Raw genomic sequence first — 55,382 nt, forward strand, 5'->3', positions numbered from 1 at the left:
AACCTTCCTCTAATACTGTGTGAGACTTGATAACTTTCGCTAAACGTCCCAACCCCGAAAGGTCAGAACCGCTCGCGTCATCAAGTGCCCACACTTATCGGCTGTTAGTTTTTAAAGAGCACATTCGCCAAGACTGCCTGCCAAGCGCACCAAGCATTTTGCTTAGCACCGCTTCGTCTTGCGTCGCTGCATCCGCAGCAGAGAAACGAGATTATGAGGAATCTTTTTCTCGTTGTCAACAGCTTATTTCCGCTTTCGCATCAAAATCTGCCGACTTCGAGGCCGCCTGTTTCGCTGGCGGCTCCCGTCTTGCGACGAGGAGCGGAATATTAGGCGATGCGAACGCCAATGACAAGACAGCGAGCCAACTTTTTTTGAAGCACCTCAATGCGCCGCTTTTGCCTGCCCAAACACCATGTCGAAGGGAACGGCTGCGGCCATCGCTGCGTAGCCGGCATCGCTTGGATGGATGTGGTCGCCGCTATCGAAACGCCGTTGCAGGACGTTCGGGCGCGCCGGATCGCGAAGCGCTTGATCGAAATCGATCACGCCATCGAACGCATGGCTCGAACGGATCGACGCGTTCACCGCCGTCCGGATGGCCTCGCGTTCCGGCGGCAGCGCTGCGGGCGTGAGCGTCGCGCCGTAGATCTTGATGCCGCGCTGATGCGCCTGCGCGATCAGCCGCTGGTATCCGCGCACCAGCGCGTCGGCGTTGACTTCCGTGTGCGGCGCGTCGCAGTCGAGTCCGGCGTGCGCGGGCATCGCCGCGAAGTTGATGTCGTTGATGCCGATCAACACGATGATCGCCCGCACGCCCGGCTGACGCAGTGCGTCGCGCTCGAAACGGCTGACGAGCGCCTCTCCATAGCACGGCGAATTGCTGAGGAGCCGATTGCCGCTGATGCCCGCGTTCACTATCGCCGCCTGACCGCCACTTTTCTGCGCGACCTGTCTGGCGAGCACATCCGGCCAGCTTCGGTTGGCGTTCAGCGTCGAGCGCATGCCGTCGGTGATTGAATCGCCGATTGCCACCACCGTCTGCGCGGACGGATGTTCGACCGACACATTCGTCAGCCACGCGTATTGGGTAAAGCGCGTGCGAAACGCATCGGCGGAAGCGTCGTTTGCGTGATTGCCGGGCGACGAAACGTAATTCACCTGACTCGAGACCCGATGCCACGCCACGAGTTTCTGATCCTTACCCATGAATGTGCTCACAGCGACTGGCTGGAACGCGGTGACATCGAACGCTATGGGATCGCTGGTCGCCTGGCCGCCTGGCGGAACGGTTACCGCGTTGTGTCCACCGAACGCCACTGGCTTTGCGCTACCCGCGCGGATGGCCGGACTGCTGCCGCTGACGGCACTTGAGACGCTCATCGATTCGATGACAAGCGGCTCCGTTCCATACAGATTGCTGACGCGCAGCCGGAGTCGTTTCCCGTCGAGTTGCGGATAGATCAACTGCCGAACCGTCCGCCCGCCCACTTCAGGTGCCCGGTACAGCGGCGGCAGATTGGCTAATTGGGGAATGGACTGCAAAACCGTGCCCCAGGCGCTGACCCAATGTTCGTTGGCCGCAGCGTCGGCGGATTCGGCGGCGAGCGTCTGCGGCGCGAAGGCGAATTGCGCAGCAAGCGCGGCCACGCACAGCGAGGCAATGATTCTGAATTTCATTCGGCGATGGCGTTCCGACGAGCGCTCGATTGTGACAAAACGTGGATTGTGCCTGATCGACCGCGCCCGATTCGCCTTCAAAACTCGAAAGGTGCGACCGGCGCGAGTGAAATGGCATCAAAATGCTGCCAGTTCACTTTGCGGCCGGCAGCCGCTGGCCCGCACATCAAAAGACAACAATGCAATCTAAAAGCACGCCTCACGCCGACACTCCGCCGATCCTGCACTGGGAAGAGGACGGCGAAGAACGCTCCGCCCGCTGGCGTTCGGAAAGTAGCAACCCGGCGCCAAAGCGCATTGTCATTGGCGACGACCAGATGACGGCCGACAACGCGTATCGCCTTGCTTGCGAAGGAACCGGCATTCTTTGGCGCGGAGATTATCAGAACGCGCGGCAGTTGCTTCAGGCGATGGCGCGCCGTATCGACAACAAGCCGCGCAAGCCGAAAAAGGCGGCGGCGGAAAGGGAAAAAGCGGCGGCTGCTTCGCCGGTCGATACCTTCAATCTGCATCGTCTGGCGCAGTCGCAACGTGCGCGAACGCTGGCGATGCTGCTTCTGCCGCTAGACGAGCAGTATGCGATTCCGCTGCGCCGCGCGCCGAATGTACAGGAAGCGTGCGAAGAAGCGTACGGCGCGGCTCGTGACGCGTCGGTGGTTTCGTTGCGAGAAGTGCTCGGGCTGGTCGGCGCGCACGAGTGGCGCAAGAAAGGCGTGGATGTCGCGGCGGTGGGCGGGAAAATTCATCCCTATTACGGCGTTTTCTCGCCTGTGCGCGGCGAATACATCAACCTCGTTGCCAATCAGCCGCTTCCGTCGACTTCGCTGGCCTTCGATATCGGCACCGGTACGGGCGTTTTGGCGGCGGTGCTTGCACGGCGCGGCGTCGAACGAATCGTCGCGACGGACCTCGATCCGCGTGCGTTGGCTTGTGCACGCGAAAACATCGGGCAGCTCGGGCTGAATCGCCAAGTGAATGTGGTCGAAGCGAATCTCTTTCCTGAAGGGCGCGCGCCGCTCGTCGTGTGCAATCCGCCGTGGCTGCCCGCGCGCCCGAGTTCGGCGATCGAGCACGCGATCTACGATCCCGAAAGCCGGATGCTGCGCGGTTTTCTCGATGGCCTCGCCGCGCATCTCACGCCCGGCGGCGAAGGCTGGCTGATTCTGTCCGATTTCGCCGAGCATCTCGGGCTGCGCACGCGCGCGCAGTTGCAGGAGTGGATCGACGCGGCGAAATTGAAAGTAGATGGCCGCATCGATATTCGGCCGCAGCATCCGCGTGCATTCGATAAAACCGATCCGCTGTATGCGGCGCGCTCGAAGGAAGTGACTTCGTTGTGGCGCTTGGTGGCCGCCTGAGCGCGCCTCAGCCGCGCGACGCCAGCCACGCGAGCGCGCCTTCCCCAGCCACGAGCCCGCTCGCAAAACACGCCGTCAATAAATAACCGCCTGTCGGCGCTTCCCAGTCGAGCATTTCGCCCGCGCAGAAGACGCCGGGCAGCGCGGTAAGCATCGAGCGCTCGTCGAGCGCTTCGAACGCCACGCCGCCCGCGCTGCTGATCGCCTCGGCGATCGGACGCGGGCGTAAAACGCGCAACGGCAGCGCCTGGATGCGTGCGGCGAGCGTTTCGGGATCGCCGAATTCCGCCTTTGTCAGACATTCCCGCAGCAAGCCCGCTTTCACGCCGGTCAGATGAAGGCGGCTTTGCAAATGACTCGACAGCGAGCGCGCGCCACGAGGATGCAGCACCTCCGCACGCACCCGCTCGGCGGAAAGCTGAGGAACGAGATCGAGCAGAATGGTCGATGCTCCGCCGTCGTTTTCGGCGAGCCGATCGCGGATTGGCGCCGACAGCGCGTAAATCAGACTCCCTTCGATACCGTGGTCCGTAATCAGCGCTTCGCCGGTGCGCCAGTCGAGCCGGCCGTCCGCGCGCGCCACACCGATCGCCACCGCCTTGAGCGGCTCGCCCGCGAAGCGGCTTTGGAAATGCAGCGACCAGTCGGTATCGAAGCCGCAATTGGACGGCACGAAAGGCCGCACCGGCACACCGCGCGCGGCGAGATGCGCAATTGCGCCGCCATCCGAGCCGAGTTGCGGCCAGCTCGCGCCTCCCGCTGCGAGAATCAGCGCGTCGTGACGAATGCACTTTTCCCCGTCGGGCGTCGCGAAGCGCGAGATCGAGGCGCCGTCGTCGGTGAAACCGAGCCATCGATGCCGCATGTGCAGCGTCACGCCGGACGCGCGCAGCCGATGCAGCCAGGCCCGCAGCATCGGCGCGGCCTTCATGTCGCGCGGAAAGACGCGGCCGGAACTGCCGACGAACGTTTCCACGCCAAGGCCGTGCACCCATTGGCGAAGCGCGTCGGCATCGAAGCGCGCGAGGAGCGGCGCGATTTCGGCGCTGCGCGCGCCGTAGCGGCCTAGAAACGCGTCGGCAGCTTCGGAGTGCGTCAGATTCATGCCGCCCTTGCCCGCCATCAGGAATTTGCGGCCGACCGATGGCATCGCGTCGAAGACATCCACGCGCGCGCCGCCCGCCGCAAGCGCCTCGGCGGCCATGAGCCCGGCCGGTCCGCCACCGACGACCGCGACGTTCACCGTTTCGATGTTTTCTGCTGACGCCATGCTGAATGGAAAAAGAAAAAGAGCCGCGATTGTCGCATCCGCGCCGATGAAACTTGCAGCCTGAAAAGCCCGCCGGCGCGCGTAAGTCATTAAATAACAAAAAAGAATTTGGTCGCGGCAAGCCCTGCCAGTAGCATCGCGCGATTCGCTGCATCAACACTTTTTCACTTTCCGCCCGCTTATGTCCGTCTCACTCGCGTCCGAACGCGCTTCCGCTCCGGCCGCCGCCGATGCGCGCCCCGTCATCCGCAGCGCCGCCGATGTCTCCAGCCTCGTCAATCGTGGCGCCGCCATCGGCAGCGACGCGCGCGTGGTCGTCGCCATCGCGCTCGGCGGCATTTTCCTCGATGCCTACGATCTGGGCGCGCTCGCGTTCGGCATCAAGGACATCGCCCGTGAGTTCTCGCTGAGCCCGACGGGAACCGGTTTCGTCGCATCGGCGATCACGTTCGGCGCGATCATCGGCGCATTTCTCGGCGGCTATCTCACCGACAAGATCGGCCGATACCGCGTCTTCATGGCCGATATGTTCTTCTTCGTGATCGCGGCCATTGCCTGCGCATTCGCGCCCAACGCGTGGGTGCTCGGCGGCGCGCGCTTCGTGATGGGGCTGGGCGTCGGCATCGATCTTCCGGTGGCAATGGCCTTTCTCGCCGAATTTTCGCGTCTGCAAGGCCGTGGCAACAAGGCCGCGCGCGTCGCCATGTGGTGTCCCACCTGGTACGCCGCGATCAGCGTGTCCTATCTGCTGGTGCTCGGTTTGTACGCGGTGCTGCCGGCGCATCACGCAGGCTTGCTGTGGCGGCTGATTCTTGGCTTCGGCGCTGTGCCGGCCATTCTCATCATCGCGATTCGCAGCCGTTACATGAGCGAGTCGCCCGTGTGGGCCGCGAATCAGGGCGATCTCAAGGGCGCCGCCGAGATTCTCAAACGTTCGTATGGCGTCGAGGTTCGTGTCGAAGCGGCTGCATCGACCGTTCCGAAGGCGCGCAAGGCGACGTGGAGCAACTACGGCGCGCTTCTGCGTGGCGTGTATTTACGCAGGACCGTGCTCGCGACCGTCATTGCGATTGCATCGTCCTTCGCCTACAACGCGGTCGCGTTCGGCTTGCCGGTGATCATTTCGAGTTTCCTCGCGCAGTCGATGCTCACCACGATTCTCGCCTCGCTCGCGCTCAATCTGCTGTTCGCGTTCACGGGCGGCCTGTTCTCCGTGCGCACCGTGCCGAAGTACGGCGCGTGGAATCTGACCGTGATCGGCTACGCGTTTCAGTTGGTGGCGCTCGTCGGGCTCGCTGTCGTCGGCAAACCGGCAACCGGTGCGCAGGTGGCGATCGCGATCGCGCTGCTCGCCGCGTTCCTGCTCGGCCAGGGCGTCGGACCGGGCTCGCACAGCATGACATTTGCGTCGCTGAGTTATCCGACGTCATTGCGCGGCGTGGGCGTCGGCTTCAATCAGACGTTGATGCGCGCTAGTTCCACCGTGTCCCTGTTCCTGTTTCCGGTGCTGTCGGCGGCGTTGGGCACGAAGGTGTTCTGGATCATCGCGGTAGCGCCGCTTCTCGGCTTGATTGCGCTGTTCGCGGTGCACTGGGAACCGTCCGGCTATGACGTCGACGCCGAGGATTTCGCCGCCAGCGGCACGCGATAAGGCGTCTTTCGGCTAGAACGGCGTGGCCTCGCGGTCGCGCCGTTCGCGCTTCTGAAATGGTTTGCCGAAGCGCGCCAGCCCACAGCCGGTCGCAAATCGATTCGCGTAGACTGATTGCTGCTCGTCCGAGCGGCAAAACGCGAGTCCTTCTGGCAAATCCACAACAATGACCACGATCCACGTCACCAATGGCGACAGCGCGGCCCTGTCTCTCACCGAAGCGCTTCGACTAGCCGACCGTCCAGACCGTGTCATCCCTCTGCGCGACGATCTCGCGGTCGGCCCGCTCAGAGACGCCGACGACACTTCACTCACGCGCGCAGCGTTTTGGCGTCAAGTGCTCAACAGCACGAATGAATTCGAGGACGAACTCGAAGCGCAGCAGGCGCTCTTGACACGCCTCGTGCGCGGCGACGCGCAGATTGTCGTGTGGCACGGACAGAGCGCGGCCGACCAGCTCACCTTGCGGCGCGTCGCCTACCATCTGCGCAACGTGCCGCAACGTCTTAACGAGGCGAAGCTCAATTACGACGACCTGTCGATCGAAGCATCCGACGCGCATTCAGATCCGCTCCGGCGTGCCGATCGCGCAACCGCTGTCGGCATGTTTTCACCTGGACAGTTGCTAAAGAAGTTGCCGAGCGCCGCGCCGATTTCGGTGCTGCGCATTAGCCGGCTGGCGCTCGAATGGCAGGAGGCGAAGCATGCGAGCGCGGAGACACGTCGGCTGCGCGACAACATGCTGGTTTCGGGAAGCTGGTTCGACGTCGACGAAGCCCTGCTCGACCTAGCCAGCCCCGAATGGCAGCCCGCGCGGCGGATCGCCGGTGGCGCAATGGCGCGCCGCTTCGATTTCCTTCTCAGCGATTCGATCGCTTTCTGGCGATGCCGCGAACTCGTCACGGCGGGGCGGCTTAAAATACGCGGCACGCCGTCGGATATCGTGCAGGCCGAATTGCGGCGCTAAAACCGACAAGAACGCATCTTCCGACCCAATGGCCCGAACCAAAGCGCCCGATCACGAGACGCAACGCGAACAGATTCTGGAGCTTGCCGCCGCGAAATTCGCGCAGACGAGTTACCCCAGCACGTCGATGGCCGACTTGGCCGCAGCGAGCGGCACGTCGAAAGCGCGCCTCTATCATTATTACGAGAGCAAGGAAGCGATTCTTTTCGATCTGCTCGACCGCTACACCAAGCGGCTGATGCTGATCATCGCGGAAGTGGAAGCCGCGAGCCAGCGACGCGGACTGGGCGAGCGCGAGGCTTTCGCCGAACTGGTGCGGGCGTTCCTTGCCGAATACGAGACCTCTCATAGCCGGCACGTCGCGCTATTGAACGACGTCAAATATCTGGAAGACGTGCAGCGCGAGATCGTTCTGGATCGCCAGCGGGATATCGTCGCTGCGTTCGCGCGACAACTGGCGCGCGCGTACCCGAAGCGCGTAACGAGAGAAAATCAAACCGCGCTGACCATGATGGTTTTCGGCATGATCAACTGGACTTTCACGTGGCTCAAACCGGGCGGCAGGCTCGGGTATCGTGAGTTCGGCGAGCAAGTCGTCGCGATGATTGAAAGCGGCCTGAATACTGAAGCCTGAGCGATATTGCGTCGCAGCATGAAGCTGTTGCACGCTGACACATTCTATAAATCATTGATTTCTATAGATTACAAACGTTTTCCGTAGCTATTTAGAACGTGTCCTCCAGCTTTGATTAAGGGTTTTCCCGTACCCGCTTTCCTCGATTGGGCTAAAATCGTTTTTGCTGTGCAACATGCCCGCATCACCGAGGAGAATCATCGTGGAATTGAACATCGACTGCACTGCCGCGCAGATAGTCGCTAGCGATCCGCTGCCTGCATCCGCGCGTCTGCCGGTTCTAGTCCGCGAGTTGTCGTCGGCTGATCGCGAACGGCTGCAGACACACTTCCTCGCGCTCGACGAAGACGACCGACTGCTGCGTTTCGGGCAAATCGTGCCGGATCACGTCATCGAGAATTACGTTCGCAACATCAACTTTGCTAACGATGCCGTTTTTGGCGTGTTCGACAACGCGCTGCAGTTGATCGGCGTCGGCCATCTGGCCTATCTTCCAGTCGATGGCGAAAAGCGCACCGCCGAATTCGGCGTCTCAGTTCTCGAAAGCGCGCGTGGCCGGGGCATCGGCACCAAAATGTTCGAGCGCGCCGCCATGCGCAGCCGCAATTCGAAAGTCTCGCAGCTCTACGTGCATTGTTTGTCGCGCAACAAGACCATGATGCACATCGCCCGGAAATCGGGGATGAAGATCGAATACGCATATGGCGAAGCGGACGCGTATCTCTCGCTCGCGCCCGCCGATCAAGGCAGCATCATGGCCGAGATGCTTCAGGAACAGGCCGCCGTCTTCGATTACGCGATCAAACGGCAGGCACATCGGGCGTCGAAGGTTTTTCAGGCGTTCATGCCTGCGGCAACCGTGGCCTGAATCGCAGTCCACGTATCTCACCAAAGAAAGGGCGGCTCTGACCGCCCTTTTTCATTTCAACGCAACGGCAGCGCCGTCGTGTCCTTGATTCGTTCGAGCGAGAAACTCGAACGCACGTCGATCACCGAAGGATGGTGCAGCAGCCGTTCCTGCATGAAGCGCGAAAAGTGCTCCATGTCGCGTACCTGAACGCGCAGCAGAAAGTCCATTTCGCCAGTCATCGCGTCGCACGCGACGACTTCGTCCCACGCGCGCACCGCGTCGCGAAACAGATCGGCATGCGTTGGCGGATTCTGCGACCCGGCCGCGATTGGAACGCCGCCGCGTTTTTCCAGTCGCACGTTGATGTAGGCGAGCAGCCCAAGCCCGAGCTTTTTCGCGTCGAGCAGCGCGACGTAGCCGCGAATCACGCCAAGTTCTTCCAGGCGCCGAATGCGCCGCAAGCACGGACTCGGTGACAAACTGACTCTATCCGCGATTTCCTGATTCGAAAGCCGGCCGTTTTCCTGAAGGATCGCGAGAATCTTCCTGTCGATGGTGTCGAGTTCTATTTCGGGCACGTTCTGGCTCTTTTGAGGCGTGATACGGCAGGTTGTTGCGCAATCTTAGAAACACGCGATTTGTTTCGCAAGCTTTTGCTGCTCCAGCTTGACTAGACTGTCTCGATATCGAAACGAACATCAGGAGACACGCGCATGACCGCATCGACTTGGGAAAATCCCGTGGGCACCGACGGCTTCGAATTCATCGAATACACCGCGCCCGATCCCGTCGCGCTCGGCAAACTGTTCGAGCAAATGGGTTTCACCGCCATTGCGCGGCACCGTCACAAGGACGTGACGCTTTATCGGCAAGGCGAAATCAATTTCATTGTCAACGCGGAGCCGGATTCGTTCGCGCAGCGCTTTGCGCGCCTGCACGGCCCGTCGATTTGCGCCATCGCATTCCGCGTCGCCGATGCCGCTCAAGCCTACAAACGCGCGCTGGACTTGGGCGCGTGGGGCTTCGACAACAAGAACGGCCCGATGGAATTGAACATTCCGGCGATCAAGGGAATCGGCGATTCGCTGATCTACTTCGTCGATCGCTGGCGCGGCAAAAACGGCGCGCAGCCGGGCAGCATCGGCGACATCAGCATTTACGACGTCGATTTCGAGCCGATTCCCGGCGCTTCGCCGAATCCGGTTGGCAACGGCCTCACGTATATCGATCACCTCACGCATAACGTGCATCGCGGCCGGATGGTTGAATGGGCCGAGTTTTACGAGCGGCTTTTCAATTTCCGCGAAGCGCGTTATTTCGACATCGAAGGAAAAGTGACGGCTGTCAAGTCCAAGGCGATGAGCTCGCCCTGCGGCAAGATCCGAATTCCGATCAACGAAGAAGGTTCGGAAAATGCCGGCCAGATTCAGGAATATCTGGACGCGTATCGCGGCGAAGGCATTCAGCACATCGCGCTCGGGACGGACGACATCTACAACACGGTCGACGGCCTTCGCGCGTCGAAAATCGCGCTTCTCGATACCATCGACACTTACTATGAACTCGTGGACCGGCGCGTGCCGGACCACGGCGAATCGGTCGCGGAACTAAAGAAGCGCAAGATTTTGATCGACGGTGTGCACGACGAAATCCTGCTGCAAATCTTCACCGAGAACCAGATCGGGCCGATTTTCTTCGAGATCATTCAGCGCAAGGGCAATCAGGGCTTCGGTGAAGGCAACTTCAAGGCGCTGTTCGAATCGATCGAACTGGATCAGATGCGCCGTGGCGTGCTGAAAGACACGACCGCCAACTAGAAAACGGCGCAAGCGCCAAAAGAAAAGGGACATGACCACTCAGGTTCATGTCCCTTCTTCTTTTCCGCGGTTCGTTCGACAACGCCGAGCCGCGAAGAATAGAGCGATTGGCTTTATGCGGCCGTGTCGTCGCTGCGTTCGGATTCACGGCGCATGCCGGCGCCGGTTTGTGCCGACGGCACGCGGACTTGCGAAACTCGCGAAACGGGCGATGCCGCATTTTGCGGCGCATTCGCACGCGCACCGCCAATCGGTGCGTTGATAGCGAAAAAGGCCGCCGAGACCATTAAAAAGCTCTGGATGTGACGTTGCTTCATCTTTATTGACTCCTTCTGACTGCGATTTACGGCACTTGCAACGACCGCCGCATTCCTTCCGGAATGGCGCGCATTCCCCACAAGCGCTCATTTAGACATGCGTCCGCGCATGGGTTCCGCGATTCGGTCGAACTTACACGCCGTAACAAAACTGTCCTGAATCGCCCACTTGCGGCAACGTTTTAATGCAAAGCGCGAGTAAGTGCGTATTTTTCAACGGGTTAGTACCACTGTCTGAAATCCGTGAGCATCGGCAAACTGGGAAGTCCCGGCCTGAGCGTTCACAAGACGCTGCGGCCCGGAACATGCTTTGGTGATCCCAAACTCGGGTGGAGGAGTACACAGAATGAACGCCCCGCTAGACGCAGAACAAAGAGCTTCGCTAGAAGCCGCACTCAAATCCGTCACGCTAGACGACAAATACACGCTGGAACGCGGCCGCGCCTATATGAGCGGCATCCAGGCGTTGGTGCGTCTGCCGATGCTGCAGCAAGAGCGCGACAAAGCCGCTGGCCTTAACACCGCCGGATTCATTTCCGGTTATCGCGGGTCGCCGCTCGGCGGACTCGACCAGTCGCTCTGGAAGGCGAAAAAGCATCTCGCCGGACATCAGGTCGTGTTTCAGCCCGGCGTAAACGAAGACCTCGCGGCCACCGCCGTTTGGGGCTCGCAACAGGTCAACCTGTACCCGAGCGCCAAATACGACGGCGTCTTCTCGATGTGGTACGGCAAGGGTCCGGGCGTCGACCGCACCGGCGATGTCTTCAAACACGGCAATTCGGCTGGTTCGGCGACGCACGGCGGCGTGCTCGTGCTCGCTGGTGACGACCACGCCGCGAAGTCATCGACGCTCGCGCATCAATCCGAACACATTTTCAAGGCGTGCGGCCTGCCGGTTCTGTTTCCGTCGAACGTGCAGGAATATCTCGACTTCGGCCTGCACGGCTGGGCGATGAGCCGCTACTCCGGCCTCTGGGTCGCGATGAAATGCGTGACCGATGTGGTGGAATCGTCGGCGTCGGTGGATATCGATCCGCATCGCACGAAGATCGTGATTCCGACCGATTTCGCCATGCCCGACGGCGGCCTGAACATTCGCTGGCCCGATCCGCCGCTCGTGCAGGAAGCGCGTCTGCTCGACTACAAGTGGTACGCCGCGCTCGCCTACGTGCGCGCGAACAAGCTGGACCGCGTGGAAATCGATTCGCCCAACGCACGCTTCGGCATCATGACGGCGGGCAAGGCGTATCTCGACGTGCGTCAGGCGTTGACCGATCTCGGCCTCGACGACGCCACCTGCGCGCAAATCGGCATTCGTCTCTATAAGGTCGGCTGCGTGTGGCCGCTCGAAGCGCAAGGCGCGCACGAATTCGCGCGTGGTCTCGACGAGATTCTGGTGGTCGAGGAAAAGCGCCAGATTCTCGAATACGCGATCAAGGAGGAGTTGTACAACTGGCCCGATGCGCAACGTCCGCGCGTCTTCGGCAAGTTCGACGAGAAAGACGGTGCAGGCGGCGAATGGTCCGTGCCGATGGGCAACTGGTTGCTGCCCGCGCACTACGAACTCTCGCCAGCGATCATCGCGAAGGCCATTGCGACGCGTCTCGAAAAGTTCGATCTGCCCGCCGATGTACGCGCGGGCATCGCGGCGCGCATTGCCGTGATCGAGGCGAAAGAGAAAGCGCTCGCGCGTCCGCGTGTGGAAGTGGAGCGCAAGCCGTGGTTCTGCTCGGGCTGTCCGCACAACACGTCGACGAACGTGCCTGAAGGCTCGCGCGCGATGGCGGGAATCGGCTGCCACTACATGACGGTGTGGATGGACCGCAGCACGAGCACGTTCAGTCAGATGGGCGGCGAAGGCGTCGCGTGGGTCGGCCAGGCGCCGTTCACGAACGACAAGCATGTCTTCGCCAATCTCGGCGACGGCACCTACTTCCACTCCGGCCTGCTCGCCATTCGCGCGGCGATTGCGGCGAAGGTGAACATCACCTACAAGATTCTTTATAACGACGCCGTCGCGATGACCGGCGGCCAACCCGTCGACGGCGTGCTGACCGTGCCGCAGATCACGCATCAGCTCGCGGCGGAAGGCGCGGCGCGCATCGTCATCGTCACGGATCAGCCCGAGAAGTACACGCCGAGCACGGGACTCGCGCCGGGCATCGACGTGCATCATCGCGATGAACTCGACGACATTCAGCGGCAACTACGCGAGATTCCCGGCACGTCCATCCTGATCTACGACCAAACCTGCGCGACCGAAAAGCGCCGCCGCAGAAAGCGCGGCGCGTTTCCCGATCCGGCGAAGCGCGTGGTGATCAACGAAGCGGTCTGCGAAGGTTGCGGCGACTGTTCGGTGAAGTCGAACTGCCTTTCGGTCGAACCGCTCGATACCGAGTACGGCACGAAGCGGCAGATCAATCAGTCGAGCTGCAACAAGGACTATTCGTGTCTGAACGGCTTTTGCCCGAGTTTCGTCACGGTCGAAGGCGGTCAGTTGAAGAAGCCGAAGGCGACGACTGTCGAAGCCGGCGGCATGCCGGCCCTGCCCGCGCCTGACCTGCCGGATATCGGCCGGCCATATGGCGTGCTGGTGACGGGCGTCGGCGGCACGGGCGTCGTGACCATCGGCGCGCTGCTTGGCATGGCGGCGCATCTGGAGCAGAAAGGCGTGACCGTGCTCGACGTCACCGGCCTCGCGCAGAAAGGCGGCGCGGTGATGAGCCACGTGCAGATCGCCAACCGTCCGGGCGATATTCACGCAACGCGCATTGCCATGGGCGAGGCGGATCTCGTCATCGGTTGCGATGCGATCGTCACCGCCAGCGACGAATGCGGCTCGCGCATGCAGCCGGATCACACGCGCGTGGTCGTGAACAGCGCGCAGACGCCGACCGCTGCGTTCATCAAGGACCCGAACTGGCGCTTTCCCGGCGCGAGCGCTGAAGCCGACATCCGTGCGGCGGCGGGCGAACATGTCGCGCTCGTCGATGCCAACCGCTTCGCCGTCGCGCTGATGGGCGACGCCATCTACACGAATCCGTTCGTGCTCGGCTACGCATGGCAAAAAGGCTGGGTGCCGTTGCGGCATGAATCGCTCGTGCGCGCGATCGAATTGAACGCCGTACAGGTCGAAAAGAATCTGGCCGCGTTCGAATGGGGCCGTCGCGCCGCGCACGATCTCGACTCGCTACGCAAGCTGACCGAAGCGCAACGCGGCAGCGCACCGGAAGGCGCGGGCAAGATCATCGCGCTGCACACGCCGAAGGCGCTCGACGCGCTCATCGACAAGCGCCTCGACTATCTTGCAAAGTATCAGAACACCGCGTATGCAACGCGTTATGGACGACTCGTCGCAATGGTGCGTGCCGCCGAGGCGGAACTCGGCGTCGGCGATGGCCAATATCAATTGACCGAAGCCGTCGCGAAGAATCTGCACAAGCTGATGGCGTACAAGGACGAGTACGAAGTCGCGCGTCTCTATGCGGACCCCGCTTTCCTCGACAAGGTGAAGAACAGTTTCGAAGGCGACTGGAAGATCAAGTTCCATCTCGCGCCGCCGAGCATGTCGAAGAAAGATCAGCACGGCCATCTGGTGAAAAAGCAATACGGCCCGTGGATGATGTCCGCCATGCGCGGGCTCGCGAAGCTCAAGTTTCTGCGCGGCACGGCGCTCGATCCGTTCGGCAGAACCGAGGAGCGGAAGATGGAGCGCGCGCTGATCGTGGAATACGAGGCGCTGGTGAAGGAGCTGATCGGTGGATTGACGCCGCAGAAGCTGGCGCTTGCCATCGAACTGGCGAATCTGCCGGATTCGATGCGCGGTTACGGCCACGTGAAGGACAACAACGTGAAGGCGGCGCGGATCAAGTGGAATGCGCTGCTGACGCGGTGGAGAAACAACGAGGGCGGTCAGGCGCGACAGGTAGCGTAAGGCCTGGGTTACGCGCTGTTTGAAACAAAAGGGCGATCCACGAGGACCGCCCTTTTGTCTTTCGTGCGTCCAAAGAGAAGCGGCGACCTCTTCGCGAGAAGCCGCCGTTTTGCCCTTACTTGTTATTCGCCACCTTCGCGTTCGCCGAAGCCACCGCCGTCATATTGATGATCCGTCGCACGGTCGCGGCCGGCGTCAGGATGTGCACGGGCTTTGCCGCGCCCAGCAGGAACGGTCCGACCGTCACGCCCTCGCCGCTCACCATCTTGAGCAGGTTGTACGTGATGTTCGCGGCTTCCACGTTCGGCATGATGAGCAGGTTCGCTTCGCCGGTGAGCGTCGTGCCGGGGAACGAAGCCTTGCGTACCGCTTCCGACAACGCGGCGTCGCCGTGCATTTCGCCATCGACTTCGAGGTCCGGCGCGCGTTCGGCGATCAGCTTGCGTGCTTCGGCCATCCGCTTGCTCGACGCGCTCGGCACGCTGCCGAAGTTCGAGTTCGACACCAGCGCCACCTTCGGCGAAATGCCGAAGCGCTCGATCTCGCGCGCGGCGAGAATCGTCATGTCGGCAAGCTGCTCGGGCGTCGGCGTTTCGTTGACGTAGGTATCGCTGATGAAGAGATTGCGCCCTTGCAGCATCAGCAGATTCATCGCCGCGAAGTTGTTTGCGCCTTCGGACTTGCCCAACACCTGATCGATGAACTTGAGGTGATCCTGATACGTGTCGATGAGACCGCAGATCATGCCGTCGGCGTCGCCGGTATGAACCAGGATCGCGCCGATCAGCGTGTTGAACTTGCGCAGCGCGGCCTTCGCGCTTTCGGGCGTCACGCCTTCACGCGCGGCGATTTCGTGATACGCCTGCCAGCTCTTTTGATAACGCGGATCGTCTTCCGGATTCACGATCTCGAAATCGACGCCGGGCTTGAGCTTCGAGCCCATCTTCTGCAGACGCATTTCGACGACAGCCGGCCGGCCGATGATGATCGGCTTCGCGATCTTCTCCAGCAACACGAACTGCGCGGCGCGCAGCACGCGCTCGTCTTCACCTTCTGCAAACGCGATGCGCGCGGGCGCAGCCTTCGCCGCCACGAACACCGGCCGCATCACCATGCCGGTGCGATACACCGTCGCGCCGAGCGTCTCGCGATACGCGTCCATGTCCTGAATCGGACGCGTCGCCACGCCCGAATCCATCGCGGCCTGCGCCACGGCCGGCGCAATCTTGATGATGAGTCGCGGATCGAACGGTTTCGGGATCAGATATTCCGGGCCGAATTCGAGCGAATGGCCTTCGTAGGCTTTCGCGACTTCATCGCCCTGGTCGGTTTCTTCCGCGAGTTCGGCGATCGCGCGCACGCACGCGAGCTTCATCTCTTCGGTAATGGTCGTGGCGCCCACGTCCAGCGCGCCACGGAAGATGAACGGGAAGCACAGCACGTTGTTGACCTGATTCGGATAGTCCGAACGGCCAGTCGCGATGATGCAGTCCGGCCGCACCTTCTTCGCTTCCTCCGGACGAATTTCCGGCTCGGGATTGGCAAGCGCGAGAATCAGCGGCTTGTCGGCCATCACCTTGACCATCTCGGGCTTGAGCACGCCCGCGCTCGAACAACCGAGGAAAACGTCGGCCTGATCGATGGCATCGGCGAGCGTACGCGCGTCGGTGGTCGCCTGATAGCGCTCCTTCGACACATCGAGGTTGCCGCGTCCTTCGTAGATCACGCCCTTCGAATCGACGACGAGCGTGTTCGACTTCTTCAAGCCCAGATCGACGAGCAAGTCCAGACACGCGATAGCGGCTGCGCCCGCGCCCGAACAGACGAGCTTGATTTCGTCGAGCTTCTTGCCGACCACTTTCAGGCCGTTGAGAATTGCCGCCGACGCGATGATCGCCGTGCCGTGCTGATCGTCATGGAAAACGGGGATCTTCATGCGCTCGCGCAGCTTCTTCTCGATATAGAAGCATTCCGGCGCCTTGATGTCTTCGAGGTTGATGCCACCGAGCGTCGGTTCGAGCATGGCGATTGCATCGACGAGCTTGTCGGGATCGGTCTCGTCGAGCTCGATGTCGAACACGTCGATGCCCGCGAACTTCTTGAACAGACACCCTTTTCCTTCCATCACCGGCTTGGCCGCGAGCGGACCGATGTTGCCGAGGCCGAGCACCGCCGTGCCGTTCGTCACCACGCCGACGAGATTCGCGCGCGAGGTGTATTTCTGCGCGTCGAGCGGTTCATCGAAGATCGCCATGCATGCGGCGGCTACACCCGGCGAATACGCAAGCGATAAATCCAGCTGATTGGAAAGCGGTTTGGTCGGCGTGACGGAGATCTTGCCCGGACGCGGGTATTGGTGATACGCGAGAGCGCTTTGCTTCAGTTGTTCGTCCATGATTAGCCTGAGACGTTAGAAATATTTTGAACAGGGTTCACACCGCCGACGACCGCTCAACATTGAGTGTGGAGTGTGATTCGATGGACCAATGTCTTCAGTCGCCCGGCGCATCGGATAGACGCGGCGTGCCGCCCGTAAGGATCGAACGGGACGGCCGGAGCTTTAATTTTTGGGACGACCAGTGTACACCTCGCCTTCCAGATGGCGCGCAGCAGCATTTTCCCTAGGCCGAACGGTCAATCAGTCGAGTTCGGCGCCGCGTTTTTCGGGAATGAGAAAGAGCGTGGCAAATATATCGAGTAAATAGATCGATGCCAGCAAGGCGAGCGCAGTCGCGAACGAATACTTCGCGGCAAGCGCGCCAACCACGACCGGACCCAGTCCGCCGACCGCGCGGCCGATATTGAACAGCACGTTTTGCGCGGTTGCGCGCGCCTCGGTCGGATAGATTTCGGAGATGAGCGCGCCGTAACCGCCGATCATTCCGTTGACGAACACGCCCATGACCGCGCCGCCTACCAGCAACGCGCCGGGGCTCGTCAAGTTCGAATAGACGAAGACCATTGCCACCGCGCCGATCTGATAGAAGAGAAACGCGGGCTTGCGGCCGAAGCGGTCGGCCGCGACGCCGAAGAGCCAGATGCCGAGCGCCATGCCGAGCACGGTGACGGCGGTCCAGAGACCCGACTTCGTGAGCGAATAGCCGAAGGTCTTGGATAGATAACTGGGCAGCCAGATCATCAGCCCGTAATAGCCGAAATTCTGCACCGAGCACAGCACGATCACGCCGAGGCTCGCACGCGTCGTGCGCGCGGTATCAAAGAGACGTCCGAGCGGCAGCTTGCGCGGCGCGTGCTTCGCGCGACGTTCCGTGAAGAGCGCGGGTTCGGCGACCTTGCGCCGCACGAAGAACGACGCGACCGCCGGCAACAAGCCGACGGCGAACATGCCGCGCCAGCCGATCATCGGCAGCAAAAGCGGCGTGAGAAGCGCGGCGGCGAGCACGCCGAGTTGCCAGCCAAGCCCGACATACGAGGACACGCGCGCCCGCAGCCGAGCCGGCCATGCCTCGGCGACGAGCGCCATGCCAATGCCGAACTCCCCGCCCAACCCAATGCCCGCGATGGTGCGATAGACCAGCAAGTCGCCGTATCCTCTCGCAAGCGCGCACAGGCCGGTGAAGACGGCGAACAGGAGAATGGTCCAGGTCAGCATGCGCACACGGCCGAAGTAATCGGAGAGCATGCCGAACACCACGCCGCCCGCGACCGCGCCGGCCAGCGTCCACGTGACGAGCGACCCTGCCTGCGCGGGCGTGAGGTGCAGATCCACGGCGATCGCGGGCAGCATGAAGCCGAGTATCAGGAGATCGAAGCCATCCATCGCATAGCCGAGAATGGAAGCGATGAGCGCGTGCAGCGCGTGGCGGTGATTCGGGGTATCGACGGAAGGGGAAGCGGGAGTCATGTGGGAGCACGGCGGGCGAAGTTGCGCGAGTTTAAGTGCGACGACCACGCGGCTACAAGACGCTCAAAAAATAGGCGCTGTCCCGAGCGCCGCTCGCCCGAACGTCTCACCTCGGGTAAAATTTCGGCCTACGCGCGCAGGAACCGCACGAACGCCGTCCAAAAGCGGCTCGTTCTGCCTGTTAATGCGCCAGGGCCCCACGCGGCCGCCTCCCGCTTCGACCAAGCGCCACCATCCAAGTCCAAGGATTCGCCCATGACAGGCTTCGATCGCCAGACGATCTCCGACACCACCGCCAAGATTTTGCTCGAAGTACAGGCGGTGCACTTCAACGCGGAAAAACCGTATATCTTCACGTCCGGCTGGGCGAGCCCGGTGTATATCGACTGCCGCAAGCTGATTTCCTATCCGCGCGTGCGTCGCGGTCTGATGGAAATGGCCGAGGCGACCATTCTGCGCGACGTCGGCTACGAACAGATCGACGCGGTTGCAGGCGGCGAGACGGCGGGTATTCCTTTCGCGGCGTGGCTGGCGGATCGCCTGATGGTGCCGATGCAATACGTTCGCAAGAAGCCCAAGGGTTTTGGTCGCAACGCGCAGATCGAAGGTCTTCTGACCGAAGGCCAGCGCGTGCTGCTGGTGGAAGACCTGACCACCGACAGCCGCAGCAAGATCAACTTCATCAATGCGCTGCGCACGGCCGGCGCAACGGTGAACGACTGCTTCGTGCTCTTTCACTACAACATCTTCAAAGAGAGCGTGTCGGTGCTGAAGGATATCGACGTGAATCTGCACGCGCTCGCGACGTGGTGGGACGTGCTGCGCGTCGCCAAGGAACAAGGCTACTTCGAATCGAAGACGCTGGATGAGGTCGAGAAATTCCTGCACGCGCCTGCCGAATGGTCGGCGGCACACGGCGGAGCGACGGCTGCGCCGCAATAAGTCTTTAAAGCAATCGCTGGTTGAGAATCGAAACGAAAAAGCCGCTGACATCATCAGCGGCTTTTTTCAATTCGTCCAGCGGTTAAATAGTGCGAACCTAATTCGAATCTGGAATGGGTACGTCTTCCACGGAACCGTCGCCCGAATATGCCGAGAGATTCATCAAGCCATTACTTTGTGCATACTGAAACAATTCGGAATCTCGCTCGATACCCAGTTTGCGCATAGCGGTGTTCTTTTGCGTGCTGATGGTTTTAATACTGCGCCGCAATTGCCCCGCTATTTCAGTGATCGTCATGCCCGAGACGAAGAGCCGTACCACTTCGAGTTCACGCTTGGAAAGAATCACGCTGCGTTGCTGACCGCTTCCGCTCATTCCCATGCTGTCGAGCGCCGCCTTGACCGATGGCCCGAGATACTCCTGACCGCGCATGACGTGCTGAATTGCCCAGCCGATATGGTTCATGTCGTCGGCTTTGTTGATGATCGACATGACACCGACTTCGCGCAGACGTTTGAGCAAGGCCGGGTTTTCGAGCATGGTCAGGACAACGAGTTTTACCCTGGGAAATTGCCTGCCGATATAGCCGAGCAGCGGCATGCCATCGCCATAAGAGCCGCCCGGCATTGCAAGATCGGTTACGAGAACGTCGCAATGCGATTTTTGCAGCAATTGAATAAGCTCGGTGGATTGCTTGGCCTGACCAATGACGTCGACCTCCGGAAACTTGTTGAGCGCCTGAGTGGCGCCGAACAAGATGACCGGATGATCGTCTGCAATGATGACTTTTATTCGCTGGCTCATTTACTGCCCCAGAATATTGGTTCGTCTGATGCCGCGCGAATCACTGTCGGGATATTCATTTTCTCTTTGATAGCTGCCGAAGTCGCCGCCGTCAAGGCGTCATCTCGTTTTTAATTTCAGACACATTTGAACTGCGCCATAGGTTTAGTCTCAAGGTGCAAGCTTTTAATGCTTTGTTGCAATGTTAAACTGCAACTTGGCATGAAGCGCATCACTGAGACAAAAAACATCGTTGCAGCCATCGAAACGCTGATATAAGGCGCAACGGCACTGACAGGAGTCAGCTACATGCGCCTCGCATGTCGAACCGAGAGTCCGGCCGGTCTTACGTTATTCGCACTCTCGACGTGGATATTGGCGGTTATTTTCATGCCACAAGACGCCGTGGCAGAACCGGCATTCACCGTTTCAAGCGTCGATCTAGTTACGGGAAAGCCGGTTTCGAGCGATCTTCTTTTCAATGAATCCGACTGCAAGGGCGGCAATCGCTCACCGCAGCTTTCATGGCGCGGCGCGCCCACCGATACGCGCAGTTTTGCGATCACCGTATTCGATCCCGACGCCCCCGGCCGCGGCTGGTGGCATTGGGCCGTCGCTGGCATTCCGGCGGGTGTGACGCATATACCGGCCAATGCGAGCGCCGCCGGCACGCTGCGCAAAATGAGCGCGGTGGAAGCCCGCAACGACTGGGACACCGACGGTTACGGCGGTCCGTGCCCTCCGCCTGGCAAGGCGCACCGCTATATCGTGACGGTGTATGCGCTGCGCAGCGACGACCTGCGGCTGCGGCAAGGTACGCCCGCGCTGATGTTCGAACACGAAATCCGCACGGTAAGCATCGCCTCGGCGCAGTTGACCTTCACTTACGGCCGGTAATGAACGGGCGGCGAGCGTAACGCTCGCCGCATCCATGTCCGCAGAACGAAATTTGTCTTTGCTAGACTGGTTCCGCTCGCCCGCCGCCTTCGTCGAGTGATGGCTTCCATGCCGTCGTCGCGAAGAGCAAACCCACACGCGTGCAGTCGAGACGCACCGCGAATTCATCGCGGCTAAAGGAAACCATGTCGAACATCATCATCGTTTATCACAGCGGCTACGGCCACACGAAGAAAGCCGCCGAAGCCGTGCTGGCCGGCGCCACGGACGCAGGCGCCAACGCCAAACTGATCGCAGTCGGCGATCTCGACGACGCCGCCTGGGCCGACCTGGATGCCGCCGACGCCATCGTCTTCGGCTCGCCGACTTACATGGGCGGCCCGTCCGCCGACTTCAAGAAATTCGCCGACGCCAGTTCCAAACCCTGGTTCGCGCAAAAATGGAAAGACAAGATCGCGGCTGGCTTCACCAATTCCGCGACCATGAACGGCGACAAGTTCCTGACGATTTCCTACTTCGTCACGCTCGCCATGCAACACGGCATGATCTGGGCGGGCACCGGCATGATGCCGTCGAACACGAAGGCCGCCACCCGCAACGACCTGAACTTCGTCGGCGGCTCGACCGGGTTGCTGACGCAATCGCCCGCGGATGCATCGCCGGACGAAGCACCGCCGCCCGGCGATCTCGAAAGCGCCCGCGTATTTGGCGCGCGAATCGCTGCCGTGACTGCTCGCTGGACCGGCAAGTAAGGCGCGCGCGCCGCTTGGGCGGCGCGTTTGACAGCCTGCACGCGCTCGTTGCGGACAACGGACATCAACGCGTCTCGGAAACGCCTTAAAATGTCCGTTTTTGCGGCGAGCGCGTAGGCGTTGCAACCATTTGCGTCGTCGCGCCGAACCAGTGAGATCGAGATGACCACGAAAGTATTTGTCGACGGACAGGAAGGCACCACCGGCCTTAAGATTTTCGAATATCTGTCGGGACGCCGTGACATCGAAGTGCTGCGTATCGACGACACGAAGCGCAAGGACGTCGAGGAACGCCGCCGCCTCATCAACGCATCCGACGTGACCTTTCTGTGCCTGCCGGATGTCGCCTCGCGAGAATCGGTTTCGCTCGTCGACAAGGACAACGCTCGCACCGTCATGATCGACGCCAGCACCGCGTTTCGCACGCAGGACGACTGGGCGTACGGTCTGCCCGAACTTTCGCGCGCGCAGCGGGAACGTCTGCGTACTGCGAAGCGCATCGCCGTACCGGGCTGCCATGCATCGGCGTTCGTACTGTCGGTGCAACCGCTCGTCGCGGGCGGTCTCGTATCCGCCGATTTCGACGCGCACGCCTATTCGATCACCGGCTACAGCGGTGGCGGCAAGAAGATGATCGCCGAATACGAAGCCGGCGGCGACGCGCGTCTGGCGAGTCCACGTCCGTACGCGCTCGGCCTCACGCACAAGCATCTGCCGGAAATGTCGGTGCGCACGGGTTTGAAGCGCGCGCCGATCTTTACGCCAATAGTCGGCCCGTTCCTGAAGGGTCTGGCGGTGACGACATATTTCTCGCCCGACCAGCTCGCGCGCAAGGCGAAACCGCAGGACGTGCGCGATATGCTCGCCGAGTACTACAACAACGAGCCGTTCGTGCGCGTGCTTCCGTTCGATGCCGAAAGCAATCTCGACAACGGTTTCTTCGACGTGCAAGCGTGCAACGACACGAACCGTGTCGAGATTTTCGTGTTCGGCAACGAAGAGCGTTTCGTGACCGTGACGCGGCTCGACAATCTTGGCAAGGGCGCATCCGGCGCGGCGATTCAATGCATGAATCTGGCCATCGGCGCCGACGAGGAAGCCGGGCTCACGCGCTGATCGTTATCCCTCGGAAAGCAGAAAAGCCGGTTCGCTTTGTCAGCGGATCGGCTTTTTTATTGGCTGCATCGTTTGCTGCGGACGAAAAAAAGCCCGCCTAGTTTGGCGGGCTGAATCCATATCAGTGGAGACATGGAGGAGACAAGAGTAACTATATCGTTAAATTTGATGCGATGCAACATCTCCGTTGCATGCGATCAACACGGAATATTTCACGGCTGCGTCATCGAGAGAATGAACTGCAGTTGATCCGATGAAATTGGCTTCACGAGATGTACGTCGAAGCCCGCATCCATCGTTAGTTCGCGGTGTTGCGGCTGACCCCAACCCGTGAGCGCAACGAGCATCATCGCGTGACCTGTGGGCGTGCGGCGCAAATCACGCGCGGCGACGAGCCCATCCAAAAGCGGCGCGCCGATATCCAGAATCACGACATCCGGCGAAAACTGCGCGGCCACTTGCACGGCTTGCGCGCCATTGGCGGCGAGCGCCACTTCGTGTCCCATTCCATTCAGGAGATTGGCGAGACCGCTCAGGGCGTCGTCGTCGGCGTCGGCTATGAGGATGCGCTTCGTCACGATAGCCTCACCGGTTGCCGTAGATTTCGAGCTTCAGCTTGTTCTCGCCCGCCTGCGATGCCGCGATCTCCGTGCGCGCGCCGCGTGCGCCAAGATAAAAGTGCTGGCGCGCGGGCGAATTCTGATCGTGGGTGGCGTCCGGCAGACAGGAAGCGATGTCCGCCGCGACGCTTTGCAGCGCATCGGCGCTTGCTCCGCCGTGCGGCGTCCAGGTGCATCGATAGTTGCTTTGCGACGCCGCGCAGCTCGCGCCGTCGCCGTATGCCAACGCGACGGGCCGTCCATCGATTGCGGAGAGTGACGAGAAATTCGGCGCCGCCGCCACGATGCGCTTCAGCGCATCGCACGGGCTCGGGGTGTCGTCGGCGTGAGCGGGCGCGCTCGACAAGGCGCCCCAGCAAAGCGCGGCGAAGGCGATGCGGTTCGATGGCATGACGTCTCCCAGCTATTTTTAATTACGTTCGATGCATAGCCATCCCAGCAAATCACGAACCCGTTAGAACAGACGTTTCTTTTCAACGATCATCGTCCCGCGCGGCGCGCCGCCACTTGCCCGAGCACCGCGAAGTCCTTTTCGCCATCGCCGTGGGCAAGCGCGTCGACGAGGTTGTCGCGCACCACGCTCGCGACCGGCAGCGGCACGTTGACCGCGTCGCCCGCGGCTATCGCGAGGCGCACGTCCTTCAGACCGAGCCGCGCCTTGAAGAGCGCGGGCTCGTAACGACGCTCCGCGATCATCTTGCCGTAGCCCTGATAAACCGGCCCCGGAAACAGCGAATTCGTGATGACGTCGAGCAACGTCTGCGCCTCGATACCGTGTCCGCTCACGAGCGCGGCCGCTTCGCCGAAACTTTCTATCGCCGACGCCAGCATGAAATTCGCCGCCAGCTTGAGCACGTTGGCGTGCTGCGGTTCGTGGCCCACGCGCCAGGTTTTTTGACCGAGCGCGTCGAAGACGGGTTGCACGCGCGCGATGTCGGCATCGGCGCCGGCCGCGAGAATGTTGAGCTTGCCCGCCGCCGCGACATCCGGCCGGCCAAGCACGGGCGCGGCCACGTAAGCGACGCCATGCTGCGCGTGCAATTGCGCGAGTTCGACGGCGAGCGCCGCCGAAATGGTCGCCATGTTCACGTGCACGAGGCCTTTCGGCGCGTGCTTGAGCAAGCCGCCATCGATCAGCACCGAGCGCAGCGCTTGATCGTCCGCGAGCATCGAAAAGGCGGCGTCGCCGGCAAATGCCTGCTCGGGGGTATCGACCACGGATGCGCCCTGGTCCGCGAGCGAACGCGTCTTGTCGCGCGAGCGGTTCCAGACGCGCACCGTGTGGCCCGCTTTCAGCGCGTTGACGGCCATGGCCGCGCCCATTTCACCCAGACCGATGAATCCGATATCCATGCTTACGCTCCATTCGTTGATTGCCGACCGAGCGCCAGTAGAGCACATCGACTGGCAGCACGCCGAATCCGCCGATGCGATACTGACTGCATGGTCACGGCGCGCTTTCACTTCCATCGCGAACTGAACGACTTTCTGGCGCGGCCCCAACGCGGGCAGGCATTCGCTTGCGCCTGTCCGCCGTCTTCGTCGGCCAAGCACATGATCGAAGCGCTGGGCGTGCCGCACACGGAAGTGGCGCTGATCGTGCGCAACGGGCATCCGGCCGGCTTCGACGCGCCAATCGAAGAAAACGATGTCATCGAGATCTATCCCGCGCGGCGCGTGCCGCCCGGCATGGCCGACGGCGCACGGCTTTTGCGGCCGGCGCTCGTTGCGGAAGATCTGCGCTTTATCGCCGATGCGCATCTCGGCGGCCTCGCGCAACTGTTGCGGCTCGCGGGTTTCGACACGCGTTACGACAACAACTTCGCCGACGATGAAATCGAGCGCCTTGCGCACGATGAAGCACGCATCGTCCTTACGCGCGACCGCGAATTGCTCAAGCGAAAAAATGTGCTGCACGGCTGCTACGTGCGCGCACTGCATGCCGACGAGCAATGGCGTGAAGTGGCGGAACGTCTCGATCTCGCGCCGCATGTGCGCGCGTTTCGCCTCTGCCTCATGTGCAACGCGCCGCTGCGTCGCGCGGCAGCGAGCGAGATCGACGACCGCGTGCCCGAAGGCGTGCGCGAACGGCACACGCGTTTCGTGACTTGCGATGTCTGCCGCCGCGTCTTCTGGGAAGGCTCGCACTGGAAGCGCATGCGCGAGCGCATCGACGGTCTCGCGGATGCAGGCCGCGTGTGAACCTCCACGTACAATACGGCCCCTGCCTATCAAAACGCCGCAACGGAGCATCGCGTGAACAAATTTCAACTGGAACAAACCAAGGCGTTCAAGCTCGCCAACGACCTGAAGCAAGGCGGCAAGCCGCGCGTGGGCGCAGCGGAAGCGCCGAAACTGGATCGCCGCGAGCAGCGCAAGCTGGATCAGGCCAAGGGCCTCGTGCCGTTTGCCTGCAAGCTGGACGAGAAGCTCGTGACGCAATTGAAGGAACGCGCAGCGAACCACGAAGGCGGTCTCTCCGAAGTCCTGGCGGAATTGCTCGTCGCAGCGGGTCTGGAGCGTTGAAGCGTCGCGCAGGCGCTCGACCGCCTAGCGGATGCCGTCGCGCGCCTCGTCGACATCGACGTGACGCGTCGCCGGAATGCAGGCCACGGCGATGATCGAAAGCACGAGTCCCGCCATCACGTAGAAGGTCGGCGCGAGTTGCGAGCCCGTCGTCTTGATGAGCCACGTCACGATGAACTGCCCGAAGCCGCCAAACAGCATCACCGCGATGTTGTACGCGAGCGCAAGCCCGGTCGAGCGGATATGAGCGGGAAACAGCTCCGCGATCAGCGCGCCGAACGGCCCGTAGTAACCGGACAGCGTGATCGACAAGAGCGCCTGCACGACCACGAGCCGCGCCACGCTCGGTTCGGCGGCGAGCCACGCGAAGAGCGGATAGATGATCACGAGCGTGATGAGAAGCGACCACAAGGTCAGGCCCTTGCGTCCGATTCGATCCGACCACGCGCCCGCCACCGGCGAAAGCACGGTCAAGATGAGATTGCCGACGATCAGCGCCGTGAACGACTGCCCGAGCGGCAGCTTGAGTTGCTTGACCGCGAAGGTCGGCAGATAGGCGATCAGCACATAGACCGTCACCGTCAGCGCGATCACCGAACCGAGCCCGCACAGCACTTCGCGGCTGTGATTGCGGAAGACTTCACCAAGCGTCGCGCGGCGCGCGGTCTTCTTCGCGTGCAGGAACGCTTCGGTATCGGCCATGTTGCGCCGAATGTACAGGCCGATCGGCCCGATGATCAAACCGAGAACGAACGGCACGCGCCAGCCCCATGAATCGAGCGCTTCGGGCGACAGTCCGCGCGTGATCGCCGCGCCGACGAGCGCGCCGAGCAAGAGCGCCGCCGCCTGACTCGCCATCTGGAAACTGCCGTAGAAACCGCGTCGGGAAAACGGCGCTGCTTCGATCAAGAGCGCGGTCGCCGTTCCGAACTCGCCGCCGGCGGAGAAGCCCTGCAACAGCCGCGCGAACACGATCACGAGCGGCGCGCCGATCCCGATTGCCGAGTATGGCGGCGCTATCGCGAGCAGCAGAATGCCGATGGTCATCATCGCGATGACCAACGTGAGCGCCGCCTTGCGCCCCGCGCGATCCGCATAAAGACCCAGCACGATGCCGCCGACCGGCCGCATCACGAACGCGACGCCGAAGGTCGCGGTGGTCAGCAAAATGGATGAGTAGTCGCTATAGCTCGGAAAGAACAAGCGGGCGATGACGACAGTCATGAAACCGAACACGGTGAAGTCGTACCACTCCAGCGCATTGCCGATGACCGCGGCCGCGACGGCGCGCGCATTCAATGGTCTGCCTGCCATGCGAATCCCTTTGGTTTGTCGATCATTGGGTTTCGTGCCATCGGACGGACCCCCGTTGGCCGCGTCGTGCGCGTATCGCCCGGCGCATCGAATGCATTTGCTCAGGCGAGGCGTAAGGCTGAATTTGCCTTGGCGAGTGTAAAGACCATGCGTTTGCTTATCAAGCGGCTACAACGCAAAACGCGCCGGGCAATGCCGCCAGGCGCGTTCGTCGTCCAACGAGGGAAGCTCAGGCCTTCTTTACATACGCGCCGCACCAGCCCTTCGAGGCGACCTGCTTGTTCGCGAACATCGGACACGGCGCGTAGGCATCGGCGGCCTTGCCTTGATAGAACTGGCAGTTGCCGCAGTCTTCGCCGGCGGCGTACTTGGCGAACTTGGCCTTATCGACCTTGGTCGCGTCTTCCTTGTAGCCGAGCGCCTTGGCGGTGGGATCGTTTTCGTCGACCTTCGGTGCGTCGGCGAAAGCGGCTTTCGAGCCGAGCGCGAACGTCGATGCAACGCCCACGCTGGTGATGAGAAACGTACGACGAGATGCCTTCATGGTGACTCGCTCCATGTTGTATTGGGGGAAAACGCCGTTCTGACGACGGCGATGCCCGAGCATAACAATCCGGAAGCGAATCGATGAAGCCAAATGTTATAGATAAGAACCCGGGGGAATCGCGGCTAACGCATCATGTCCGCCACGCGCTCGGCGATGGCGAGTGAAGCCGTCAGTCCGGGCGATTCGATACCGAACAGATTCACGAGCCCCGGCACGCCATGCGCGGACTTGCCTTGAATCATGAAGTCGGCGGCTGCCTGCCCCGGACCCGAGAGCTTCGGCCTGATGCCCGCGTAGGCCGGCTGCAGCGCGTCGTCAGGCAGACCCGGCCAATACGCACGAATCGCGGCGTAGAAGGAATCGGCGCGGCGCGGATCGACATCGTAATTGAGCGACTGCACCCATTCGACATCAGGACCGAACTTGGCTTGGCCGCCCATGTCGACGGTCAGATGCACGCCGAGTCCCGCTTCATTGGGCATCGGATAGATGAGCCGTTCGAACGGTGCGCGCCCGCTCACGCTGAAGTAGTTGCCCTTCGCGAAGTAGAGCGGCGGCACGTGACGATCGTCGAGACCGCGAATCTTGCTGGCGATCCTGTTCGCATGAAGCCCCGCGCTGTTGATCAGAAACGACGCCCGGAAGCGCGCCGGGGCATCGCCGCCGGTCTCTACGATAAAGCAGCCCTCGCGCGCGTCGATGGCGGCCACCGGCGTATGAAACACGATGTTCGCGCCGTGATTCTCGGCATCGCCTTGTAGCGCCAGCATGTACTGGTGACTGTCGACGATTCCCGTACTCGGCGACCACACCGCCTCGACGCACGTCAGTTGCGGCTCCATCTCCGCTGCCTGTGCGCCGCTGATCCGCACGAGACCTTCCACGCGATTTTCCAGGCCCTTCTGTTCGATGCCCGCAAGCTGCGGAATCTGATTGCGCGCCGTGGCAACGAGCAGCTTGCCGCATTGCCGATGCGGCACGCCATGCTCGCGGCAGTATTCGTACAGCATTTCGCGCCCACGCACGCACAGCTCGGCTTTCTGCGATCCGCGCGGATAGTAGATGCCCGCGTGAATCACTTCGCTGTTGCGCGAACTGGTGCCAATGCCGATCGCCTCGCCCGCTTCCAGCACGATCACTTCGCGCCCGCGCATCGCCAGTTGCCGCGCAATCGCAAGCCCAACCACGCCCGCGCCGATTACCACGCACTCGATCCGATCCATGTCCGTTCCGTTGCAAGATAGCTCGCAACCATTCTACGTTCTTGACTATTGCGAGTTGCACAACAAACGCATGGCAATTGAACCGAATTACGGAGCAATGCAGAAAAAGGCATGAAACTGGCGGTTCGATGACAAAAAAGTCATGTTTCCATGGCTTTTTTGGCAATTCCAAAAATTCGTGCGCTTTAAAAACCGATCGCTTTCTTGCGTGAATTACGGTCGAGCTGGATATCGCGCGCCTCGACGTGATGCCGTCCGTCGATACGCGCGTTGCCAAACGCGTTGAGCATCGCGCGCCGCATGCCGCGTGGCGAGGCTTGCGTGAGCGCATCGAGCGGGGCATCGCCGAGCGTTTCGGGAAAGCGCCGGCCCCACGCGTGCGTCGTGCGGATGTCGTCGTAAATCGCCTGCGCGATACGACGCGCGCCGTCGCGATCCGGCGGGGGAATCTCGTAGACGTTCATGCGGTTCATGATCGGCTCGGGAATGGCGCGCGCGTCGTTGGCCGTTGCAATCCACACGACGTTGCCCGCGTTGATCGGCACTTCCGCGAATTCGTCGATGAAAGTCTGCGCCGTGTCGTGTTCGAGCAACGCGTAAAGCGCGCCGAGCGGATCGTATTGCGCGTCGCCGGTGGCCTTGTCGATTTCATCGACGGTAATGACGGGGTTCGCGTAGCTGCCGTTCACGAGGGCGTCGAACACCTTGCCTGGCTTGGCATTGCGCCATTGCGACGACGCGCCCGAGAGAATCCATCCGGCGGTGAGCGAACTCATCGCCACGTAATGCGACGTGGTCCCGAGCATTCGCGCAAGCTGCTTCGCAAAATGCGTCTTGCCGATGCCGGGTTCGCCAAGCAACAGCATTGGCATGAGTTCGAGGCGGTCCTCGGTTTCGAGGCACAGCGCGATCTGCTTGCGAATGTCGTCGAGCGGCTCCTCGAAGTTCGGCAGGGAAGCCGCAAGGTCGTCGATGCACGGCATGCGATTCGGCTTCACGCAGAAGCGCAGATTGCCGACCTTGAGCATCTTCTCGTAAGTTGCGCGCAGGGCTTCGCTTGCGCCTTCGGACAAGTCGTTGAGCGCGGTTTCCACGTCGTCGAGACTGTAGACCTTGCTGAACGATGCCACCGCCAGTTCCTGTTTCACCACGGCTGTCGTCATGTCACACCCCGTCATTGTTTTGGTCGACAAAGCCAGTGTAGCGACGACAAAACACCACGCAAGCGAGCAGTCTCGCGGGTCTGCTGCCAATTCCGCCGCATAGCGCAGGCGCGAGTATCATCGTTCGTCCCACGTGTGAGCGTGCCGCGAGCGGGTTCGAAACGTGCTGTTTTTTTGCGGCGTTTTTCCAACCTGGCTGCGAAGTGTTTCGCGCGGCCCATATGTCGGGTTTTGGTAAGGATTCTGGCTGAACCGTAGCCGTGCAGCCCGGTCAGAATCAAGTCGCCGAGGAAACGCCGATCCAGCGGCTTTTCGCCCAAGCAGATCACGCGCAAAAGCGAAACGCCGCCATCCGAACCGCCCGTGCGCCGGAGAAGCCTTCAATGCAAAGAACAACACGAACCGTCTTGCCGTTCCCCTTTCGATTTGTGCTTGCTGCGAGCGCGTGCCTCGTGGTGGTATCGGCGGGACCTGCCTGGGCGCAGTCAAGCACGCCGCAGCCTGTCGACTGGGAGTTGCAGGTTGTGCGCGACGGTCAGCAAATCGATTCGTTTTCCGCCACGACGAATGTCGGCCAGGCGCGCACCGATACGCATCACAACATCACGCAGAATCAGGTCGGCTGTGCGAATCAGCCAGCGGGCGACATCGATCTCACGCGCACCATCACCGTTTCGCCGACGCACGCGAGCGCCGACGACATCACGCTCGCCATCGACGCTCAGGAAACGCTTCAGGATGATTCCTCGCGGACCACGGCGGCCGGCTGCAAGTTGCCGCCGGTGCCGCGTCAGGTGAGCGGATCGCATCCGGGGCTCGTGTTGAAGCCCGGCGAATGGGGCGAATGGAAGATCGTCGACAGCAATCCGACGCTGCTGTATCGAGTGCGCGCGAGCATGGCTTCGGCACCAGCAACGCAATGACGGCCTTCGTGACATAAAGTAGAGAGGCCGCACCACCACACAACGAACGCATGCGAAACCCAGAACATCTTCCGCCAGGTCCATCCACGCACAACGGCACGCCGGACTTCACCGCCGTAAGCTGGAATCTCCACAAGGGCCGCTCACCGCTCGGACTGCGCGCCTGGAACGCCATGCAGCGGTGGGTTCAGACCACCAACGCCGACGTCTATTTTCTCCAGGAAGCGATGGCGCGGCGCATGCCGCAGCCCGTGCTCGCAAGCGGCTTCGGCAACCCGCTTGCAGCGCCGCTCGACGATGTCTGGCATTGCCAGGCCACCGAAATCGCCACCGCGCTCGAATTGCAGATCGCCCTCGGGCCGAACGTGTTCAAGCCGTCGTGGCGGCACGGCAACGCCATCTTGTCGCCGCATCCGCTGGATCTGTCCGGGCGCTGGGACATCTCGGCGCATCGCTTCGAAAAGCGTGGCTTGCTGGTCGCGCGCGCCACTTTCGCCGGCAAGGCCATCACGCTCTTGTGCGCGCATCTGGCGCTCACGCGTTCCGCGCGTCTGCGTCAGATGAACTGGATCGCGCACTGGATTGCGAAGGAAGCGCCGGAAGGCCCGCTCGTGCTGGCAGGCGATTTCAACGACTGGCGCAACGATTCCGTGCCGCTATTTCGCGAACTCGGCATGAGCGAGGTCGCGACGATGCTCGGCGAATCCGGCCGCACCTTTCCGGCGTTCTCGCCCGCGCTCGCGCTCGACAAGATGTTCGTGCGCGGTCTTAAGCCTGTCGAATGGCTCGTGCCGACGCAGGACACCGCATGGCTGTCCGATCACTTGCCGTATATGGCGAGACTGCGCGTCGAGGAATGAGGCGGCGTTAGCCGAGCAGCGCTTCCAGAGCGTCGATGGAAACCGGCTTGGTGAGGTGATGATCGAAGCCGGCATCGATCGAATTCTGGCGATCCGCGTCGCTGCCGTAACCGGTCAGCGCGAGCAGCAAGGCGTCGCGCGTGACGGGGCGCTTGCGCATCTCGCGCGCCACGTCGAAGCCGTTCATGCCCGGCAGACCGATATCGAGCAGCACCACGTCGGGTTTGAAATCGTCGATGGACTGCAACGCGCGCGGACCGTCGTGCTCCGTGCGCACTTCGTGGCCCAATGCTTCGAGCAGCATCGACATGGCAAGCGCGGCGTCCTCGCTGTCGTCGACAATCAGAATGCGCCGGCTCGACGCCGCGCCGCCGGTCGCTTCGGCGGTGGTGTTCATGCGTGTCCTCGTACATTTTCAAGATGGCGAGGCGACTGTAGCACAACGCCCGAGCCTGATGAAATGAGGGCGCAAGGCAGCATGCGACAGCTCTGCTATCGTGGACTTTTTCCGCGCACGCCGGCGTTCCCATGTTCGATCTCTTCGACGACATTCCCAAACCCGATATCGTGTGGCACCCGGACTGGATCGACTCCGACGCCGGTTCCGATCTCATGGGCGAGCTGATCGCGGAAGTAAGCTGGCAGCAGGACACGATGAACACGCCCCGCGGCCGTTTGCCGCTGCCGCGCCTGACCGCGTGGCAAGGCGAGCCGGATGCCGTCTATGTCTACTCGGGCATCCGCAACGTGCCGCAGCCGTGGACGCCCGCCGTCGCCCGGTTGCGCGATGCCGCTCAGGACGTGTGCGCCGCGCGTTTCAACAGCGTGCTCCTCAACCGTTATCGCACGGGGCTCGACAGCATGGGCTGGCACGCCGACAAGGAACGCGAGCTCGGGCCCGAGCCGGTGATCGCGTCGGTGAGTCTTGGCGCCACGCGTGCATTCGAATTCCGCCACGCGCGCACGCATGCCACGCACGCGCTCGCGCTGACGCACGGCAGCCTGCTCGTGATGCGCGGACGCACGCAGCTCGAATGGGTGCATCGCGTGCCGAAGGAGCCGGGCGCGCGCGGCGAACGGATCAACCTGACCTTTCGCTGGGTCGACGCATCGAAGCGGCGTTGAACTTCAGGGCCGCCGCGCGACGAAATCGATCTCGACGAGCGCATCGCGCGCAAGGCCCGTCACGCCGATGCACGTGCGCGCCGGCAGCGGCTTCGGCAGAAAGTAGGAGCGGTACACGGCGTTCATCGCGTCGTAGTCGCGCTTGAACTCGGTGAGGAAGATGCGCGCGCTCACCACGCTGTCGAGCGTGAGGCCGAGTCCCGTCAGCACCAGGATCAGGTTATCCATCACGCGGCGCGTCTGCGCGGCGACGCCCTCGGGCAGCGGGGCGTTGTCGTCGTTGGGGTCGGTCGGCATTTGGCCGGTGAGGAAAACCCAGCCGTCGGCTTCTGCCGCGTGGGAGAACGGGCCGACAGGCGTCGGCGCGGCATCGATCATCGAGAATTTGGGACGGTGGTTCACGTTGTCTCCTTGCAAGGAACCGGCACGTTAGCCCGCCAAAATATCCCGCGCGCGTCCGGACCTTTGATGCGAAGATGCAGCGTCCCTTTCAGTCCTGTTTCTTCGCGATGCTTCCTCAACCCATTCTCATCGATGCCGTCGTCCGCATGCTCGTCGCGGTGCTGATCGGCTGCATCATCGGCGTCGATCGCGATCTGCACGGCAAACCGACCGGCATGAAGACGCTCGGGCTCGTGTCGCTCGGCGCGTGCATCGCGACCATGTGTGCGCTCGGATTTGCCACCGAGCCGCTCGCGCACAACACCGAAGTCTCGCGGGTGGTGCAAGGCATCGTGACGGGCATCGGCTTTCTGGGCGCGGGCGTGATCATTCAGAATCCGCGCGAGAACCGCATTCGCGGGCTGACCACGGCGGCTTCAATCTGGGTGACGGCGGCCGTGGGCATTCTGTGTGGGCTCGGCGTATGGAGTCTCGCGCTGATCGCCACGGTGATTCTCATCGTGCTGCTGACGGTTGGGCGGATCATCGAGAAAGGCTTGCTGAAGCGCTGGATGCGCAAGCCGCCGAGTCAACGTCCGGCGGGTATTGGCGAGGAAGAGTGACTGGCGGAGTTGCCTGTGCGCGTCGGCGCACTCTCGCATCATTCAAAAAGCAACGCGGCGCAACCTTGCGGCCCGCCGCGTTTCCAGGCGCAGAAAGTCGGTGCGCTTACCAGCCGTGATGTTCGCGCCAGCGTTCTTCGCGATGCATCTCATGCCGCCAATGACGCTCGCGCTCGTGGCGTCGCCATTCGTGTTCGCGCCAGCGTTCATCGCCGTAGCCGTATCCGTATGCGGGCTGCACGTAGACCGGCTGGGCCTGCGCATAAACCGGCACGCCGACGCCTACCGCGACATCGACATGCGCCGATGCTGCCGTCGATACCGCCAAACCCCCGAGTCCTGCCAACGCGATTGCCACAGTTGCAAGCTGCTTTTTCATGTCGCCTTCTCCTTGCCCCGATTGCGTGATGTCGAGTGCAGTCTAGAAGGCGATTCCTGACACAGGTGCAACAGACCCGCGAGAAAGGTAACGTCAGGTAACGGTCAAGTCAGAGCAAGCGTTTGCCTGCTTCGTCGATAACCACTTCGCCGTCTTCCTTTGCAAAAGGTCCTTTTTGCGGCTCCGGCAGAAGATCGATCACGAGTTCGGACGGGCGGCACAGTCGCGCGCCTTTCGGGGTATCGACGAAGGGACGATTGATGAGGATTGGATGCGCGAGCATGGCGTCGAGGAGTTGCTCGTCGGTGAGACTCGTGTCGCCCAAGCCGAGCTCGGCGTAGGGCGTGCCCTTTTCGCGTAGCGCTTCGCGCACGGAAAGCCCGGCGCGCGCGATGAGCGAAGTGAGCGTCGCGCGATCCGGCGGCGCGGTCAGATACTCGACGACTTTCGGCTCGATGCCCGCATTGCGGATCAGCGCGAGTGTGTTGCGCGAGGTGCCGCACTTCGGGTTGTGATAGATGATGACAGTCATGTCGGCGATGTCCTTGATGATCACATTCGGCATTCTAGGCCGACCTCACGATGACGCGCACGCCCGGCTTGCGTCAGGCCACCGACCGAATTGCCAGCGATGCAGCAAATACCCTGTTCAATCGCGGCTGCGCGGCCTATAACGAAGTGTGCAATGCGGCATGTCCTGGGTGGATCATCCGCCAACGGTCTTACTGGCGTTCGTCCCTGTCTGCTTCGCAGTCGCCTTCGAATTGCATATCTACAAGTCCGGCAAGTGGTCGCATGGCAGAAGCCGACCGGAACCGGCCCTGACGCCTCTTCGCGCACTGCCATCGAGTAGAACGCACCGTGGCACGTCGTGTGCGAACGACGGTTCGCTACAACGAATAGCGCGACCCGGCCATTGTCGGTTCGTGCATCTCATTCAAGGAGTCGATATGAAAACACGTCTCGTCGCGACGGCGCTTGCCGCCTCGCTACTGGTGGCTGCTGGCAGCGCCTCGGCGCAGGAAACGTATTACCGCACGGCGCAGGTGCCGGGACAAACCACGGCGGATACCTCGTCGCAACCGGCGATGCAAGGCAGCACGCAAGGCCAAACGGGCGATATGTCGTATGGCGGCGCGCCCGCCTCTCGTGGCGCCACTGGCGCAATCGGCACGACCGGAACCAACGCGGGCATCTCCAAGCCGTGCGTGCGCGGGCCGCCCTGCGACATATTCTTCGGCAACTGAAGCAGCAAGCGCGGCCTGAAAGTTGCGCTAGCATCCGGTGCATGATCCCGTGCGCTCGCATTCTCGTATGCGGGCGCGCTTTCCTTTTCACTTTGGAACGATCGCCATGCACCGAGACGAATTCCTCGCCCTTCTTCCCGAGGAGGGCTTTCAAGAAGTCGTGACCGTCACGCGCGAGCCGAACGGCGTAATGGATATTCACGCGCATCCCTTCGAAGCCAAGGCGCTAATTGTCGAAGGCGAGATCACCATCCGCGTTGGCGATGACGAGCGGCTGTATCGCGTCGGCGAGATCTTCCAGCTGTCCGCGAATCTCGAGCATGAAGAACGCTACGGACCGCAAGGCGTGACCTATCTGGTCGGGCGCAAGTAAGCCGCATCGGCGAACACACGACATCGAGGACGACATATGGCCACGCGAAAGACGGCGCGGATTCGCGTCGGTATTGGCGGATGGACGTTCGAGCCCTGGCGCGGTACGTTCTATCCGAAGGGACTCGCGCAGAAGCAGGAGCTCGAATACGCGAGCCGCGCGCTCACGACCATCGAGGTGAACGGCACGTTCTATGGCTCGCAAAAGCCCGAGACCTTCGCCAAATGGCGCGATGAAGCCCCGGACGACTTCGTGTTCTCGCTGAAGGCGCCGCGTTACGCGACCAATCGCCGGGTACTCGCCGATGCGGGCGAAACCATCGAGCGTTTCTTCAAAAGCGGCGTGTTGGAACTACAGAACAAGCTCGGCCCGATCAACTGGCAATTCGCAGCGACCAAGAAGTTCGATGCCGATGACTTCGGCGCTTTCCTCAAGCTGCTGCCCGCGAAAGTGGAAGGCCGCGCAATTCGTCATGCCGTCGAAGTGCGACACGAGAGTTTCAGCGATCCGGCATTCGTGGCGCTGGCGCGAAAGCATCGCGTGGCGATTGTCGTCGCGGGAGACTCGAAGTATCCGCAAATCGCGGATACGACCGCACCATTCGTCTATGCACGCATCATGGGAACGACAGAGAAGCAGAAGCAAGGTTACTCGAAGGCGGCGCTCGATGGCTGGGCGAGCCGCGCGAAAGAATGGGCGGCGGGTGGCGTGCCTGAGGATATGGCGAGGGCATCGACAAGCGCGGGTGCGAAGGTCGGTTCGCGGGATGTGTTTCTTTACGTCATCAGTGGATATAAGGAGCGCAATCCCGCTGCGGCAATTGCACTGACCGAACGAATCAATGGGACGACGTAATTCGACTGAGGCGAACGTTCCGCAGGTAGCGACCGGTGACGGTGTCTTTGCCGCTTCGTAGGTAAAGAGCCGTCACCGGATTTATGTCAGTTCACTTTCACAGGCGGTAGCAGGGTGTTGTAACCAAATGCCGTTCGGCCGATAAGGATCAGTGCAATTCCCAATGTCGCAGCGACGGCGAAGATTACGCCGAAGATTCCAGACGCTCCTTCCCTCGCGACAAAAATGCCCCGCCCCCAAACGAAGCATTTTCGCCGCAGTCCCTTAGATCACTGCCCGCTCATCGCACCATGCAAGGCCTCTTGTTATCGAACTTCCAGTTCGGAATCAGATACTGCATGGCGACGCCATCATCGCGCGCGCCGAGTCCGTGTTGCAGATACAGCGCGTGCGCCTTCTCCACTTCATCCATATCGAGTTCTACGCCTAAACCCGGCTGCTCCGGCACCTTCACCTTTCCGCCCACGATTTGCAGCGGATCTCGCGTCAGACGCTGGCCGTCCTGCCAGATCCAGTGCGTATCGATCGCCGTGATCTTGCCCGGCGCGGCGGCGGCCACATGCGTGAACATCGCGAGCGATACATCGAAGTGGTTGTTCGAATGCGATCCCCACGTAAGACCCCAGTCGTTGCACATCTGCGCGACGCGCACCGAGCCTTGCATGGTCCAGAAGTGCGGATCGGCAAGCGGAATATCAACGGATTGCAACTGGATTGCGTGGCCCATCTGCCGCCAGTCGGTCGCGATCATGTTGGTGGCCGTCGGCAGGCCAGTCGCGCGGCGGAATTCGGCCATCACTTCGCGGCCCGAGTAACCGTTTTCCGCGCCGCACGGATCTTCGGCGTAGGCCAGAACGTCGTGCTTGTCGCGACACAGGCGGATGGCTTCGGCAAGCGACCACGCGCCGTTCGGATCGAGCGTCACGCGCGCTTCCGGGAAGCGTTCCGCGAGCGCGGTCGTCGCCTGCATCTCTTCGTCGCCGGATAGCACGCCGCCCTTCAACTTGAAATCGTTGAAGCCGTAGCGCGCCTTCGCGGCCTCGGCCAGACGGACGACCGCTTCCGGTGTCATCGCTTCTTCGGTGCGCAGGCGTTCCCAGTCGTCGCGGCCATCCGCGCCGCTCGCGTACGGCAGGTCCGTCTTGTTGCGATCGCCGACATAGAACAGATAGCCGAGCATCTCCACTTCGTCGCGCTGCTGCCCTTCGCCGAGCAACGCCGCGACCGGCACGCCCAGATGCTGACCGAGCAAATCGAGCAGCGCCGCTTCGAGCGCGGTGACGGCGTGGATGGTCGTACGCAAGTCGAACGTCTGCAGGCCGCGGCCGCCCGCGTCGCGATCCGCGAATTGCGTGCGCACGCGGTTCAGCACCGCCTGCATGTTGCCGATAGATTGCCCGACGACGAGCGCGCGCGCATCGTCGATCGTCTTGCGGATGCTCTCGCCGCCCGGGACTTCGCCGACGCCCTGATTGCCCGCGCTATCGGTGAGGATCACGATGTTGCGCGTGAAGAACGGCCCGTGCGCGCCACTCAGGTTCATGAGCATGCTGTCACGGCCCGCGACCGGTACGACGCGCAGGTCGGTGACTTTGGGTGTGGCGTTCGCTTGAGGTGCTTGAGTGGACATGGTCGGAGCTTCGTTGGGTTGGTTTGCGCTGCGCTTGCTTTCGCGCGAGAGCACATTGAGTCGCGGCACCGATGGCACGCGGAGAACCAAGACGATGTCTCGCGCGTCGCAACGCCGGTATTCATGAAAGTGATGTAGCGCGTCTTCGTCGTCTTTCCGCGCAATATACGATCAGCGGTTCGCGCGCGTTATGTGACATGCAGAAGCACGCCGTCATCGTTATACGTTGTCAGATGACATGGTATCGCGAGTCGGCTTGAACACCAATTCGGCGTTTACCCTGTCGCGCTTGAGTCCTTTCTACAAGCCCTTTAGAGCCCCTCGATCCTTCCAGCGGTCCAAATCGGCAAAGGTTAATTAAGACGTCAGACAACTAATAGCGAGTGCGCCCGCGTCGAGCCTCACGGCAAGGGCCAAGCTCCAACGAGCCAGCCAAAAACAAAAGCCGGCGAACGCCGGCTTGTCGACGACAGTTGAACCAGCGTCTTACTTCTTTTCCTGCCCAATCTCATGATTCGCCATGATCTCCAGCGCGCGAACCATTCCCGAGTGATCCCACGCCTTGCCGCCATGCGCGCTGCACGAGTTGAACAACTGCTGACACGTCGCCGTGTTCGGCAGCGACACGCCAAGCGACTGCGCGGTCGCCAGTGCCAGATTCAAGTCCTTCTGATGCAATTCGATCCGGAAGCCCGGATTGAACGTGCGCTTGGTCATGCGCTCGCCGTGCACTTCGAGAATGCGTGACGACGCGAAGCCGCCCATTAGCGCGGTGCGAACCTTCTCGGCATCGACGCCGGCCTTCGACGCCAGCAGCAGCGCTTCGCCGACTGCTTCGATGGTTGCCGCGACGATCACCTGATTCGCCACCTTGCAGACCTGCCCGGCGCCCACTTCGCCGATCAGCGAGATGTTCTTGCCCATCATGTCGAAGTACGGCTTGACCTTGTCGAAGGTCGCCTGCGCGCCGCCGACCATGATGGTGAGCGATGCCGCCTTCGCGCCGACTTCACCGCCGGAAACGGGCGCATCGAGGTAATCCGCGCCGCGCTCGCGCACCTTCGCCGCGAACTCGCGCGTGGCGATGGGTGAGATCGAGCTCATATCGACGACGATCTGACCCGCGCGCAAGTTCTGCGCGACGCCGTTCTCGCCGAACAGCACGCGCTCTACGTCGGGCGTGTCCGGCACCATCAGGAAAATGATGTCGGCCTGGGCGGCGACATCCGCCGGGCTATCGCACGCCTTGGCGCCCGCGCCGGTCAGATCGGCGGGCACGCCGCTGCGCGTGAATGCTGCGAGTTCGACGCCGTTCTTGAGGAGATTGGCGGCCATGGGATTGCCCATGATGCCCAGTCCGATAAAGCCTGCCTTTTGCATTGTGTCGCTCCTTGGTCGGTTTTCAGATTCGATTCTCGAAGTCAGCCGCGGGTCTTGCCACCCGCGCAGCTTACTCCTGGATGAAGTGCCTCTTCACGCCCTGCGCGGCGTTCCTGAGTAGCCCCAGGTCGGCGCAGACCGCGACCATCGTGCAGTCCAGCGCGAGATAGCGCTCGGCTTCCTGCTGCACGGGCGCGAGAATGCCGCTCGACTTGCCAGCCGCGTGCACGCGTTCGAAGACATGTTTGATGGCGGCTTGCACGTCCGGATGATTCGCATTGCCGAGATGTCCGTACGATGCCGCGAGATCCGAAGGCCCGACGAAGAGCGCATCGACGCCGTCGACGGCCGCGATTTCGTCGATGGCTTCGACGGCCGCGCGGCTTTCGATCTGCACCGCGACGGCGATGTTGTCGTTGGCCAGGTCGAAGTAATTGGGCACCGTGCCATACCGGTTGCCCCGATGCCCGACCGACACGCCGCGAATGCCCTGCGGCGGATAGCGTGTGGATGCCACGGCGCGGCGACCGTCGTCGGCGCTATCGACGAACGGAACAAGAAAGTTGACGAAGCCCGCGTCGAGCAAGCGCTTGATGGCGACGGCGTCGTTGGCCGGTGGCCGCACCACGGGCGCACTGACGCTGTCTTTTAGCGCCATATGCTGCGGAATCAGCGTGATGGAATCGTTGGGCGCGTGCTCGGCGTCGAGCAGAATCCAGTCGAAGCCGACAACGCCGAGCAATTCCGCGACGATAGGACTGGCAAGCGACGTCCAGCATCCAATCACTTTCTTGCGTGCGAGAAGCGCCGCCCGGAAGGTATTGGGCAAAGCTTGATAAGGTGCCGTTGATGACATGGTGTCTCCTTGAGCGACTGTCTTTCGATGAGAAGCCGGTGTCTGAGATTGCAAATGTCATCAGACGTCTTAACACAGGGTACTGTGTTTTCATCCACATTAGACAGCGGAGTTAACCCTTAATCCTTTTTCCGGCGACGTTTAAAGCGGTACCAGCGAGCGCGGGTAGTTATATGACATCCTATTTGTTAAGCGCTGCGAGCGCTGGATTCGCCGAATTGACGAACGAACGGCGTGACGACATGATGCGTTGTCTGACATCCAAGTTACAGGCGCCGCCCACGGCGCGGACAAGATGTCCGACCACACCATTCTTCCCAACATCAAGAGAACATGGCGAGTTTGACCGATAAAGTTGTCACCACGTTGTTCGAGGAAATCGAGCGCGGCGTTCTGCGACCTGGCGACCGGATTCCGACCGAAGCCGCGTTGATGAAGCAACTGTCGGTGAGCCGGTCGGTGGTGCGCGAAGCGGTGTCGCGGTTGCAGGCTGCGAATGTCGTCGAGACGCGGCATGGCGTCGGCACTTTCATTCTGGCGCCGTCCGGGCGCGAGACCGTTCGCTTACCGGGCGTCGAGTTGTCGAACCTGCTGGACATCATGGCGATCATCGAGTTTCGCATCGATCTGGAAGGCGCTGCCGCCGCGCTCGCTGCGGGACGCCGTACGGAGCAGCATCTGAAGCAGATTGCCGCGACGCTCAGAAACTTCGAGGATCAACTGACGAGCGGCAGCACCGATGTTCTCGAACACGACGTCGAGTTTCATCTGCAAATTGCTCGGGCAAGCGGCAACCGATATTTCCACGACGTCCTGAGCCAGATGGGCCGAGGCGTGAGTCCGCGCACGCGGCTTGGCCGGGCGGAGTTGGCGGAGCTGGATCAGATCGAACGCCTGCGCAATGTGCTGAGTGAACACAAGGCGATTTATCGGGCGATCGTGCGTCAGGACAGCGACGACGCACGCGCCGCAATGCGCCTGCATCTGAGCAACAGCCGCGAGCGGTTGAAAGACGTGCATGCGTCGGCTGCGGTCTGAAACATCGCACGGGTTTTGAGCAGCGCGCCTCGTCTGTTTAAGTTAACAAAAGGATTCGTATGTATACGTAGTAATAGTTAACAAGCACGAGGCGTTTCAGTGGATAAGTACCGTCGTGCTTTTCCGATCAACGAGTTGGCGATTTAACAAGTCCGGTATGGCGAGCGCGTTTGCGGACGGAAGCTGGGACAACTTTCGGTGTTTGCGGGTTAACGCGAAGTTATCCAGAAACCGCCAACAGATGAACAGTCGAGCTGTTGACAGGGTTGTCCACAGGCGTCTGGCCACGCGCACCTGGTTGGTCGAGATCGTCTTGGTCATGGCGTCGAGGGTTTCGACGGTTATCGGCAGGTTGTCGGCGTAGCGTTTGAAGTCCGATGCGATGTTCGCGATTCGATCGATGGAGCGCGCAGCGACACGTGGCGCGATGCTAGTCTTGCTAGCGAGCTTCATGAGATGCTCGCGCGTCACGGCCCTTGCCTCTCCGCAGACATTTATTTGATGCTCGCCGCCCGGACCTGAATTGAACGTAAGGTCGTACGCGGGTGAAACTGCCAGCGGCCATGCGCGTGCATCACGAAGGAAAAGTTCTTGGCGTAATCGTCGCGAATGTCGAAGACGACGTTGAACACGCATCGCTCGAAGGCCTGAAGTACTTCGCGTGCATCGCGCGTTATGAACTGCATGAGTCGCAAGAGCGTGACGTAGTGCATCTGAGGGACGCGAAAGTCGGCGTGCGCCACGCCGGCTGCCGTACGCATGGGGACCCGCATGCAGCTTGCGATCGAATCGTTCGATACCAAAGGCGGCCATGGAATCGCCGAGATCGAAATAAGCCGTGACGGGCATTCGTAGCTCGCACGCAGTTGCAATGGCGCCGTACATGGCCTCGACCGCGCAGACTTCCTTGTGATCGGAGCGCGGCTTGAGTTCGAAAGGGAGATCCAGATTGTCGGCGAAGCCCAATGCCATGGCGACGCGGATAAAAGAATGGAGCGACCCTTGTCCGCCGCGTTCGATATCGCGCAGTGCGCGCGTTGTTATGCCGGCGCGGCTTGCCACGTCTTTCCTGTTGGAGATTTTGCGCAAGGCGGTGAGCGCGCAGGCGCTGGCCTGATTCCTCCGAAATCTCAGCTGAGCTTGCTAAGTTAAAGCGCGTTTTTTTGCCGGTTAAATGCAAAGATTGACGCTTACCGGCGTTGTTTTACCGCTTAGAAAAGGGTGCCACTTGTTTCAGGATATGCCCATCCAACAAAAACGCCCCCGAAGGGGCGCTTTACAAAACTCGCGACGGCACCAACCCAACTTCACTCCACCGTCACCGACTTCGCCAGATTCCGCGGCTTATCCACATCCGTCCCACGCGCACAAGCGGTGTGATACGACAGCAATTGCAGCGGCACCACATGCAAAATCGGCGAGAGCGCGCCGTAATGCTCGGGCATGCGGATGACATGAATGCCCGCCTCGCTGACGATGCGCGTATCCGCATCCGCGAACACATAAAGCTCACCGCCGCGTGCCCGCACTTCCTGCATGTTCGACTTGAGCTTTTCAAGCAGCGTATCGTTCGGCGCGACGGTCACGACCGGCATCGCCTCGGTTACCAGCGCGAGCGGCCCGTGCTTCAGTTCGCCCGCCGGATAAGCCTCCGCGTGGATATACGAAATCTCCTTGAGCTTCAACGCGCCTTCCAGCGCGATCGGATAATGCAGCCCGCGCCCGAGGAAAAGCGCATTCTCCTTGCGCGCGAATTCCTCCGACCACGCGATGATCTGCGGCTCCAGCGCCAGCACGCTATTCAACGCCGCCGGCAAGTGACGCAACTGACCGAGATAAGCCGCTTCCTGCTTTGCATCGACGAAACCGCGCAGCTTCCCGAGCGTCACCGCCAGCACGAACAAGCCGACGAGCTGCGTCGTGAACGCCTTCGTCGACGCCACGCCAATCTCCGTGCCCGCATGCGTCAGGAACGCGAACTCGGTCTGTCGCACCATTGCGCTCGTCGCAACGTTGCAGACCGCGAGCGTGTACTTGTGGCCGAGCGATTGCGCGTGCTTGAGCGCGGCGAGCGTGTCGGCGGTTTCGCCCGATTGGGATACCACCACGACCAACGCTTTCGGATTCGGCACCGACTCCCGATACCGATACTCGCTCGCAATCTCGACCTGCGTCGGAATCTTCGCGATCGATTCAAGCCAGTACTTCGCCGTCAAACCCGCGTACGAACTCGTGCCGCACGCCAGAATGAGCACGCTGTCGATTTCCGCGAACACCTCGCCGGCCGTCGCGCCGAATAGCTCCGGGTCGAAGTGATCGGCTTGCGGAATCGTGTCGGTGATAGCGCGCGGCTGCTCGAAGATTTCCTTCTGCATGAAGTGGCGATACGGCCCAAGCTCCACGGCGCCGCCGTACGCCGTCACCACGCGCACTTCGCGCTTCGCGGGCAGCCCCGCCCGATCGAAAATCTTCACGCCATCGAGCGAAAGTTCGACGACATCGCCTTCTTCGAGGAACGAGAAACGGTCCGTGCTGCCCGCAATGGCGAGCGCATCGGACGCGAGGAAGTTCTCGCCATCGCCCAGACCGACGACGAGCGGCGAACCCTGCCGCGCGCCCACCACCGTATGCGGCTGATCCTTATGAATGACCGCGATGGCATACGCGCCATGCAATTGCGCGACGGCTTCGCGCACGGTCTGGAACAGATCACCGCGATACATGCTGTGAATCAGATGCGCGATGACTTCGGTATCCGTCTGCGATACGAACTCGTAGCCCTTGCCGCGCAGCATCTCGCGCAACGCCTCGTAGTTCTCGATGATGCCGTTATGCACGAGCGCCACGGTATCGCGCGAAAAGATGGGGTGTGCGTTGTCGGTGACGGGCGCGCCATGCGTGGCCCAGCGCGTGTGCGCAATGGCCGTCATGCCGGCGAGTCCCGATTGCTTCACCTGTTCGTCGAGATCGGCCACGCGGGCGACGCTGCGCGCGCGGCGCGGCTCGCCGTTGCTCAATACGGCGACGCCGCACGAGTCGTAGCCGCGATATTCGAGGCGTCGCAGGCCTTCGACGAGCACCGGGACGATATTACGTTGCGCAACCGCGCCGACAATTCCACACATGGCGTTGATCCTTTCAGACTTAGTTTCGTGCGCGCGCCGCAATGCAGTCCGCGCGCGTTGTTCAGACCTTCTTCGCCTTGACCGGGCGAACGTAGCCCGGCTTGCTGACCTGCACTTTCTCGTTCAGCACGAGTTCGCCTTCGCCGACATCCTTCCACACGGTCGTGCCCGCCGCGATGGTCACGCCGCGACCGACGCGCACGGGCGCGACGAGCTGCGTATCCGAGCCGACGAACACGTCGTCTTCGATGATCGTGCGATGCTTGTTCGCGCCGTCGTAGTTACAGGTAATGGTTCCGGCGCCGACATTTACCCGCGCGCCGATGTCCGCGTCGCCGATATAGGTCAGGTGGTTCGCCTTGGAACCGTGGCCTAGCACCGCGTTCTTCACTTCGACGAAGTTGCCGACGTGCGCTTCGTCGCCAAGCACCGCGCCCGGACGCAGCCGCGCATACGGCCCGAGCACGACATTCGCGCCGGTCTTTCCGCCTTCGATATGCGTGTACGCGTCCACGCGCGCGCCTGTGCCGATGGTGGCATTGCGGAGCACGCAGTTCGGACCGATGGTCACGTCATCCGCCAGCGTCACGCGGCCTTCGAAGACGCAATTCACGTCGATGAAAACGTCCGCGCCGCATTCGAGCGTGCCGCGTACGTCGATGCGGGCCGGGTCCGCGAGCGTCACGCCCGCTTCGAGCAGCGCGTAAGCCACGTTGCGCTGATGCACGCGCTCCAGTTCCGCCAGCTGAATCTTGCTGTTCACGCCGAGCGTTTCCCATTCGGCATCGGGCTGCGCCGTCACCACTTCGACGCCCGCTTCGATGGCGCGCTCGACTACATCGGTGAGATAAAACTCGCCCTGCGCGTTGTTGTTCTTAAGCGACGCGAGCCACGCTTCGAGCGTGCGCGTGGGCGAAACGACAATGCCCGTGTTGATCTCCGCAATCCGCCGCTCTTCCTCGCTCGCATCTTTCTGTTCGACGATTTTCTGCACGGAACCGCTGGCATCGCGCACGATCCGGCCGTAGCCGGTCGGATCAGCCACCGTTACCGTCAGCACGCCGTAGCGTTCGCCGCCGGTAGCATCGAGCAGGCGTTGCAACGTGCTTGCGCGCGTGAGCGGCACGTCGCCGTATAGCACGAGCGTCGGCACGGAGGGATCGAGCAGCGGCAGCGCCTGTTGCACCGCGTGGCCCGTGCCGAGTTGCTTGTCCTGGACGGCGAACTGCACGTCGGGCGCGCCGACGGCTTCGCGCACTTTCTCCGCGCCGTGACCGATCACCACGACGAGCCGCGTTGGCGAAAGCGTGCGCGCCGTGTCGATGACATGCGCGAGAAGCGGCTTGCCCGCCAGCGGATGAAGGACCTTCGGCAGAGCGGAGCGCATGCGCTTGCCCATGCCGGCAGCCAGAATCACGATGTTCATTGACGGATTTCTTGCGAAGAATGGTTGCGGCCAATATAGCACGCAGGCCTTTTGACGCAGTGCGGTAAATGCCACGCTGCGCCTTGTCGGGAAAGGCTCAAAGGTCGTCGAACTGCACGATTGAAATCGCGTTTGCCGGCCCGGACGGTTCGCTCGCGCACGGTTCTTCGTCAAAGGCAATATCGCCGTTTGCGTCCGCCTCGCCCGTCGCGCGCAATCCGGCGAACGGAAAGAGCTTGTGATCCATCAAATGCGACGGCACGACATTGGTCAGCGCGTTGAACATGTTGTCCACTCGACCGGGAAAACGCTTGTCCCAATCGCGCACCAGCGCCTTCATTTCCGCGCGCTTCAAGTTGGGCTGACTGCCGCACAGATTGCACGGGATGATCGGAAACTCGCGCAACGCGGCGTATTTTTCCAGATCGGTTTCCTTCACGTAGGCAAGCGGGCGAATCACGATGTTCTTGCCATCGTCCGATTGCAGCTTGGGCGGCATGCCCTTCAGCTTGCCGCCATAAAACATGTTGAGCAAAAGCGTTTGCAGAATGTCGTCGCGATGATGCCCGAGCGCGATCTTGGTCGCGCCCAGTTCGCCCGCCACGCGGTACAGAATGCCGCGCCGCAGCCGCGAGCACAGCGAACACGTCGTCTTGCCTTCCGGCACCAGCCGCTTGACGATGCTGTACGTATCCTGGTTCTCGATATGAAACGGAATATCGAGCTTGCTCAGATATTCGGGCAGCACATGCTCCGGAAATCCCGGCTGCTTCTGATCCAGATTGACGGCCACGAGTTCGAAGTTGATCGGCGCGCGCTCGCGCAGGCGCATGAGAATTTCGAGCATCGCGTAACTGTCCTTGCCGCCGGACAGACACACCATGACCTTGTCGCCTTCCTCGATCATGTTGAAGTCGCCGATCGCCTCGCCGACTTGCCGCGCGAGCCGCTTGAAGAGCTTGTTGTTCTCGTAGGCTTCCTTCTGCTGACGGCGCGTCAGCGCTTCGCGCGCGGGCTTTTGCTCGTCGGGCGCTTGCAGTGTCTCGGGCGCGTTCATGCTCGTTCCTCTTTGATACGGAAGACTTCGACGCCCACCGCGTCGCAGTCGGGATACACGTCGGGTTTTTCTGTCGATACCACCACGGCCCGCACATTCGGATGCGCGAGCAGCGCGGCGGCGACATCGTCGCAGAGTGTTTCCTGCAGATGGATGTGGCCGCGCTTCACGCGCTCGGCGATGGTCGAGCGCATGAAGTCGTAGTCGACGACTTCGGCGAGCTTGTCCGCGACGGGCGTGGACAGCGCGAGCGGCACGAACAGTTCGACGTTGATCACGACGCGTTGCTCGCCGCGCTTCTCGAAGTCATGCACACCGATATTGATGCGCACTTCGTAGTTGCGCAGAAAAAGCCGCCGGCAATCGGCCAGCCGGGGATGCGAAAGTGCGGCAAGCATGGGTTCGTTCCAAAAGTTGATACGCGGCGCGCGGGGCTACAGCTTCGGCGCGCCGAACAGGTACATCACGTCGCGCGGGCTCGGTACGAGATGCTGGCCGCCATCGACCACGAGCGTCGTGCCGGTCATGCCGTGCGCGTTCGCCAGAAAGCACGCGGCCTCCGCGACGTCGCGCACCGTGGACGCCCGCTTGAGCGGCGTCACGCGATGCGCCGCCGCGAACGATTCCGGCGTCTGCCCGGCGGAAATCAGCGTCAGTCCCGGCGCGAGGCCGACGACGCGCAGCTTCGGCCCCAGCGCCTGCGCGAGCGCGACGGTGGCGTTTTCCAGCGCGGCCTTCGTGAGCGTGTACGACAGGTAATCGGGGTTCATGTTGTACAGCTTCTGATCGAGCACGTTGATGACAACGCCGCGTTGCGTGTCGTCATCGGCGGCGGATTCAGGCGTGATTTCGTGCAACAGGCGCGCAAGCGTGAGCGGCGCGGCGACGTTGATCGCGGTCATCTCGAGCAGCTTCGCATAGCCGAAGTCGGTGGCCGTGTCCTCGTCGAAACGCGATGCGCAGTTCACCACGCAATTCAGCGCGCCGAATGCCTCGACACACGCCGGCACGAGCCGCGCCACTTCCGCTTCGATGCCGAGATCCGCGTGCAATGCGGCCGCGCGCCGGCCAAGCGCTTCGATTTCGGCGACGGTTTCGAGCGCTTCACGCGCAGAGCCGCCGTAGTGCACGGCGACGTCCCAGCCCTGGCGAGCGAATTCCAGCGCGACGCCGCGCCCGATGCGCCTGGCGCCGCCGGTCACGAGTACGACGCGGGACCGCGCAGCCGAAGCGGGCGAAAGCGGCGAATTTGCGGAAGATAACGGCGTGGAGGCGCTCATTTACAATACTGGGATGAATCCGAAAGCTCGACAATCCGACAGTTTACCTGCTCCCGGCGCGGATGCACTCGCCCAGTCCGACGCACTTTCCGCGCTGATTTGCGAACGTATCGCCGAGGCGGGCGGCTGGCTGCCGTTCGACCGCTACATGGACCTCGCGCTGTATGCGCCCGGACTCGGCTATTACAGCGGCGGCGCGACGAAGTTCGGCCGGCGTGCGGAAGACGGCAGCGACTTCGTCACCGCGCCGGAATTGTCGCCCTTGTTCGCGACGACGCTCGCGCGGCCCGTGGCGCAGGCGCTCGAACAGAGCGGCACGCGCCGGCTGATGGAGTTCGGCGCGGGCACGGGCAAGCTCGCGGCGGGTTTGCTCAACGCGCTCGCCGAACTGGACGTGGCCTTCGATAGTTACGCAATCGTCGATCTTTCCGGCGAATTGCGCGCGCGCCAGCGCGAGACAATCGAAGCGCAGGCGCCCGCGCTCGCCGCCAAGGTCATCTGGCTCGATGCATTGCCGGATTCGTTCGAAGGCGTGGTGATCGGCAACGAAGTGCTGGACGCCATGCCGGTGCGGCTCGTGGTGCGCAAGCTCGGCGCGTGGCACGAGCGCGGCGTGGTCGTGCTGAACGACCGTCTCGCTTTCGATGACCATCCCGTGGAAATCGACGAGCAAATCGAATTGATCGATGCCGCCATCGACGAAGCCAACGACGAGCCATTCACCGAATACGTGACCGAAACGCACGAGGCGGCGCTCGGCTTCACGAAGACCGTTTGCACCATGCTCACGCGCGGCGCGGCGTTTTTCATCGACTATGGATTTCCGCGCCGCGAGTTCTATCACGCGCAGCGCGCGACCGGAACGTTGATGTGTCATTACCGGCATCGCGCGCACACGGACCCGTTTCTCTATCCGGGCTTGCAGGACATCACGGCGCACGTCGAATTCACGGGGATCGCGGAAGCAGGCACGGAAGCCGGCGCCGATCTGCTGGGCTTCACGTCGCAGGCGCGCTTTCTGATGAACGCCGGTATCACCGACGTACTCAACGAACTCGATCCCGCCGACGTGCGGCGCTTTTTGCCCGCCGCCAACGCCGTGCAGAAATTGCTTTCGGAAGCAGAGATGGGCGAACTCTTCAAGGTGATCGCGTTTTCGCGCGGCATTCCCGGCACGCTCGACGCCTTCTCGGCCGGCGACCGTTCCCATACGCTCTGAGCCATTGCCATGATCCGCTGGCTTCTGACTACGTTTGTCGCGCTGATGGTGCTGTCGGCTTGCTGGCCGTGGCTCCGCAAGCTCGGCGTCGGGCGCTTGCCGGGCGATTTCACGCTGCGCATCTTTGGACGCGAATACTCGTTTCCGTTCATGTCGACGCTGCTGCTGTCGATGTTGCTGTCGCTGATCGCGCGCGCGCTCTAGCCGTTACAGAACCGCCTTCACCGCTTCGACCCGCGCATCGTGCACGGCGTCCTTTATGCGCGCGGGCTGATTGGCGAAGCGTTGCGCGACCGCGCCGGCATCGACGGAACGGGCCGCGACTAGCGCCTCGCGCAGCCGTTCAGCCTGTGGATAAGGCTGCTGTTCCAGACCGAGCCGACCGCGCGCATCGGCGAGACACGCCTGCAAGGCTTCCGCGAAACGCGCGGGTTTGCGCAACGCGTCGGCGCGTTCGAAGAGGCGCACCAGCGCGGCCGCGCCCGCGTCCATGACGCGATGAATGTTGCCGTGCTCGCGCGCGACAAGTACCGCCAGATCGCGGCACTCGTTCGGCACGCGCAAGCGGTCGCAAAGCGGCTTCAGGAGATCGACGCTGCGCCCTTCGTGACCAAGATGGCGCGGCAGGATATCGTCCGGCGTGGTCGCCTTGCCGAGATCGTGAGTGAGCGCGGCGAAGCGCACCGGCAACGCAAACCCCTGCGACGCCGCGTAGTCCACCACCATCATCACGTGGACGCCGGTGTCCACTTCAGGGTGATAGTCGGCGCGTTGCGGCACGCCCCAAAGCGCGTTGACTTCGGGGAGAATGCGCGCCAGCGCGCCGCAACCGCGCAGGACCTCGAACATGCGAGAAGGCTTCTTTTCCATCAGACCGCGCGAGACTTCCTGCCATACGCGCTCGGGCACGAGGGCATCGACTTCGCCCGCCTCGACCATTTTCTTCATCAGCGCTTCGGTTTCCGGCGCGACTGAAAAATCGGCGAAGCGCGCCGCGAAACGAGCGAGACGAAGAATACGCACCGGGTCTTCGATGAACGCATCGCCCACATGCCGGAAGAGTTTCTGCGCGAGATCGGCGCGGCCGTTGAACGGATCGATCACCGGGCCGGTCAGTTCGCCATCGGGATTCACTTCGCGCGCCATTGCATTGATGGTCAGATCGCGCCGCGTCAAGTCCTCTTCGAGCGTCACGTCCGGCGAGTAGTAAAACTGGAAGCCGTGATACCCCGCCGCCGTCTTGCGCTCGGTGCGCGCGAGCGCGTATTCCTCGTGCGTCCGCGGATGCAAAAACACCGGGAAATCCTTGCCCACCGGCTTATAGCCTTGCGCCACCATTTGCTCGGGCGTGGCTCCAACCACGACATAATCGCGATCCACCACCGGCACGCCGAGCAACTCGTCGCGGATCGCGCCGCCAACCGCGTAAATGTTCATTGCGCGATTTCCTGCTTTGCATCCTCGATCCACGCCGCGACCGCGGGCAATGCGGTCACGCGCTGCGCATAGGCACGCGATTCATCGTCAAGCGACGGCTCGTAGGAATTGAAGCGCATGACGACCGGCGCGAACATGGCATCCGCAATACCGAACTCGCCGAACAGAAACGGCCCGCCCGACTTCGCCAGGCAATCGGCCCACAACGCTTCGATGCGCGCGATATTCGCCAATGCGCCTTCGCTTGCGCCTTTGCCTGGCGCGTGCGTGTGAATTTCCATGGGCATCGACTGACGCAAGTCAGCGAAACTCGCGTGCATCTCGGCGCTGATGCTGCGCGCATGAGCCCGCGCGCCGGCATCGCGCGGCCACATCGCGTGGTCGGGAAAGCGCTCGGCGAGGGTCTCCATGATCGCAAGCGACTCCCACACGGAGGCGCCGTCGTCGGTGACGAGACACGGCACCTTGCCCGATGGCGACACTTCGAGAATGCGCGCCTTGGTATCGGGCTGACCGAGACGGATCAGCGTTTCCTCGAAGGGAATGCCGAAGTGCTTCATCAGCACCCAAGGGCGCATGGACCAGGAAGACGTGTTCTTGTCACCAATGACGAGTTTCATGCGATCGATGTTCAGCGATGCGCCGTGGCGCGAAAAGAATTGAAGCGCGAGCGATTCGACGCGCCCGTCAGATACAACGGCGCAATCGCTTCGATGCTCGCCGGTTCGCCGATGCCCAGTTCGGGCGCAAGCGGGCCGCTCGCAATATTCGGCGTTTTCATGGAATCGAGATTGTCGCGCGAAATCAGCGGTTCACCGGGCGCGAGTTCGAGCGTCATCGCCTGAAGGCGGCCAAGGCTCTCGGGCAGCTTGATGATGCGCGAATGCTTGCCGATGGTCGCGCCCGCAAAGCGCACCAGCTCCGCGAGCGTAAAGACGCCCGGCCCCGCGAGTTCGTAGACCATGCGGTTGGCCGCGTCGAGGTCGAGCACGTTGACCATGGCCTTGGCCACGTCGCCGACGAAAATAGGCTGGAACTGCGCGTCGGCGCAAGCCAGCGGAATCACCGGGAACATGCGTTCGAGGAAGGCGAACTGATTCAGCAGATTGTCCTCGGGACCGAAAACGACGGAGCTTCGAAAAATGGTCCAGTCGAGGCCCGAGTCGCGCACCGCCTTTTCGCCATCGCCCTTCGAGCGCAAATACATGCTCGGACCTTCCGAATCCGCGCCGATCGCGCTCATGTGCAGCAGCCGGCGCACGCCTTTCGCCGCGCACGCCGCCGCGATCTTGCGCGGCAACTCGACGTGCGCTTTCTCGAACTCAGGCCCATAAGGCTCGCCGCGCCGCCCTTGCAGCACGCCGACGAGGTTGATCACCGCGTCGGCCTCCGCGACGAAAGCCGCGAGTTGCGCGGGATCGTGAATATCGGTTTCGATGACATCGACGGGAAGAAGCGTCAGATGCGGCGCGTTGGAACGGCGCCGCGTGGCAATCCGCACGTTCTTGCCGAGATCGACCAGCGCGTTGACGAGATGACTTCCGATGAAACCCGAACCGCCGATGAGCGCTACCTTTTGATGTCGCATATTCGCCTCTTGAGTCGCGGCTTTGTGAGTGCGCTTTGACGAATGCGAACGGCGAAGGGGCAGCCGCGCGCCCGTTCCGTTTATTCGTGCAACGAAACCGCGACGCGCGGTGCAAAAGAACTACGGCGCGATATATCCCAGCCGCGTCTTCAGCGATTGCGGACGGCCTTCGAACAATGCCGCGTAATAGACGGTGTTCGACAGCACGTTCTTGACGTAATCGCGCGTCTCGGTGAACGGAATGGTTTCAGCAAAAATCGCGCCCTCGACAGGCGCGCGCAAATCCTGCCGCCATTGCTTCGGCCGGCCAGGACCTGCGTTGTAACCGGCAGTGGCGAGCACGGGCGAGTTATCGAATTGATTGTAGATCATCGACAGGTAATTTGTGCCGAGCAGAATGTTGGTGTTGATGTCGTTCATTTGCGCGCGCGACACCGGACCCATGCCGATTTTCTTGGCGACGAGTTGCGCCGTGCCAGGCATCAGTTGCATCAAGCCGCCCGCGCCTACTTCCGAACGCGCGTTAATGATGAAGCGCGATTCCTGGCGAATAAGCCCGTATGCCCATTCGATATCGAGCCCGGTGGTTTGCGCATCGCGCTCGACGATATCGCGGAACGGCGACAGATAACGCAGCGTGAAGTCGTGCTCGGTCTTAGTCTTGTCGGCGGTGTTCACCGTGCGGTCGAACAGTTCGATGCGCTTTGCATACTGCGCGGCGGCGATGAGTTGCCGGTCCGTCATGCTGCGCAATGGCCAGTTCCATTCGCGGTTGCCTTCGAGCCGCATGTTCAGCGAGTAGAAACGTTGCGACAGCGCGAAGCCCGGCACCGACTGCATCTGCGCGATTTCGGCATCGCTCACGGTGGTGCGCGGCGGGACGCTGATCTTCTGGCCGGTTTCTTCCAGCGCGAGCTGGCCGTAGAAGTTGTATTGGTCCGCGATCGACTGGAATTCCTGATTGGCCGTTGCGGCGTCGCCCGCTTGCTTGACCGCGCGGCCGTGCCAGTAAGTCCACGCAGGCTGGCTGCGCAAGGTGGGCGGCATCTGGTCGATAGACCAGCGCACCATGTTCCAGTCGCCCGCGAGCAACGCGCTGCGCGTGCGCCATTCATATGCGGGGTTCGACAACTGCGCGTTCGCCGATAGCCGATACCAGTCCGACGCGGCCGGCATGCGCTTGATCGCCGCCTGATAACCGATGGTGCCCCAGCCGATCGCGCGTTCCTGCGCGGTGAGACTCGGCGCGACCGAACTGAACGTGGCCGCGGCCATTGCCGGATCGTTGCGAGCCATGCGCGTGATGGCGAGCAAGGTCAGTTGGTGCGCCGGCGTGTTCGGCATGACGCCGCGTGCGAGGTAAAGCGGCGGCTTGTTGACCGCGTCGTCGAGAAGCGAGCCTTTCGGCTTTTCCTGCCCGAGCGCTTCGACGATATTCGATCCGGTCGACGTGTAGTTCTGTTCGTAAGCGATGCGAATCTGCTGCCAGATGTCGTCGCTCGTGAACTGGCCTGACTCCGCAAGTGCGCCGATGAGATCGACGCAGCCGTCGCCGTACCATTTGGGATCGACGAGCAGCGCGCGCGCCGCTTCCGCGACGTTCTCGCCCTTCGAGAGACGCGCTTCGAGTGCATAGCACTTGACCTGCGTGTCGTCGTTGAGCACGAAGCGGGCATATTGCTGCTCGAAGTTCTTCCAGTCGTGACGGCTGCCGAGCACGACGAGATAATCGTTGCGCATGCGGTCGGCAATGGCCTGGCCGTCGTTGCGCTGCAGGAACGACAGCACCGGCGCATCGGGCGCGTCGATGCGCGCGTGGCCTTGCGAATCGAAGAGTTGCGGCTTGATCGTGAAGTACTCGACGTAACTCGGCGCCGGATAGTTCGGGATTTGCGCGGCAAGAACGGCGGCTTTGGCCGGATCGTTCGCGCGCGCGGCATCGCGCAATTGCATGAAGATGCGGTCGTCGGACGACGGCGAGAAGTCTTCGTCGGGGCGAACCGCGGAAGCTGTTCCACAAGCGACGAGCGTCACTGCGGCAAGTGCGGTACCAGCCGCAAGATATACTCGGTCGAGGCGTTTTGACATCGTTATTACTGGAGCGCGAGGTGGTCCAAAGATCGGTTGAAAGCATAGCACGCAACGTTTGCGCGGAACCTAAAAGCGCATTGCGTTCCACGCTTCTCGCAAGCCGCGAAGCACAGCGTGACGATCCCGCGCAAGCCGAAAGAAACAAGGCGCTCGCGACACGCATCGAGGCGTTGCTCGCGGAGCATGCGGTCAAGTGCATCGGCTTTTATTGGCCCGTTGCGGGCGAATTCGATGCGCGCGCTTTGCTCACGCGCTGGCTCGC

Annotated in this window: 56 protein-coding genes (1 of these 56 running past the window's edge); 24 read left to right on the forward strand and 32 right to left on the reverse strand. The window is 61.9% G+C overall.

What is annotated here, in order from left to right; translation table 11 throughout:
- Window positions 1-384: 384 nt before the first annotated feature.
- Entirely contained in the window at window positions 385-1,680 is a 1,296-nt protein-coding gene (locus NCR98_RS12655) for an SGNH/GDSL hydrolase family protein (RefSeq protein WP_250526338.1), read from the reverse strand.
- A 179-nt stretch (window positions 1,681-1,859) separates the two neighbouring features.
- On the opposite strand from NCR98_RS12655, the gene NCR98_RS12660 reads away from it, so the two are divergent.
- On the forward strand, window positions 1,860-3,038 hold the full coding sequence (locus NCR98_RS12660; RefSeq protein WP_250465890.1) for a 50S ribosomal protein L11 methyltransferase: 1,179 nt from the start codon (window positions 1,860-1,862) through the stop codon (window positions 3,036-3,038).
- Window positions 3,039-3,045: 7 nt separating this feature from the next.
- Here NCR98_RS12660 and NCR98_RS12665 read toward each other — a convergent pair whose 3' ends face one another.
- On the reverse strand, window positions 3,046-4,308 hold the full coding sequence (locus NCR98_RS12665) for a TIGR03862 family flavoprotein (RefSeq protein ID WP_250526339.1): 1,263 nt from the start codon (window positions 4,306-4,308) through the stop codon (window positions 3,046-3,048).
- Window positions 4,309-4,489: 181 nt separating this feature from the next.
- Between NCR98_RS12665 and NCR98_RS12670 the strand changes: the two genes are divergently transcribed.
- The 4 genes from NCR98_RS12670 to NCR98_RS12685 all read left to right on the forward strand — a co-directional run bounded on the left by NCR98_RS12670 (window position 4,490) and on the right by NCR98_RS12685 (window position 8,428).
- Window positions 4,490-5,959 carry an MFS transporter gene (locus NCR98_RS12670; RefSeq protein WP_244826449.1) on the forward strand — a complete coding sequence of 490 codons (1,470 nt, stop codon included), beginning with the start codon at window positions 4,490-4,492 and terminating at the stop codon, window positions 5,957-5,959.
- Between the two features lie 166 nt (window positions 5,960-6,125).
- Entirely contained in the window at window positions 6,126-6,926 is an 801-nt protein-coding gene (locus tag NCR98_RS12675) for a DUF1835 domain-containing protein (RefSeq protein ID WP_250526340.1), read from the forward strand.
- 28 nt (window positions 6,927-6,954) lie between these two features.
- A complete protein-coding gene (locus tag NCR98_RS12680) occupies window positions 6,955-7,560 on the forward strand; it encodes a TetR/AcrR family transcriptional regulator (protein WP_250509599.1) in 606 nt (201 codons plus the stop codon).
- A gap of 175 nt (window positions 7,561-7,735) precedes the next feature.
- Window positions 7,736-8,428, forward strand: a complete 693-nt coding sequence (locus NCR98_RS12685) for a GNAT family N-acetyltransferase (protein WP_284503840.1) — start codon at window positions 7,736-7,738, stop codon at window positions 8,426-8,428.
- Between the two features lie 56 nt (window positions 8,429-8,484).
- Here NCR98_RS12685 and NCR98_RS12690 read toward each other — a convergent pair whose 3' ends face one another.
- Window positions 8,485-8,988 (reverse strand): Lrp/AsnC family transcriptional regulator, encoded by a 504-nt coding sequence (locus NCR98_RS12690; protein WP_250526342.1) that lies wholly within the window; start codon window positions 8,986-8,988, stop codon window positions 8,485-8,487.
- 135 nt (window positions 8,989-9,123) lie between these two features.
- Here NCR98_RS12690 and hppD point away from each other — a divergent pair, with 135 nt between their 5' ends.
- Window positions 9,124-10,227, forward strand: coding sequence for a 4-hydroxyphenylpyruvate dioxygenase (gene hppD, locus NCR98_RS12695; protein ID WP_244826454.1), 1,104 nt, complete (start codon window positions 9,124-9,126; stop codon window positions 10,225-10,227).
- A 113-nt stretch (window positions 10,228-10,340) separates the two neighbouring features.
- On the opposite strand, the gene NCR98_RS12700 is transcribed toward hppD, so the two are convergent.
- A complete protein-coding gene (locus NCR98_RS12700) occupies window positions 10,341-10,544 on the reverse strand; it encodes a hypothetical protein (RefSeq protein ID WP_244826455.1) in 204 nt (67 codons plus the stop codon).
- 346 nt (window positions 10,545-10,890) lie between these two features.
- On the opposite strand from NCR98_RS12700, the gene NCR98_RS12705 reads away from it, so the two are divergent.
- A complete protein-coding gene (locus NCR98_RS12705) occupies window positions 10,891-14,478 on the forward strand; it encodes an indolepyruvate ferredoxin oxidoreductase family protein (RefSeq protein WP_250465907.1) in 3,588 nt (1,195 codons plus the stop codon).
- Between the two features lie 115 nt (window positions 14,479-14,593).
- Here the strand turns inward: NCR98_RS12705 and NCR98_RS12710 are convergent, their stop codons facing one another.
- Window positions 14,594-16,873, reverse strand: coding sequence for an NADP-dependent malic enzyme (locus NCR98_RS12710; RefSeq protein WP_244826457.1), 2,280 nt, complete (start codon window positions 16,871-16,873; stop codon window positions 14,594-14,596).
- Between the two features lie 243 nt (window positions 16,874-17,116).
- On the reverse strand, window positions 17,117-18,343 hold the full coding sequence (locus NCR98_RS12715) for an MFS transporter (RefSeq protein WP_250526343.1): 1,227 nt from the start codon (window positions 18,341-18,343) through the stop codon (window positions 17,117-17,119).
- 255 nt (window positions 18,344-18,598) lie between these two features.
- Between NCR98_RS12715 and NCR98_RS12720 the strand changes: the two genes are divergently transcribed.
- Window positions 18,599-19,285 carry an orotate phosphoribosyltransferase gene (locus NCR98_RS12720; protein ID WP_244826459.1) on the forward strand — a complete coding sequence of 229 codons (687 nt, stop codon included), beginning with the start codon at window positions 18,599-18,601 and terminating at the stop codon, window positions 19,283-19,285.
- Between the two features lie 97 nt (window positions 19,286-19,382).
- Here the strand turns inward: NCR98_RS12720 and NCR98_RS12725 are convergent, their stop codons facing one another.
- Window positions 19,383-20,090 carry a response regulator gene (locus tag NCR98_RS12725; protein WP_244826460.1) on the reverse strand — a complete coding sequence of 236 codons (708 nt, stop codon included), beginning with the start codon at window positions 20,088-20,090 and terminating at the stop codon, window positions 19,383-19,385.
- A 369-nt stretch (window positions 20,091-20,459) separates the two neighbouring features.
- Between NCR98_RS12725 and NCR98_RS12730 the strand changes: the two genes are divergently transcribed.
- From NCR98_RS12730 to argC, 3 genes are all read left to right on the forward strand, one after another.
- Window positions 20,460-20,966, forward strand: a complete 507-nt coding sequence (locus NCR98_RS12730) for a YbhB/YbcL family Raf kinase inhibitor-like protein (protein WP_250526344.1) — start codon at window positions 20,460-20,462, stop codon at window positions 20,964-20,966.
- Between the two features lie 185 nt (window positions 20,967-21,151).
- On the forward strand, window positions 21,152-21,718 hold the full coding sequence (locus NCR98_RS12735; RefSeq protein ID WP_244826462.1) for a flavodoxin family protein: 567 nt from the start codon (window positions 21,152-21,154) through the stop codon (window positions 21,716-21,718).
- Between the two features lie 162 nt (window positions 21,719-21,880).
- Window positions 21,881-22,834, forward strand: coding sequence for an N-acetyl-gamma-glutamyl-phosphate reductase (argC, locus tag NCR98_RS12740; RefSeq protein WP_250526345.1), 954 nt, complete (start codon window positions 21,881-21,883; stop codon window positions 22,832-22,834).
- Window positions 22,835-23,046: 212 nt separating this feature from the next.
- On the opposite strand, the gene NCR98_RS12745 is transcribed toward argC, so the two are convergent.
- From NCR98_RS12745 to NCR98_RS12755, 3 genes are all read right to left on the reverse strand, one after another.
- On the reverse strand, window positions 23,047-23,412 hold the full coding sequence (locus NCR98_RS12745) for a response regulator (protein ID WP_250526346.1): 366 nt from the start codon (window positions 23,410-23,412) through the stop codon (window positions 23,047-23,049).
- Between the two features lie 7 nt (window positions 23,413-23,419).
- Window positions 23,420-23,845: a hypothetical protein gene (locus tag NCR98_RS12750; RefSeq protein WP_244826465.1), complete on the reverse strand. Its 426-nt coding sequence runs from the start codon at window positions 23,843-23,845 to the stop codon at window positions 23,420-23,422.
- Window positions 23,846-23,934: 89 nt separating this feature from the next.
- On the reverse strand, window positions 23,935-24,807 hold the full coding sequence (locus NCR98_RS12755; RefSeq protein ID WP_250509607.1) for an NAD(P)-dependent oxidoreductase: 873 nt from the start codon (window positions 24,805-24,807) through the stop codon (window positions 23,935-23,937).
- 90 nt (window positions 24,808-24,897) lie between these two features.
- Between NCR98_RS12755 and NCR98_RS12760 the strand changes: the two genes are divergently transcribed.
- Both NCR98_RS12760 and NCR98_RS12765 read left to right on the forward strand, forming a co-directional pair.
- Window positions 24,898-25,656, forward strand: coding sequence for a Mut7-C RNAse domain-containing protein (locus tag NCR98_RS12760; protein WP_250526347.1), 759 nt, complete (start codon window positions 24,898-24,900; stop codon window positions 25,654-25,656).
- 54 nt (window positions 25,657-25,710) lie between these two features.
- The gene (locus NCR98_RS12765; protein ID WP_244826468.1) at window positions 25,711-25,980 is read left to right on the forward strand and encodes a hypothetical protein; all 270 of its coding nucleotides are present in this window, start codon (window positions 25,711-25,713) and stop codon (window positions 25,978-25,980) included.
- Between the two features lie 24 nt (window positions 25,981-26,004).
- On the opposite strand, the gene NCR98_RS12770 is transcribed toward NCR98_RS12765, so the two are convergent.
- From NCR98_RS12770 to NCR98_RS12785, 4 genes are all read right to left on the reverse strand, one after another.
- Entirely contained in the window at window positions 26,005-27,294 is a 1,290-nt protein-coding gene (locus NCR98_RS12770; RefSeq protein ID WP_244826469.1) for an MFS transporter, read from the reverse strand.
- A gap of 229 nt (window positions 27,295-27,523) precedes the next feature.
- On the reverse strand, window positions 27,524-27,838 hold the full coding sequence (locus NCR98_RS12775) for a high-potential iron-sulfur protein (protein ID WP_244826470.1): 315 nt from the start codon (window positions 27,836-27,838) through the stop codon (window positions 27,524-27,526).
- A 125-nt stretch (window positions 27,839-27,963) separates the two neighbouring features.
- Complete coding sequence (locus NCR98_RS12780) at window positions 27,964-29,064, reverse strand: NAD(P)/FAD-dependent oxidoreductase (protein WP_250465923.1); 1,101 nt, start codon at window positions 29,062-29,064, stop codon at window positions 27,964-27,966.
- Window positions 29,065-29,249: 185 nt separating this feature from the next.
- Entirely contained in the window at window positions 29,250-30,227 is a 978-nt protein-coding gene (locus tag NCR98_RS12785) for an AAA family ATPase (protein WP_250526348.1), read from the reverse strand.
- Between the two features lie 383 nt (window positions 30,228-30,610).
- On the opposite strand from NCR98_RS12785, the gene NCR98_RS12790 reads away from it, so the two are divergent.
- Both NCR98_RS12790 and NCR98_RS12795 read left to right on the forward strand, forming a co-directional pair.
- Window positions 30,611-31,150 carry a hypothetical protein gene (locus NCR98_RS12790; RefSeq protein ID WP_250526349.1) on the forward strand — a complete coding sequence of 180 codons (540 nt, stop codon included), beginning with the start codon at window positions 30,611-30,613 and terminating at the stop codon, window positions 31,148-31,150.
- 50 nt (window positions 31,151-31,200) lie between these two features.
- Window positions 31,201-32,010 carry an endonuclease/exonuclease/phosphatase family protein gene (locus tag NCR98_RS12795; RefSeq protein WP_250465929.1) on the forward strand — a complete coding sequence of 270 codons (810 nt, stop codon included), beginning with the start codon at window positions 31,201-31,203 and terminating at the stop codon, window positions 32,008-32,010.
- Window positions 32,011-32,017: 7 nt separating this feature from the next.
- Here the strand turns inward: NCR98_RS12795 and NCR98_RS12800 are convergent, their stop codons facing one another.
- The gene (locus NCR98_RS12800; protein WP_244826475.1) at window positions 32,018-32,407 is read right to left on the reverse strand and encodes a response regulator; all 390 of its coding nucleotides are present in this window, start codon (window positions 32,405-32,407) and stop codon (window positions 32,018-32,020) included.
- 131 nt (window positions 32,408-32,538) lie between these two features.
- Between NCR98_RS12800 and NCR98_RS12805 the strand changes: the two genes are divergently transcribed.
- On the forward strand, window positions 32,539-33,135 hold the full coding sequence (locus NCR98_RS12805) for an alpha-ketoglutarate-dependent dioxygenase AlkB family protein (RefSeq protein WP_244826476.1): 597 nt from the start codon (window positions 32,539-32,541) through the stop codon (window positions 33,133-33,135).
- Between the two features lie 3 nt (window positions 33,136-33,138).
- Here NCR98_RS12805 and NCR98_RS12810 read toward each other — a convergent pair whose 3' ends face one another.
- Window positions 33,139-33,513 carry a RidA family protein gene (locus tag NCR98_RS12810; protein WP_284503230.1) on the reverse strand — a complete coding sequence of 125 codons (375 nt, stop codon included), beginning with the start codon at window positions 33,511-33,513 and terminating at the stop codon, window positions 33,139-33,141.
- A gap of 131 nt (window positions 33,514-33,644) precedes the next feature.
- Here NCR98_RS12810 and NCR98_RS12815 point away from each other — a divergent pair, with 131 nt between their 5' ends.
- Window positions 33,645-34,139, forward strand: coding sequence for an MgtC/SapB family protein (locus NCR98_RS12815; RefSeq protein ID WP_244826478.1), 495 nt, complete (start codon window positions 33,645-33,647; stop codon window positions 34,137-34,139).
- Between the two features lie 106 nt (window positions 34,140-34,245).
- On the opposite strand, the gene NCR98_RS12820 is transcribed toward NCR98_RS12815, so the two are convergent.
- Entirely contained in the window at window positions 34,246-34,518 is a 273-nt protein-coding gene (locus NCR98_RS12820) for a hypothetical protein (protein WP_244826479.1), read from the reverse strand.
- A gap of 109 nt (window positions 34,519-34,627) precedes the next feature.
- Window positions 34,628-35,050 carry an arsenate reductase (glutaredoxin) gene (gene arsC, locus NCR98_RS12825; RefSeq protein WP_250526365.1) on the reverse strand — a complete coding sequence of 141 codons (423 nt, stop codon included), beginning with the start codon at window positions 35,048-35,050 and terminating at the stop codon, window positions 34,628-34,630.
- A gap of 418 nt (window positions 35,051-35,468) precedes the next feature.
- Here arsC and NCR98_RS12830 point away from each other — a divergent pair, with 418 nt between their 5' ends.
- The 3 genes from NCR98_RS12830 (at window position 35,469) to NCR98_RS12840 (ending at window position 36,993) form a co-directional block, all read left to right on the forward strand.
- A complete protein-coding gene (locus tag NCR98_RS12830) occupies window positions 35,469-35,765 on the forward strand; it encodes a hypothetical protein (RefSeq protein WP_250465934.1) in 297 nt (98 codons plus the stop codon).
- Window positions 35,766-35,871: 106 nt separating this feature from the next.
- Entirely contained in the window at window positions 35,872-36,138 is a 267-nt protein-coding gene (locus tag NCR98_RS12835) for a cupin domain-containing protein (protein ID WP_250509613.1), read from the forward strand.
- Between the two features lie 36 nt (window positions 36,139-36,174).
- Complete coding sequence (locus NCR98_RS12840; protein ID WP_244826482.1) at window positions 36,175-36,993, forward strand: DUF72 domain-containing protein; 819 nt, start codon at window positions 36,175-36,177, stop codon at window positions 36,991-36,993.
- 280 nt (window positions 36,994-37,273) lie between these two features.
- On the opposite strand, the gene gudD is transcribed toward NCR98_RS12840, so the two are convergent.
- From gudD to garL, 3 genes are all read right to left on the reverse strand, one after another.
- On the reverse strand, window positions 37,274-38,623 hold the full coding sequence (gudD, locus tag NCR98_RS12845; protein WP_250465959.1) for a glucarate dehydratase: 1,350 nt from the start codon (window positions 38,621-38,623) through the stop codon (window positions 37,274-37,276).
- A 486-nt stretch (window positions 38,624-39,109) separates the two neighbouring features.
- On the reverse strand, window positions 39,110-40,003 hold the full coding sequence (locus NCR98_RS12850) for a 2-hydroxy-3-oxopropionate reductase (RefSeq protein ID WP_250465961.1): 894 nt from the start codon (window positions 40,001-40,003) through the stop codon (window positions 39,110-39,112).
- Window positions 40,004-40,073: 70 nt separating this feature from the next.
- Window positions 40,074-40,859 carry a 2-dehydro-3-deoxyglucarate aldolase gene (gene garL, locus NCR98_RS12855; protein WP_250526350.1) on the reverse strand — a complete coding sequence of 262 codons (786 nt, stop codon included), beginning with the start codon at window positions 40,857-40,859 and terminating at the stop codon, window positions 40,074-40,076.
- 333 nt (window positions 40,860-41,192) lie between these two features.
- Between garL and NCR98_RS12860 the strand changes: the two genes are divergently transcribed.
- Window positions 41,193-41,897: a FadR/GntR family transcriptional regulator gene (locus tag NCR98_RS12860; protein ID WP_250526351.1), complete on the forward strand. Its 705-nt coding sequence runs from the start codon at window positions 41,193-41,195 to the stop codon at window positions 41,895-41,897.
- Between the two features lie 96 nt (window positions 41,898-41,993).
- On the opposite strand, the gene NCR98_RS33485 is transcribed toward NCR98_RS12860, so the two are convergent.
- From NCR98_RS33485 to NCR98_RS12890, 7 genes are all read right to left on the reverse strand, one after another.
- Window positions 41,994-42,350 (reverse strand): hypothetical protein, encoded by a 357-nt coding sequence (locus tag NCR98_RS33485; RefSeq protein WP_350029508.1) that lies wholly within the window; start codon window positions 42,348-42,350, stop codon window positions 41,994-41,996.
- Between the two features lie 41 nt (window positions 42,351-42,391).
- Window positions 42,392-42,670 carry a HipA domain-containing protein gene (locus NCR98_RS33490; RefSeq protein WP_350029509.1) on the reverse strand — a complete coding sequence of 93 codons (279 nt, stop codon included), beginning with the start codon at window positions 42,668-42,670 and terminating at the stop codon, window positions 42,392-42,394.
- A gap of 534 nt (window positions 42,671-43,204) precedes the next feature.
- Window positions 43,205-45,022, reverse strand: a complete 1,818-nt coding sequence (gene glmS / locus NCR98_RS12870) for a glutamine--fructose-6-phosphate transaminase (isomerizing) (RefSeq protein ID WP_250526353.1) — start codon at window positions 45,020-45,022, stop codon at window positions 43,205-43,207.
- A 61-nt stretch (window positions 45,023-45,083) separates the two neighbouring features.
- Window positions 45,084-46,448 carry a bifunctional UDP-N-acetylglucosamine diphosphorylase/glucosamine-1-phosphate N-acetyltransferase GlmU gene (glmU, locus tag NCR98_RS12875; RefSeq protein ID WP_250526354.1) on the reverse strand — a complete coding sequence of 455 codons (1,365 nt, stop codon included), beginning with the start codon at window positions 46,446-46,448 and terminating at the stop codon, window positions 45,084-45,086.
- Window positions 46,449-46,545: 97 nt separating this feature from the next.
- Window positions 46,546-47,505: a tRNA 2-thiocytidine(32) synthetase TtcA gene (ttcA, locus tag NCR98_RS12880; protein WP_250526355.1), complete on the reverse strand. Its 960-nt coding sequence runs from the start codon at window positions 47,503-47,505 to the stop codon at window positions 46,546-46,548.
- Window positions 47,502-47,903 (reverse strand): dihydroneopterin aldolase, encoded by a 402-nt coding sequence (locus tag NCR98_RS12885; protein WP_244826500.1) that lies wholly within the window; start codon window positions 47,901-47,903, stop codon window positions 47,502-47,504. Before NCR98_RS12885 ends, ttcA begins: the two co-directional genes overlap by 4 nt.
- Before the next feature lie 36 nt (window positions 47,904-47,939).
- Window positions 47,940-48,785 (reverse strand): SDR family oxidoreductase, encoded by an 846-nt coding sequence (locus NCR98_RS12890; RefSeq protein WP_250526356.1) that lies wholly within the window; start codon window positions 48,783-48,785, stop codon window positions 47,940-47,942.
- A 13-nt stretch (window positions 48,786-48,798) separates the two neighbouring features.
- Between NCR98_RS12890 and NCR98_RS12895 the strand changes: the two genes are divergently transcribed.
- Complete coding sequence (locus tag NCR98_RS12895) at window positions 48,799-50,004, forward strand: class I SAM-dependent methyltransferase (protein WP_250526357.1); 1,206 nt, start codon at window positions 48,799-48,801, stop codon at window positions 50,002-50,004.
- A gap of 9 nt (window positions 50,005-50,013) precedes the next feature.
- The gene (locus tag NCR98_RS12900; RefSeq protein ID WP_244826503.1) at window positions 50,014-50,208 is read left to right on the forward strand and encodes a DUF2905 domain-containing protein; all 195 of its coding nucleotides are present in this window, start codon (window positions 50,014-50,016) and stop codon (window positions 50,206-50,208) included.
- A gap of 3 nt (window positions 50,209-50,211) precedes the next feature.
- Here the strand turns inward: NCR98_RS12900 and NCR98_RS12905 are convergent, their stop codons facing one another.
- From NCR98_RS12905 to NCR98_RS12920, 4 genes are all read right to left on the reverse strand, one after another.
- Window positions 50,212-51,441: a multifunctional CCA addition/repair protein gene (locus NCR98_RS12905; RefSeq protein ID WP_244826504.1), complete on the reverse strand. Its 1,230-nt coding sequence runs from the start codon at window positions 51,439-51,441 to the stop codon at window positions 50,212-50,214.
- Window positions 51,438-52,061 (reverse strand): glutathione S-transferase family protein, encoded by a 624-nt coding sequence (locus NCR98_RS12910; protein WP_250526358.1) that lies wholly within the window; start codon window positions 52,059-52,061, stop codon window positions 51,438-51,440. Before NCR98_RS12910 ends, NCR98_RS12905 begins: the two co-directional genes overlap by 4 nt.
- An 11-nt stretch (window positions 52,062-52,072) precedes the next feature.
- Complete coding sequence (locus NCR98_RS12915) at window positions 52,073-53,029, reverse strand: complex I NDUFA9 subunit family protein (protein WP_250526359.1); 957 nt, start codon at window positions 53,027-53,029, stop codon at window positions 52,073-52,075.
- 120 nt (window positions 53,030-53,149) lie between these two features.
- Window positions 53,150-55,117 (reverse strand): lytic transglycosylase domain-containing protein, encoded by a 1,968-nt coding sequence (locus NCR98_RS12920; protein ID WP_250526360.1) that lies wholly within the window; start codon window positions 55,115-55,117, stop codon window positions 53,150-53,152.
- An 8-nt stretch (window positions 55,118-55,125) separates the two neighbouring features.
- On the opposite strand from NCR98_RS12920, the gene NCR98_RS12925 reads away from it, so the two are divergent.
- On the forward strand, window positions 55,126-55,382 hold the 5' portion of the coding sequence (locus NCR98_RS12925) for a 5-formyltetrahydrofolate cyclo-ligase (protein ID WP_502799746.1). 361 nt of this gene lie beyond the right edge of the window; 257 of the gene's 618 nt are visible here — the first part of the coding sequence; its start codon is at window positions 55,126-55,128; its stop codon lies off the right edge, out of view.

The sequence above is a fragment of the Caballeronia sp. GAWG2-1 genome (assembly GCF_023631405.1).
Classification (GTDB): domain Bacteria; phylum Pseudomonadota; class Gammaproteobacteria; order Burkholderiales; family Burkholderiaceae; genus Caballeronia.

Coding starts and splice junctions, on each gene's coding strand:
- NCR98_RS12915 (WP_250526359.1), bottom strand. CDS start 53,029: ATGCGACATCAAAAGGTAGCGCTCATCGGCGGTTCGGGTTTCATCGGA.
- NCR98_RS12840 (WP_244826482.1), top strand. CDS start 36,175: ATGGCCACGCGAAAGACGGCGCGGATTCGCGTCGGTATTGGCGGATGG.
- NCR98_RS12920 (WP_250526360.1), bottom strand. CDS start 55,117: ATGTCAAAACGCCTCGACCGAGTATATCTTGCGGCTGGTACCGCACTT.
- NCR98_RS12705 (WP_250465907.1), top strand. CDS start 10,891: ATGAACGCCCCGCTAGACGCAGAACAAAGAGCTTCGCTAGAAGCCGCA.
- NCR98_RS12785 (WP_250526348.1), bottom strand. CDS start 30,227: ATGACGACAGCCGTGGTGAAACAGGAACTGGCGGTGGCATCGTTCAGC.
- NCR98_RS12735 (WP_244826462.1), top strand. CDS start 21,152: ATGTCGAACATCATCATCGTTTATCACAGCGGCTACGGCCACACGAAG.
- NCR98_RS12790 (WP_250526349.1), top strand. CDS start 30,611: ATGCAAAGAACAACACGAACCGTCTTGCCGTTCCCCTTTCGATTTGTG.
- NCR98_RS12910 (WP_250526358.1), bottom strand. CDS start 52,061: ATGAAACTCGTCATTGGTGACAAGAACACGTCTTCCTGGTCCATGCGC.
- NCR98_RS12895 (WP_250526357.1), top strand. CDS start 48,799: ATGAATCCGAAAGCTCGACAATCCGACAGTTTACCTGCTCCCGGCGCG.
- NCR98_RS33485 (WP_350029508.1), bottom strand. CDS start 42,350: ATGAAGCTCGCTAGCAAGACTAGCATCGCGCCACGTGTCGCTGCGCGC.
- NCR98_RS12905 (WP_244826504.1), bottom strand. CDS start 51,441: ATGAACATTTACGCGGTTGGCGGCGCGATCCGCGACGAGTTGCTCGGC.
- NCR98_RS12710 (WP_244826457.1), bottom strand. CDS start 16,873: ATGGACGAACAACTGAAGCAAAGCGCTCTCGCGTATCACCAATACCCG.
- NCR98_RS12860 (WP_250526351.1), top strand. CDS start 41,193: ATGGCGAGTTTGACCGATAAAGTTGTCACCACGTTGTTCGAGGAAATC.
- NCR98_RS12725 (WP_244826460.1), bottom strand. CDS start 20,090: ATGAGCCAGCGAATAAAAGTCATCATTGCAGACGATCATCCGGTCATC.
- NCR98_RS12810 (WP_284503230.1), bottom strand. CDS start 33,513: ATGATCGATGCCGCGCCGACGCCTGTCGGCCCGTTCTCCCACGCGGCA.
- glmS (WP_250526353.1), bottom strand. CDS start 45,022: ATGTGTGGAATTGTCGGCGCGGTTGCGCAACGTAATATCGTCCCGGTG.
- garL (WP_250526350.1), bottom strand. CDS start 40,859: ATGTCATCAACGGCACCTTATCAAGCTTTGCCCAATACCTTCCGGGCG.
- gudD (WP_250465959.1), bottom strand. CDS start 38,623: ATGTCCACTCAAGCACCTCAAGCGAACGCCACACCCAAAGTCACCGAC.
- NCR98_RS12780 (WP_250465923.1), bottom strand. CDS start 29,064: ATGGATCGGATCGAGTGCGTGGTAATCGGCGCGGGCGTGGTTGGGCTT.
- NCR98_RS12800 (WP_244826475.1), bottom strand. CDS start 32,407: ATGAACACCACCGCCGAAGCGACCGGCGGCGCGGCGTCGAGCCGGCGC.
- NCR98_RS12815 (WP_244826478.1), top strand. CDS start 33,645: ATGCTTCCTCAACCCATTCTCATCGATGCCGTCGTCCGCATGCTCGTC.
- NCR98_RS12820 (WP_244826479.1), bottom strand. CDS start 34,518: ATGAAAAAGCAGCTTGCAACTGTGGCAATCGCGTTGGCAGGACTCGGG.
- NCR98_RS12670 (WP_244826449.1), top strand. CDS start 4,490: ATGTCCGTCTCACTCGCGTCCGAACGCGCTTCCGCTCCGGCCGCCGCC.
- hppD (WP_244826454.1), top strand. CDS start 9,124: ATGACCGCATCGACTTGGGAAAATCCCGTGGGCACCGACGGCTTCGAA.
- NCR98_RS12675 (WP_250526340.1), top strand. CDS start 6,126: ATGACCACGATCCACGTCACCAATGGCGACAGCGCGGCCCTGTCTCTC.
- NCR98_RS33490 (WP_350029509.1), bottom strand. CDS start 42,670: ATGCGGGTCCCCATGCGTACGGCAGCCGGCGTGGCGCACGCCGACTTT.
- NCR98_RS12885 (WP_244826500.1), bottom strand. CDS start 47,903: ATGCTTGCCGCACTTTCGCATCCCCGGCTGGCCGATTGCCGGCGGCTT.
- argC (WP_250526345.1), top strand. CDS start 21,881: ATGACCACGAAAGTATTTGTCGACGGACAGGAAGGCACCACCGGCCTT.
- NCR98_RS12700 (WP_244826455.1), bottom strand. CDS start 10,544: ATGAAGCAACGTCACATCCAGAGCTTTTTAATGGTCTCGGCGGCCTTT.
- NCR98_RS12900 (WP_244826503.1), top strand. CDS start 50,014: ATGATCCGCTGGCTTCTGACTACGTTTGTCGCGCTGATGGTGCTGTCG.
- NCR98_RS12660 (WP_250465890.1), top strand. CDS start 1,860: ATGCAATCTAAAAGCACGCCTCACGCCGACACTCCGCCGATCCTGCAC.
- arsC (WP_250526365.1), bottom strand. CDS start 35,050: ATGACTGTCATCATCTATCACAACCCGAAGTGCGGCACCTCGCGCAAC.
- NCR98_RS12680 (WP_250509599.1), top strand. CDS start 6,955: ATGGCCCGAACCAAAGCGCCCGATCACGAGACGCAACGCGAACAGATT.
- NCR98_RS12755 (WP_250509607.1), bottom strand. CDS start 24,807: ATGGATATCGGATTCATCGGTCTGGGTGAAATGGGCGCGGCCATGGCC.
- NCR98_RS12655 (WP_250526338.1), bottom strand. CDS start 1,680: ATGAAATTCAGAATCATTGCCTCGCTGTGCGTGGCCGCGCTTGCTGCG.
- NCR98_RS12750 (WP_244826465.1), bottom strand. CDS start 23,845: ATGCCATCGAACCGCATCGCCTTCGCCGCGCTTTGCTGGGGCGCCTTG.
- NCR98_RS12795 (WP_250465929.1), top strand. CDS start 31,201: ATGCGAAACCCAGAACATCTTCCGCCAGGTCCATCCACGCACAACGGC.
- glmU (WP_250526354.1), bottom strand. CDS start 46,448: ATGAACATCGTGATTCTGGCTGCCGGCATGGGCAAGCGCATGCGCTCC.
- NCR98_RS12890 (WP_250526356.1), bottom strand. CDS start 48,785: ATGAGCGCCTCCACGCCGTTATCTTCCGCAAATTCGCCGCTTTCGCCC.
- NCR98_RS12805 (WP_244826476.1), top strand. CDS start 32,539: ATGTTCGATCTCTTCGACGACATTCCCAAACCCGATATCGTGTGGCAC.
- NCR98_RS12730 (WP_250526344.1), top strand. CDS start 20,460: ATGCCACAAGACGCCGTGGCAGAACCGGCATTCACCGTTTCAAGCGTC.
- NCR98_RS12770 (WP_244826469.1), bottom strand. CDS start 27,294: ATGGCAGGCAGACCATTGAATGCGCGCGCCGTCGCGGCCGCGGTCATC.
- NCR98_RS12760 (WP_250526347.1), top strand. CDS start 24,898: ATGGTCACGGCGCGCTTTCACTTCCATCGCGAACTGAACGACTTTCTG.
- ttcA (WP_250526355.1), bottom strand. CDS start 47,505: ATGAACGCGCCCGAGACACTGCAAGCGCCCGACGAGCAAAAGCCCGCG.
- NCR98_RS12685 (WP_284503840.1), top strand. CDS start 7,736: ATGCCCGCATCACCGAGGAGAATCATCGTGGAATTGAACATCGACTGC.
- NCR98_RS12830 (WP_250465934.1), top strand. CDS start 35,469: ATGAAAACACGTCTCGTCGCGACGGCGCTTGCCGCCTCGCTACTGGTG.
- NCR98_RS12850 (WP_250465961.1), bottom strand. CDS start 40,003: ATGCAAAAGGCAGGCTTTATCGGACTGGGCATCATGGGCAATCCCATG.
- NCR98_RS12835 (WP_250509613.1), top strand. CDS start 35,872: ATGCACCGAGACGAATTCCTCGCCCTTCTTCCCGAGGAGGGCTTTCAA.
- NCR98_RS12775 (WP_244826470.1), bottom strand. CDS start 27,838: ATGAAGGCATCTCGTCGTACGTTTCTCATCACCAGCGTGGGCGTTGCA.
- NCR98_RS12720 (WP_244826459.1), top strand. CDS start 18,599: ATGACAGGCTTCGATCGCCAGACGATCTCCGACACCACCGCCAAGATT.
- NCR98_RS12715 (WP_250526343.1), bottom strand. CDS start 18,343: ATGACTCCCGCTTCCCCTTCCGTCGATACCCCGAATCACCGCCACGCG.
- NCR98_RS12665 (WP_250526339.1), bottom strand. CDS start 4,308: ATGGCGTCAGCAGAAAACATCGAAACGGTGAACGTCGCGGTCGTCGGT.